A 57,671-nucleotide genomic window follows, 5' to 3' on the forward strand; every position below is an offset into this window, starting at 1 on the left:
CGGCCCGGCACCGTCGTCGTCTCCACCAACAACCGCTGGGCCGCCGTCGACACCCTGTACCGCTCCACCGACGGTGGCCGTACCTGGACGTCCCTCAAGGACTCCGCCGTTTTCGACGTATCCGAGACTCCTTATCTCAAGTGGGGTGCGGACAAGCCGAAGTTCGGCTGGTGGATCCAAGCCCTCGCCCTCGACCCCTACGACTCACGGCACATCGTCTACGGCACCGGCGCGACCCTCTACGGCACGCGGGACCTGACGAACTGGGCCCCGCAGATCCGCGGACTGGAGGAGACGTCCGTGCGCCAGCTGATCTCGCCTCCGGTCGGGGAGGCACACCTGATCAGCGGGAACGGGGACATCGGCGTGATGTACCACGAGTCGCTCACGGCATCGCCCTCGCGCGGCATGGCGTCGAATCCCATCTTCGGGTCGGCGACGGGGCTCGCCCAGGCCGCGGCCAAGCCGGCGTACGTCGTCCGCAGCGGCTGGGGCGACAACGGCAACGGCGCCCACTCGAACGACGGCGGGCAGACCTGGGCGCCCTTCAAGGCGCAACCCGCCATCGCCAAGGACGCGCCGGGGCCGATCGCCACCAACGCCGACGGCAGCGTGCTGCTGTGGTCCTTCGTGCACTGGGACGGCACCACGTACCCGGCCCACCGCTCGGTGGACAACGGCGCCACCTGGACCGAGGTCACCTCCTATCCGAAGGGCGCCGCCCCGGTCGCGGACCCGGTCGATCCGAAGCGCTTCTACGCCTTCGACACCGCCACCGGCACGCTCCACGCCAGCACCGACGGCGGCCTGACCTTCACCGCCCGGGCCACCGGCCTGAACTCGGGCGACACCGAGTTCCGGCTCGTCGCGGCCCCGGGCCGCTCCGGGGACCTGTGGCTGAGCCTGAAGTGGAACGGCCTGTACCGCTCCACCGACGGTGGCGCGACCTTCACGAAGGTCAGCAGCTGCTGGGCCTCGTACACCCTCGGCTTCGGCAAGGCCGCCGAGGGCGCTTCCTACCCGGCGATCTACATGGTCGGCTCGACCGAGAGCATCACCGCCGTGTACCGCTCCGACGACGAGGCGAAGACCTGGGTGCGGATCAACGACGACCAGCACCAGTGGGGCTGGATCGGCGCGGCCATCACCGGCGACCCGCGCGTCTACGGCCGGGTCTACATCGCCACCAACGGGCGTGGCGTCCAGTACGGGGAGCCCGCCTGATGCCCGACCTGCGTGACGCCACCCGTGGCCGCCTCCTCTTCGGGGGCGACTACAACCCGGAGCAGTGGCCGGAGGACACCTGGCACGAGGACGTCCGCCTGATGAAGGCGGCCGGCGTCAACTCCGTCACCCTCGGCGTCTTCTCCTGGGCGAAGCTCGAACCCCGCCCGGGGGAGCGGGACTTCGGCTGGCTGGACCGGCTGATGGACCTGATGCACGACAACGGGATCGGGGTCGTCCTCGCGACCCCCACCGCCTCGCCCCCGCCCTGGATGGGCCACCTGCACCGCGACACCCTGCCCGTCGACCAGGACGGCCGTACCGAGTGGTGGGGCGGACGTCAGCACTTCTCGCACTCCAGCGCCACCTACCGCCGGTACGCCGCCGCCATCACCGAGGACCTCGCCGCCCGCTACGGCGGCCACCCGGCCCTCACCCTGTGGCACATCAACAACGAGTACTGCACCTACGACTGGAGCGACGAGGCCGCAGCCCGCTTCCGCCGCTGGCTCCAGGACAAGTACGGCACGCTCGACGCCCTCAACACCGCCTGGGGCACCGCCTTCTGGAGCCAGGGCTACGGCGACTGGGCCGAGATCCACACGCCCCGCCACGCCCACTACCTGAAGAACCCCAGCCAGGTACTGGACTTCAAACGGTTCACGTCCGACATGCTCCTGGAGTGCTACGTCGCCGAGCGTGACATCGTCCGCCGAGCGACCCCGCACATCCCCGTCACCACCAACTTCATGCCGCTGTGGGCCGGCCAGGACGCGTGGCGCTGGGTCGAGGAGGAGGACGTCGTCTCGGTCGACCTCTACCCCGATCCGCGCGACCCTCTCGGCGCCCAGAACGGCGCCCTCGTCCAGGACATGACCCGCTCCCAGGCCCGCGGCCCCTGGATGCTGATGGAGCAGGCGGCCGGACCCGTCAACTGGCGGGGCGTCAACCACCCCAAGCCCCGGGGCCTCAACCGCCTCTGGTCCCTCCAGGCCGTGGCCCGGGGCGCCGACGCCGTCTGCTACTTCCAGTGGCGCCAGTCCCGGCAGGGCGCGGAGAAGTTCCACTCCGGGATGGTCAGTCACGCGGGGGAAGAGGGCCGTACGTACCAGGAGGTGAAGCGGCTCGGCGCCGAACTGGCGAGGATCAGCGGTGAAGTGGCGGGCAGTCACACAAACAACGACATCGCGATCCTGCACGACTGGCACGCCTGGTGGGCCGGCGCCCAGGACGGCCGCCTGTCCACGCACGTCGACCACGCCGACCTCCTCAGAGCCTGGCACCGCGCCCTGTGGGAGGCCCATCTCACCACCGGCTTCGCTCACCCCGAGCACGACCTGAGCGCGTACAAACTCGTCGTGGTCCCCCAGTTGTACGCGCTCACGGACGCGGCGATCGACAACCTGACCGCGTACGTGCAGGGCGGCGGCACCCTCGTCAGCGGATTCCTGACCGGCGTCGCCGACGAGGACGACCGGGTGCGACCCGGTGGCATGGACGCCCGGCTGCGCGAGCTGTTCGGCATCCGCACGCTGCACGAGTGGTGGCCGCTGGACGCGGGGGAGACCGTCGAGTGCGAGGGCTTCCGCGGCATCCTGTGGTCGGAGGAGATCGAGAAGACCGAGGACGCCGAGACGGAGGCCGCGTACAAGGGCGGCGAGCTGGACGGTCTGCCCGCGGTGCTGCGCAAGGGCCGCGCCCGCTACGTTTCGACGCTTCCCGAGCCGGAGACGCTGCGCGCCCTGCTCGCCGACGTTGCCGCCGAGGCCGGGGTCCGTCCCGTGCTGGACGCCGTTCCCGACGGGGTCGAGGTGGTTCGTCGCGGTGAGTTGCTGTTCGTCCTCAATCACGGGCGTGAGTCGGTGACCGTCGAGGTGCCGGGGGCCCATCACGACGTACTGACGGGGACGGACGTCGAGGGCGAGCTCACCCTCGGCCGCTACGGAGCGGCGGTGCTCAAGCCATGACCAGCCGTGCTCAAGCCGTGACGGGCCCTGTTCGAGCCCTGACCGAGGGCCCCGTCCACGACACGTGGGAGCCGGAGCCTGCCGCCCGCTGGGAGGACGCCTTCCTGAGCGGCAACGGCCATCACGGCGCCCTTGTGTTCGGTGATCCGAACGACGAACGCGTCATCGTCACCCACCACACCCTGGTCCGCCCGAACGGCGGGGAGCGCGCCCGGCCGCCCCGGCTGGCCGACGAACTCCCCGCGCTCCAGGACCGGTTGCTGGCCGGCGAGTCGACCGCCGCCGAGAGCTTCACCGACGGCCGTGATCTCCAGTGGGTGCAGCCCTTCCATCCGGCCTTCCAGATACGGCTGCGCGCGACCCGGCCCGCCGAACCGCGCCGGTACCGCCGCTCCGTCGACTTCGCCACGGGCGTGGCGACGGCGGAGTGCGAGGGCTTCGGCAGCCGGGTCTTCGTCTCCCGCGCCGATGACGTGATCGTCCACCACCTCTCGGCACCCGACCTGGACATCGCCCTCGACCACCGGCTCCCGGGCGCACCCCACGACCTCGCCGTCGGCCACGGAGCCGTCCTCACCCCCGAGGGCGCCCTGCTCACCCTGCGCGCCCGCTACCCCGGCAGCGACCGCGCGTACACCGGAGTGACGCTCGTCGTGGTCACCGGGGGGCGTACGGCGCTCACGCCTCCCGGCCTACGGGTCACCGGCGCGAAGTCCGTCCTGCTGCTCACCCGCGTCCTGCGCCACACGGGCGGGGCGGCCGTACGCCACCCGGACGGGCCGGCTGTACTCCGCCAGGACGGGCCGGCCGCCCACGAGCCGGACGCCCTCGCCCACGCCCGCGCCCTCGGCGACCTGCTCCCGGACGCCGAGGACCCGTACGCCGGCCTCCTGGCCCGCCACACCGCCCTGCACCGCACCGCCTACGAGCGCGTGACGCTCGACCTGGACGCGGACCCCGCCGAACGCGCCCTCCCCGGTTCGGAGCTGCTCGGCCGCCCCGACAGCCCCGCCCTCCTGGAACGCCTCTTCGCCGCCGGCCGCTACCACCTCCTGTCGGCCTCCGGAATGCTCCCGCCCCGCCTCGTCGGCCTGTGGACCGGCGACTGGAACACGGCCTGGGCGGGGGCCTTCACCAACGACGCCAACCTCAACCTCCAGACGGCCTCGGCAGCGGCCGCCGCCCTCCCCGAAGTCACCGAGGCTCACGCCTTGCTGGTTCAGCGCCAGCTGACCGACTGGAGCGAGAACGCCCGCGCGGTCTTCGGCGCCCGCGGCGTCGTCGCGCCCGCGCACACCGACGGTGAGTCCGGGCTGACGTACCACTTCAGTCGCGAATACCCGCTCCACCTGTGGACGGCCGGCGCCGACTGGCTCCTCAAGCCCCTCGTGGACCACGACGAGACCCGTGGCGAACGCGACCCGCGCACCGCCCACGCCCTCGCCCAAGTCGCCCTGTTCTACGAGGACTTCCTCACTCGCACCGACGAGGACGGCCACCTGGTGGTCGTCCCTTCCTACTCGCCCGAGAACCGCCCGGCGAACGCGAGCTGGGGCGCGATCAACGCGGCCATGGACCTCTCGGCCGCCCGGCACGCCCTGCTCACTGCCGCCGAGTACCACCCGGAACAGGCCGACCGCTGGCGCGCCCTCGCCGACCGGCTCCCGCCCCACCGGATCAACGCCGACGGCGCCCTCGCCGAATGGGCCTGGCCCGGCCTGGACGACACCTACGACCACCGCCACCTCAGCCACCTCTACGGTGTCTGGCCGCTCGACGAGATCACCCCGTACGACACCCCGGACCTCGCCGCGGCCGCCCACCGCGCCCTCGAACTCCGCGGCGCCGAGAACGACTCGGCCCACGGCCACCTCCACCACGCCCTCGTCGCCGCCCGGCTGCGCGACGGCCAACGGGTCGCGCACGCCCTCGGCCAAGTGCTCAAGGGGGACTTCTTCCACGCCTCCCTGATGAGCGCCCACTACCCGGACCGCGACGTCTACAACGCGGACGCCGCCCACACCCTGCCCGCCGTACTCGTCGAGATGCTCGTGCAGTCGACGCCGGACCGGCTGGTGCTGCTGCCCGCGCTTCCGGCGGCGTACCCGAAGGGCGAACTGCGCGGCATCCGCACCCGGTTCGGGGCCGAGATCGACCTGAACTGGGGCCCGCACGAAGCGACCGCGGTCGTACGCCCCACGCGCACCCACCGCATCGAACTCCGGACTTCCTCCGGCACCGAGCCGCTCGACCTCGTCGCCGGAGAAGAACGCGTCCTCGCCCTGGGGACGCGGTAACTCCCCCCGCAATTCCCCCCACCCATGGAAGGGACACCATGGCAACACGCACACTGAGCAGAATCGGCAAGGCTCTGCTGCCTCCGGCCCTCGCGCTCGGCGTCACCATCGGCCTGGCCTCCGCCCCCGCCTCCGCCGCGGTCTGGAACTCCTGCGACCAGTGGGGCAACACCAGCCTGAACGGCTACACGCTCTACAACAACATCTGGGGTTCCGGCGGCGGCAGCCAGTGCATCTGGGCCAACTCCGGCACCAACTGGGGTGTCTGGGCCAACCACCCCAACACCGGCGGCATCAAGTCCTACCCGAACGCCAAGAAGGTGATCAACAAGTCGATCACCTCGCTGGGTTCGCTCAACAGCAGCTACAACGTCACCGTTCCGTCCTCGGGCGCGTACAACACCTCGTACGACGTCTGGGACACGGACTACGACTACGAGATCATGCTCTGGGTCAACTACAACGGGGACGTCGGCGCGCTCGGCTCCTACCAGGGCAACGTGACGCTCGGCGGCCACAACTGGAACGTCTACAAGGGCCGGGTCACCCGGGAGGACGGCTCGTACTGGGACGTCTTCTCGTTCCTGCGCACCTCGGACTCCACCTCCGGCACGGTCCAGATCCTCCCGGTCCTGAAGTGGATCAAGGACACCAAGCGCTGGATGGGCAACGAGACCATCGGCGACGTCCAGTTCGGCTTCGAGATCACCTCGTCGTCCGGCGGACTCGACTTCCGGACCAACAGCATGTCGGTCACCAGCAGCTGACCGAACGCCCGAGCCGGCGCCTCGGCACCGGCTCGGGCCTCGTCCGCTACGCGCCCGAAGTGAGCCGGATCAGCAGGACGGCCGGTGTGCGCGGCAGCGACACCCGCAGTCCGTCCCCGTCCCGGACCGCCGAGCCGGCCGTCGCAGCGGACGGGTGCAGGATCTCCGCACGGACACCCTCGCCCAAGTGCTCCACCGGCACGTGGAGTTCGCTCTCCCCGCCGCGCCGCCACACCGAGAGGTACGACGGTCCGTCCGGCACCCTCATCCCCAGTGCCAGCCACTCGTCCGTCCACCCCGGCAGACCGAGCGGCCAGAACGGCACGGCCTTTCCGAGATCCCCGCGGATCGCCCTGTACGCGCCCACCGCGTCCCGTACCAGGCCGAGCTGGTGTTCCGACATCCGGTCCAGATGGCCGGACAGATGGATCCGCCCCAGCAGCGCACCACCCAGCGTGAAGGTGATCAGGTCGTCGTCGAAGGCGGGCTGCGGGTAGGCCCAGACGGCACCCTGTTCCGGCGGGACCGCCGTCGGCGCCGCCGCGGCGATCGCCGGGTAGCGCAGCGGATCCTGCTGGTCGCTGGTGGACTGGAGCTGGGCGACGGCGAGCGTGGCCCCGTCCATCCGCATGCCGCCCGAGGCGCAGTTCTCCACGACCAGCGCCGGGTGCCGGTCCAGCAGCTCGGACAGCCAGTCCAGGTACGCCTGGGCATGACCGAGCAGCCCGGCCCCCGGCGCGATGTCCCCGTCGGCGCGGGTGCCCGGATCGACCACGATGTTGTAGTCCAGCTTGAGGTAGCCCACGCCCCAGTCGCCGACGATCCGGTCCACCGTCTTGTCGAGGTGGGCGCGGGCGGCCGGGTGCCGCAGGTCGAGCTGGTGGCGGCCCTGTTCGGCGAGGCGCACGCCGTCGCGCCGGAAGAAGGCCTCCGGGGGGAGCGCGGACGCGATCGGGCTGCGTACGCCGACGACCTCGGGCTCCAGCCACAGCCCGGGCACCATGCCGCGCTCCCGGATCCGGTCCAGGACCGCCCGGATCCCGCCGCCCGGAAAGCGGCGCGGCGAGGGCAGCCACTCGCCGACGCTGTCCCACCAGCCCTCGGTGTCGTCGTCGTACCAGCCGGAGTCGATGCAGAAGTACTCCGCCCCGGCTTCGGCCGCCGCGTCGATGAGCGGCAGCAGCTTCCCGGTCGTCGGGTCGCCCATCAGCGTGTTCATGTAGTCGTTGAAGACGACGGGAAGCGCCGAGTGATCGGGGTGCGGGCGGCGTGCGGCACGGCGGTACGACGTCAGCGCGCCCATCGCCTCGTCGAACCCGGAGCCGAGGGCCACCACTCCCGGCACGGTGGTGAACTCCGCGCCCGGCGCGAGCCGGACCCGCCACTGGTGCTCCGCGTCCGTGGGACCGTTCAGTGCCAGATACGTGCCGTGCGCGCGTTCGCCCAGGTCCCAGCGCCAGCCGGCCGGTGACTCGATCTGCCACAGCCAGGTCCGGCCGCCGCCGCGTTCCGTGACCGCCCCCATGGCCAGATGGCCGTCGGTCGGCCAGCTGCCGCGCCCGGTGAGGACAAGGGCGGCCCGGCTGTCGTGCTGGTGGGCGCCGACATTGATGTCGGCGACCGTGTCGCGCAGCGGCTCGGCGTACCAACGGCACTCCGCGAGCCAGTCGTTGCGCGCCCGGTGCACGTCGAGGGCGTCGGGGGAGGGCAGGCCGCCGAGCAGCAGGCTGCTGACGGACTGGACGACCAGGGGCCGCGTGCCGTCGTTGCGGAGGCGGACGCGGGAGCGGAGCACGGGCAGGCCGGTGGGGGAGGTCAGCTCGACGAAGGCCGTCAACCCGGTCTCGGGGTCGTGGAGTTCGACGGTCAGCCACTCCCAGCCGGTGCGGCTGCCGCTGCGGTGGTCCCGGTATCTCAGTCGCGAACCGAAGGCCGTGCCCGTGAAACGCGGGCCGGACCATCCGCTGCCGTGACCGAGGGCGGTCAACTCGACCAGCGGAAGGGCGGATTCGGCATCGGCGGATTCCGGGTCTCCGGGACAGGCCAGCCGGACCAGTCGCAGGGTCCCGTCGGACGCGGTGGCGAACTCGGCCTCCAGCGCCGAGTGCCCCCAGCTCAGGCTCTCTCGCGGGGAGTCGGAGAGCCCCCTCCTTGCATCCGCCGTACCGGTCAAGGTGCTTCCCCCTCCCGACCCCGCCCGGCCCATACGCCGGGGGCGCCCGCGTGAATCCCTCGTTACGGTCTCTTGACGACCGCATTGTGACCGGTCACAATCCTGGCATGAATGTGACCGGTCACACAAGGCGCCCGGCGAGCATCAGGGATGTAGCGACCGCGGCCGGGGTCTCGTACCAGACCGTCTCCCGGGTGATCAACGGCCATCCCAGCGTCAAGCCGTCCACCCGGGAACGGGTGCTCGCGGCCATCGACGAGCTGGGCTTCCGCCGCAACGCCACCGCGCTCGCCCTGGCCAGCGGGCGCAGCAGGGCCGTGACCGTGCTCACCGCCAACACCACCCACTACGGCTACGCCTCCATCCTCCAGGGCATCGAGGAGGCAGCCCGCGCCGCGTCCTACGCGGTCGGGATCGGCGTCCTCGAATCGGCCGACGAGGCCGCCGTCGCCGCCGAGGTGCAGCGGGCCGCGGACGCGGGCGGCGGGCTGATCGTGATCGCCTACGATCCGGCCGGTGTCCGGGCCCTGGGCGCCGTCCCCGCCGAGCTGCCGGTCGTCGGCGTCGTCGAGACCCCCGCGAGCCCGCCCGACCCCGGCCGCCCCTGGGTGTGGACCGACGACCGCGAGGCCGCCTACGAGGCGACCCGCCATCTGCTCGCCCTCGGCCACGAGACCGTGCACTACGTCGCCATACCGTCCAGCACCCGCCGCACCAGCGCCCGCACCACCGGCTGGCGGCAGGCGCTCAAGGAGGCCGGAGCGCCGGAACCCCGTCCCGTGCAGGGCAGTTGGGGCCCGGCGGGCGGCCACGCGGCCGGCCTGAAGCTGGCGAAGGACCCGGCCGTCACCGCGATCCTGTGCGGCAACGACGACCTCGCGCTCGGGGTGCTGCGCGCCCTGCACGAGGCCGGCCGGTCCGTCCCCGGCGAGGTCAGCGTGGCCGGGTTCGACGACGCCCCGCACTCCGCCTATCTGACCCCGTCGCTGACGACCGTACGCCTGGACTTCACCGGCCTCGGGCGGGCGGCGTTCGCCCTGCTGCACGGGGTGCTGGAGGAGTCCGCGCAGATCGCCCCGCACCCCGTCTCCGTCCCGGAGCTGGTGGTGCGGGAGAGCTCGGGGCCGCCGTCCCTGGGGTGAGCGAACACGCGAGCGAACACCCCGCACGAGCACAGCCGTTCCGAGTCCTGCCCCTGAACCGCTCGTTCTTGAAAGGCACGTGATGAAGACAAGAGCTCTCCCCGCCCTGGCCCTGATATGCGCCCTGGGACTGGCCGCCACCGCGTGCAGCGATCCCACCGCCGGTGACTCCGGCGACTCGGGCACGGACGCGAAGCAGACGGCCGTCGACCCCACCGCCCGCCTGGACGGCGTGAAGCTGACCATGTGGACCGCGCAGAACACGGTCACCGCGCCCAAACAGGTCATCGACGCCTTCAAGAAGGCCACCGGCGCCACGGTCGAGACCCAGGCGATCCCGGACCTGTACGAGACGAACGTGCCGACCAAGCTCGCCTCCGGCGACCGCCCCGACCTGATGTTCTGGCAGCCGTCCATCTCCACGCTGCCGTTCATCCAGCCCCAGCAGAACCTCCTCACCCTCGACGGGGAGGAGTGGGTCTCCAAGCTCGGCGGCACCGAGCGCTCGCTCGGCGTCATCGACGGCAAGCGGTACGCGGCGATCGTCACCAGCCCCGCCATGCTCGGCGTCTACTACAACAAGGACGTCTTCAAGCAGGCCGGCATCACCGAGCAGGACTTCCCGAAGTCGTACGACGAGCTCCTCCAACTGGGCCAGACGGTCACGGACAAGACCGACGCGGCCGGCTTCTACGAGGCCGGCGGCGACAAGTGGCCCCTGCAGTGGCAGATGCAGGTCCAGCTCACCGACCTGGACAAGCAGTGGTGGGCCGACCTGAACGCCGGCAAGAAGAAGTGGACCGACCCGGTCGTCGTCGGCGCCATCAAGAAGTACAAGGAGAAGCTGCTCGACGCCGGCCTCGCCCAGAAGAACTACAAGACGGGCACCTTCACCGGGCAGGCCGACGCGCTGTGGAAGGGCGAGGCCGGCATGGTCCTCAACGTCACCTCCTTCCAGAGCCAGCTCCAGGCCAAGTACTCCACCGCCGAGATCGACAAGAAGATCGGCTGGTTCCCGGTCGCCAACTCCTCCGCCACCGGCCTGTACTCGCCCGACCAGACGAACGGCGTGGTCGCCTTCAAGACCGGCGACGAGAAGCGGCAGAACGCGGCCCGGCAGTTCCTCGCCTTCTGGCTCGGCCCCGACTACGCCGACTACATCAAGGCGATGAAGATCCCCTCCGTGCAGCCGTCCGTGCCCACCCCCGACGGGCTGCCGCAGACGTCCAAGGACCAGGTCGCGGCCCTGCCCAAGGCCATCGGGGTCTTCCAGGCCAAGGCGATCGTCGCCCCGGACACGCACCTCTACCTCGCCGACATGATCTTCGGCAAGAAGAGCCCGCAGCAGGTCGCCCAGGCGATCCAGGACCAGTTCGCGCAGGTGGCCAAGGCCCAGGGCGCGCCCGGTTTCTAGCACCTACGGCAGCGGGGACTTCCGATGGCGGACACGGCCATACGTACGCGTAAGCAGAAACCGGCAACCGGCGGGACGAGGACAGTGGGACGGGTCCCGCGCGCCGCCGTGCACCACCCCTGGTGGTTCGCGCTCCCCGCGATCGCCGTCTTCGCGGGCTTCTTCCTGGTGCCGAACCTGCTCAACTTCTACTACCCGTTCACCAACTGGTCCTCGTACCACGCGGACATCGCCTTCACCGGCCTCGACAACTTCAAGACGATCGCCGACGACGGCTCGCTGCTGCGCGCGATCCGCACGACCCTGCTGTACGCCCTGCTGGCGGCGCTGTTCCAGAACGGCTTCGGGCTCGTGCTCGCGCTGCTGCTGGAGGACGACACCCGCTTCAACCGCTTCTTCCGTGCCGTCTTCTTCCTGCCGGTGCTCATCTCGGCGCTCGCCACCGGGTACGTCTTCCAGGCCCTCCTCGACCAGGACGGCGCCGTCAACTCCGTCCTCGGCACGGACATTCCGTGGCTGGGCTCGACGACCTGGACGCTGGTCCTGGTCACCCTCATCCACGGCTGGAAGTGGATGGGCCTGGCGATGCTGATCTACCTGGCCGGGCTCAAGGGCATCCCCGGCGAGATGCTGGAGGCCGCCAAGTGCGACGGCGCGGGCCCCTGGCGGACCTTCTGGTCGGTGCGCTGGCCCATGCTCGCGCCGGCCGTCACCTTCAACGTCACCACCGCGCTGATCGGCTCGATGAACACCTTCGACATCGTGCAGGCCACCACGGGCGGCGGCCCCGCGGCCTCCACGGAGGTCTTCAACATCTACATGTTCCGGATCTTCGGCCAGGGCCTGTACGCCCAGGCCTCCGCCATGAGCCTCGTCCTGTTCCTGGTCGTGGTCGCCATCGCGATCCCGCTCGTCATCGGCCTGCGGCGAAGGGAGCAAATGCTGTGACCCAGGTATGGCGGTACGGCCGTCCGGCCCTCGTCCTGCTGATCGCGGGGCTCTCCGTCGGCGTGCCCCTGTGGCTCGTCGCCGTCACCTCCGCCAAACCGCAGGCGGAGGCCATCAAGCCGAACCTGGACCTGCCCAGGCACTGGCAGCCCGGCAGCAACTACCAGGACGCCGTCAGCGAGGGCGAGATGCTGCGCGGCTTCTTCAACTCGCTGTTCGTCGTGGTGCCTTCGGTGGCCCTCGTCCTGATCCTCGGCGCGGGCGCCGCCTGGGTCTTCGCCCGCCGCAAGTCCAAGCTGGTCTCGGCGGCGTACGCGCTGTGCGTCAGCGGACTGCTGCTGCCGCCCGCCGTCATCACCATCGTGATGGAGCTGCGGCAGCTGGGACTCGCGAACACCCGCCCCGGCATGATCGCCGTCTACACCGGCATGTATCTGTCGACGTCGATCTTCTTCATGACCGGCTTCATCCGCGCCATCCCCGTCGAGCTGGAGGAGGCGGCGCGCATCGACGGGGCGAAGCCGTCCCGGATCTTCCTGCGCATCGTCCTACCGCTGCTCAGGCCGGTGATCGCCACCGCGACGATCATGGTGATGCTCTACGCCTGGAGCGATGTCTTCTACGCGTTCTTCGTGCTCGGCGGCGGCGAGCGGGCCACCCTCCCGCTGAACCTCTACCAGGTCGCCAGCGCCCAGCTCTACCTCAACAACTGGCATCTCGTCTTCGCGTACGTCGTGGTGATGAGCCTGCCCATGGTCGCCGTGTTCCTCGTCGGCCAGCGAAAGATCGTGTCCGGAATCACCAGTGGAGCCGTCAAATGACCGGAGGTCCAGCAGAGTGATCACACCCACCCGCACGAGAGCCAGAACGGCTTTGCTCACAGCCGCACTCGGAGCAGCCCTCATGGCAGGCACCCTCCCCGCCACGGGTTCCGCGGCGGCCGCCGCGGACCCGCAGCGCCTCACCGTCGACCTCGCCGCCTCCGAGGGCCCGGTGATGCTCGGCGCCAACGGCGCGCTGTACGGGCTCAGCGACGACGGCGTGCCCAGCGACGCCGCGCTGGCACCCCTGAAGATCACCAGCATCTCGCAGAAGCCGGAGGGCGGCGCCCAGCACCCCAACGGCGACGCGCTCACCGTCTCCAAGTCGTTCTTCCGCAACGGCGGCGGCGAGATCAACGTGATGATGCAGGACATCTACGCCAAGTGGCCGTACGAGGACCTCGGCATCGACGACTACCTCCCCAAGGTCGACAAGATCACCAAGGAGGTGTCGGCGGACCCGAACAGCGACCGCTTCGTCTACATCCCGTTCAACGAGCCCGACCAGATCTGGTACAACCTCGGCACCTCGAACCAGGCGCAGTACGAGGCCAACCGCGACCGGTTCTTCAAGGACTGGAAGACGGTGTACCAGCGCATCCGCGCGATCGACCCCGATGCGAGGATCGCCGGCCCGAACGAAGCCGCGTACCACACGCGCCTGCTGAAGGACTTCCTCGCCTTCGCCAAGCGCGAGAACGTCATGCCCCAGATCATGACCTGGCACGAGCTGGGATCCGGCTCACTGCGGGACTTCCAGGGGCACTACGACAACTACCGTTCCATCGAGCGTGACCTGGGCATAGCGCCCCTGAAGGTCAACATCGACGAGTACGCCAACCGCCGCGACCTGTCCGTCCCCGGGCAACTCGTGCAGTGGGTCTCGATGTTCGAGCGGAACAAGGTGTACGCCAACCAGGCCTACTGGGACGCCGCCGGCAACATGGACGGCAATGTCGTCCGGTCCAACATCCCCAACGGCGGCTGGTGGTTCTTCCGCTGGTACGCGGGGCTGACCGGCAACACCGTCAAGGTGACCCCGCCGCAGGCCAACACCATCGACACCCTCCAGGGTCTCGCCTCCCTCGACACCTCACGCCGCCAGGCCCAGGTCCTGCTCGGCGGCTCGGCCGGCGACTCCGACGTGGTCGTTCAGAACGTCTCCCGGTCCGTCTTCGGCCGCACGGTCACCGCGACCGTCGCCGAGGCCGCCTGGTCCGGCTACGAGGGACAGCACGCCACACCGCGCGTCCTCGCGCGGACGAAGGTGAAGGTGGCGGCCGACGGCACGGTCACCGTCCCGCTGCGCGGCATGCACAAGATGGCGGCGTACCGCGTCGTCCTCACCCCCGGCGGCTCCGGCACCCCGGCGGCCGCCTCCGTCCCCTGGACCGCCTCCTACGAGGCCGAGGACGCCGCCATCACCGGCGGCAAGGTCTACACCCAGGGCACGGTCAGCAACGCCAACGGCTACGCCGCCTCCGGCACGAAGGACGTCGGCTCGCTCAACACCGACTCCAGCAAGGTCGACTTCACGGTGACGGTGCCCAAGGACGGGACGTACGACCTGGCGATCCTCTACGGCAACCAGTCCGGCACCCCCGCCACACAGAAGCTGTCGATCGACGGCGCCGACCCGGTCACGGTCACCTACCCCTCCACCGAGAACTGGACCTACCGCGCCAAGAAGGACGTCGGCGTGCGGCTGTCGGCCGGCACCCACAAGCTGACGCTGGCCAAGGGCGCCGCGGAGGTCACCCTCGACCGCATCGACCTCACCGCCCGCAGCGGCGCGCCGTCCGCCTCGTACGAGGCCACGCTGGCGGACATCGGCGGGAAGCCGTCGTACGACTACTCCTCCTCGGCCGGGGTGGGCACGGGCGCCCTCGTCCTGCGCTCCGGCGACAAGGCGGTCTTCGACGTCTACGCCCCGCGCGACGGCTACTACACGGTGGTGCCGCAGGCCTCGGCGGCGGTGAAGCTCGCCCTGCACGGGGAGACGGTGACGGCGGCGCCCGGCCGGCCCCTGCGGCTGTACCTCGTGGCGGGCAACAACCGCGTCGCCATGACCGCCCCGTACGCCTCCGTCCGCTCCCTCGACGTCTCCGGTGACGGCTCGACGAACGGCACGCTCTCCTACGAGGGCGCCGCGGCCACCCTCGCGGGCGGGGCCAAGCTCGTCGACTCCCCGTACGCCTCCGCCGGTTCGTACGTCGGCTGGCTCGGCAACAGCGCCTCCAGCACGGCCGAGTTCACGGTGGACGCGCCGAAGTCCGGCCGCTACGTGCTGGTCGTCCACTACGCGCACAACGACCGGCGCGACAACGGCCACGCCTACAACACGGACATCATGTCCCGTACGGCGGACGTCACGGTCGGGACCGGTGCGCCGCGGAAGGTCACCTTCAAGAACACCTGGAGCTGGGACGACTACTGGACGCTGGGCGTCCCGGTCGAGCTGAAGAAGGGCTCCAACAAGGTGACGTTCGGCAACGCGACCGCGTGGGCGCCGAACATCGACCGGATCGAACTGGGCCGCGTCGTCGGCTAGGTCCCAGGGCCTGGGAAACCCCATGGGCCGGCTCCGCGCTCCTGCGGGGCCGGCCCGTGCCGTCAGGCCCGGTCGACCTCGGCCCGCAGCGCGTTGTAGTCGGCGAAGGCGGAGTCGACGTCGGCGCGAGTGAGGCCGTAGCGGGAGAGGTCGTAGGTGTGGCGGCGGGTGCCCTTGGGGCGGGCGACGACCCCGGGGAGCCGGGCCGCGTCGGCGTCGGTCCAGCGGGCGCCGATGGCGTCGTAGAGCTTCGGGGCGCCCGTGGCCGGGTCGGAGCCGAGCCAGGAGTACGGGACGTCCACCAGCGACTCGCGGGGGATGGCGGCACGGGCAGCGAGGCCGCGCGCCATCGAGCGGCTCAGCAGGCCGAGCCAGGTGGCGCCGATGCCGTGCAGGTCGACGGGGCGCACGCTGACGGCCAGGCCGTGCTCGATCAGACTGCAGAACGACGCCACGACGGTGACCGGGTCGCGGTGGGTCCACACGAGCGTGGCGTCGGGGAACACGGTGAGCAGCGCGTCGAGGTTCTGCGTGTGCATGGGGGACTTCAGCACCCAGCGGCGGCGCGGACGGCCGTACTGGAGGACCTGGTAGACCTGCTTGAGGTGCCGGTAGTCGGGGACGAAGTCCCGCTGGTAGTACCAGTCCGGGTACTCGGGTATGCGCGCCTGGGACATCGGCATCTGGGAGTGCGGGAGGACGAAGGTGCACTCCTCGGCGCCCTCGGCGGCCATCGGGTGGATGTCGCGGAAGCGCGGGGCGAAGAGGTTCGTGCCCTGGACCATCCGGCGCCCGGCCGTGATCGCCTTCCGCCGCTGCCGGGGCGAGCCCGCCAGGTCGGGTGTGAGCAGTTCCCAGAGCAGGGGGCATCGGTGCTCGTCCGACAGGGACAGCACGCCGTGGGTGAGCGTGGTGGCGGTGCGCGGCAGCCCCACCACGAAGACCGGCTTCTCGATGGGCTCCCGCTCGATGGCGGGGTACTCGGCGATCAGCCGCCGGATCCGGGCCCGGTTGGCGAGATGTCTGCGGACATGGACCTGCGCGGCCGCCCAGCCGACGGGGGTGAGGTGCTCGGCCCCGGCCCACCACCGCAGCAGCAGGCGGAAGTCGTCGGCGAAGCGCTCGTCCCCCTTCGCCTGCCCGGCGTCGGCGAGGAGCCGGTCGAAGATCCGGTCGGGGGTACGACGGGAGCCGAACGTCGGCCGGAGCAGCAGGTTGGCCAGGGTGAGGGGGAGGGGGGTCGAGGACACGGAGGTCGGGTTCCTTTCGGTGGTGAGGGCGCGACTGGTCGAACACGCTTGCCATGCCGGGAGTTGACAACACTGCCCATTCCGCCGACCCGGCAACCTTCCCCCGCTCCGCGGCAACACCGGAACAAACCGTTCCCGACGGACGAGGCCCTGATGACCAGACCGAGCCGCACCCCCCACCGCCGCCTTCGGCACTCCGGCAAGCTCCTCGCCGGAACGCTCGCCGCGCTGCTCGTCGGCACCGGCGGCGTGCTGACGGTGCAACACACCGCGGGCGCCGCCGCACCCGAGGTCCCGGCACCGGCGAACAAGGCCACCACGGCGCTGGCCGCCGCCCGCGTCGCCGAGAAGCTGGACCGCGGCCTGGTCGCGGTTCCCGCCACCGGAGGCGTCCTCGTCACCTGGCGCATGCTCGGCGACGACCCGGAGGGCGTGACGTTCCGGCTCTACCGAGGCGGCACCCTCATCCAGGAGACCGCCAAGACCAACCACCTCGACACCGGCGGCGGTTCGAGCTCGACGTACGAGATCCGGGCCGTCGTGAACGGCACCGAGACCAAGGGCGGCACGGCATCCGTGTGGGCGAACGGGCGCCGGGACATCCCCCTCCAGAAGCCCCCGGGCGGCACCACCCGCGACGGCGTGGCCTACACCTACTCCGCCAACGACGCGAGCGTGGGCGACCTCGACGGCGACGGACAGTACGAGCTGGTCCTCAAATGGGTGCCCTCCAACGCCACCGACGTCGCCAACTCCGGCACCTGCACGGGCCCGACCGTCTTCGACGCCTACGAACTGAACGGCACCCGGCTGTGGCGGGTCAACCTCGGCACGAACGTGCGCAGCGGCTCGCACTACGACTCGTTCCAGGTCTACGACTACAACGGCGACGGCAAGGCGGAGATGGCCGTCCGCACCTCCGACGGCTCCCGGGACTCCGCGGGCACCGTCATCGGCAACGGGAGCGCCTCCCATCTCGCCGACAACTGCGCGGTGATCAGCGGCCCGGAGTACTTGTCGGTCTTCAACGGCCAGACCGGCCGAGTCATGGACTCCGTCCCCTTCGAGCCCGCCCGCGGCTCGGTCTCCGACTGGGGCGACACCTGGGGCAACCGCGAGGGACGGCTGCTGTCGGCCACCGCGTATCTCAACGGGTCCACACCCAGCATGATCTTCAGCAGAGGGATCTACGAGCGGACGGCGATCGCCGCCTACGACTGGAACGGCACCGACCTCGTCCGCCGCTGGAAGTTCGACACCAACTCCTCCACCAACGCCGGCAAGGGCTACAACCAGCAGGGCAACCACAACCTCGCGGTCGCCGACGTCGACGCGGACGGCAGGGACGAGATCCTCTACGGCGCCATGGCCGTCGACGACAACGGCAGCGGCCTGTGGACCACCAAGCTGGGCCACGGAGACGCCCTGCACGTCGGTGACCTCAACCCGGCCCGCCCGGGCCTCGAGTCGTTCAACGTCCACGAGAGCACGAGTTCCGCGTACGGCTACGAGATGCACGACGCCCGCACCGGACAGGTCCTCTGGGGACAGCGCACCGGCACGGACGTCGGCCGCGGCCTCTGCGCCGACCTCACCCGCGACCACGCCGGCGCCGAGTGCTGGTCCAGCGGGGGAGGGCTCTACGCCGCCAACGGCACGAAGATCAGCGACAGCGTGCCCACCTTCGGCGGCGGAGCCTCGTACAACTCGGCGATCTGGTGGGACGGCGACGCCCACCGGGAACTCCTCGACCACCGCTGGTCGGGCAGCGCCGGGGTCGGCTACGGCCAGATCCTGAAGTACAACGGCTCCACCGACCTCACTCGCATCTGGCTCGACCAGGACGCCAAGTCCAACAACTGGACCAAGGGCAACCCGGCGCTCTCCGCCGACCTGCTGGGCGACTGGCGCGAGGAGATGATCTGGCGCAACGCCGACTCCACCGCACTGCGCCTCTACACCACCCCGCACCCCACGGAGTTCCGGCTGCCGACCCTGATGCACGACCCGGTCTACCGGCTCGGCATCGCCTGGCAGAACGTCGGCTACAACCAGCCGCCGCAGGTCAGCTACTACCTCGGGACGAAATAGCAGGGACCGCTACGGACGGGGCGGCCGCCGTGCCCGCCCCGTCCCCGTACCGCGCCCGGAGCTCGGACAGCACGCCGAACGCCGCAGCGGTGAGCGGCACCGACAGCAGCATGCCGAGGATCCCGGCGATCGAGGCGCCCGCCGTGAGCGCCAGCAGGATCGCCGCCGGATGCATCTGCACCGTCCGGCTCTGGATCATCGGCTGGAGCACGTTCCCCTCGAGGACCTGCACCGCGAGGACCACGCCGAGCGCCCACAGCGCCGTCGCCAGGCCCCGGTCCGCGAACGCGACCAGGATCGCCACCGCGCCCGAGAGGAAGGCGCCCAGATACGGGATGTACGCGCCGACGAACACCAGCGCCCCGAGGCCCACGGCGCCCGGCACCTGGAGGATCAGCAGGCCGACGGCGATGCAGACGGCGTCGATGAAGGCGATGATCGTCGTCCCGCGCATGAAGCCCTCGATCGCCTGGAAGGCGCGCCGGGCCATCACTTCAAGGGGCTCCCCGGTGCCCCGCGGCGCGAGCGAGTGCAGCGAGGCGATCGCCCGGTCGCCGTCGCGCAGGAAGAAGAACATCAGCAGCATCGCCAGAATGGCCGTGGCGATGAACTCGGTGACGACGCCGACCCCGCTGAGCACCCCGGAGGCCGCGGTGCCGCCGAACTTGGACAGCAGTTCCTTCGCGTTCTTGGCGAGGTCGTCCAGGGAGGTCCCGGCCACGCCGAACTCGTCGCTGAGCGACTGCGCCGCGGCCCGCAGCGAGGAGATGATCTGGTCGCCGGTGTCGATCAGGGCGGTCGCCACGATGTACGCGGCGCCGCCCACGACCAGGATCACGGCGGCACAAGTCAGCCCGGCCGCAAGGGACTTGTTGAACTTCATCGCGACCAGCCGCCGGTAGAACGGGCCGAGCAGCGCGGTGCCGAGCAGCGCGAGCAGGACCGGTGTGACGGCGGTCTGGAAGGTGATGCACAGCCACACGCCCACCGAGACGACACCGGTGACGAGAAGCGTGAGCGCACTCCACACGGCGACATGCCGGGCGGGTTCGGGGAGGAAGCCGCGGGGGACGGCGGGTACCTCGGGCCGGGCCACGGGGGCGCCGACGGTGCGTATCGTCGTACGCGGCCTGTGTATCGGCCCGACCCGACGGCCCGGTTGTCTGTGGCGAGACCCTCTGCGCGGTTCTCCCGTACGGCTGTTCATGTTCTGTGCACTCCCGAAGATCACCCGGCGGCCGTGGGGCCACAGCGTAGACCTGGGGCACCGGGGGCCGTACGGCGCGGGTGCGGTCGGCCCATCCCTCGAAGGCCGACCGCACCCGGACCGTTCCCGGCCGCCGCCGCTACTCGGCGACCGGGAGGATCGGAAGGCTCGCCCCGTCCCGCAGGAACAGCGGGATGCGGTCCAGCGGGGCGTCGACCGTGACGGCCGCACCGCCCTCGTACGTCTCACCGGTCCACGCGTCCGTCCAGGTCGCGCCCGCCGGGAGGTACGTCGTGCGGGCCGTGGCGCCCGCCGTGAGAACCGGCGCGACGAGCAGGTCGCGGCCGAAGAGGTAGGCGTCGTCGACCGACCAGGTCGCCTGGTCCTCGGGGAACTCCAGGAACAGCGGGCGCATCACCGGCAGGCCCTCCTCGTGCGCCTCCCGCATCACCCGCAGTACATATGGCTTCAGGCGCTCGCGCAGGCGCAGGTACTGCTCCAGGATCGCCCCGGCCTCCTCGCCGTAGGACCACACCTCGTTCGGACCACCGGTCATCTCCGGGCCCAGCGGCATGCCCGGGTCGCGGAAGCCGTGCAGGCGCATCAGCGGGGACAGCGCGCCGAACTGGAACCAGCGGACCATGACCTCGCGGTAGGCCGGGTCGTCCGGGTCGCCGCCGTGGAAGCCGCCGATGTCCGTGTTCCACCACGGGATGCCGGACAGCGCGGTGTTGAGGCCGGCCGCGATCTGGCGGCGCAGGGTCGGGAAGTCGGTGCCGATGTCGCCGGACCACAGGGCGGCGCCGTAACGCTGACTGCCCGCCCACGCCGAGCGGTTGAGGGTGATGATCTCGTCCTCGCCGGACGCGCGCAGGCCCTCGTAGAAGGTGCGGGCGTTCTCGGCCGGGTAGAGGTTGCCGACCTCCAGGCCCGGGCCCGCCCAGTACCGCAGGTTCTCCGCGAAGCCCGGCTTCAGCTCCGGCTCGCAGGCGTCCAGCCAGAAGGCCGTGATGCCGTACGGGGTGAGGTAGTTGTCGCGGACGCGCGACCACACGAAGTCACGGGCCTCGGGGTTGGTGGCGTCGTAGAAGGCGACCTGGACGGTGGAGGCGACCTCCTTGTCCGGCCAGTCGGCGTGCGCCATCGGGCCGTACTGCGTGCCGATGAAGTAGCCGCGCTGCTCCATGACCGGGTGGTTCTCGCTGAGCGGGGACACCGACGGCCAGACGCTGACCACCAACTTGATGCCCAGCTCGTCCAGTTCGCGGACCAGCCCCGCCGGGTCGGGCCACTCCTTCGGGTCGAACTTCCACTCGCCCAGGTGCGTCCAGTGGAAGAAGTCGCAGACGATGACGTCGATGGGCAGACCGCGCCGCTTGTACTCCCGTGCCACGGCGAGGAGTTCGTCCTGCGTGCGGTAGCGCAGCTTGCACTGCCAGAAGCCCGCCGCCCACTGAGGCAGCATCGGGGTGCGGCCGGTCACCGCGCTGTAGTGGCGCTGCGCGTCGGCCGGGGCGCCCGCGGTGATCCAGTAGTCGATCTGCCGGGCCGAGTCCGCCACCCAGCGGGTGCCGTTGCCGGCCAGCTCCACGCGGCCGATCGCCGGATTGTTCCACAGCAGCGTGTAGCCGCGGCTGGAGGTGAGCACCGGGATGCCGACCTCGGCGTTGCGCTGGACCAGGTCCAGGACCAGGCCCTTCTGGTCGAGGCGCCCGTGCTGGTGCTGGCCGAGGCCGAACAGCCTCTCGTCGTCGTAGGCGGCGAAGCGCTGCTCCAGGCGGTGGTGGCCGTTGCCGACGGCGGTGTAGAGACGCGAGCCGGGCCACCAGAAGTGGGCGCGCTCCTCGGCCAGCAGTTCGGCGCAGTCGTCGGTCCGCAGGAAGCGGATCAGTCCCTCGGCGTCGACCTCGACGGTCAGCGCGCCGACGGTCAACGACCCCTGCCCGTCCTCGATCTTGACGGCGCTCTCGGTGGCGGGCGCCTCCTCCAGCAGCGCGCCCGGCAGCCCCTCGAGCACCGGACCGCCGAGCCGGGCCCGGACCCGGACCGCGTCGGGCCCCCACGGCTCGATGCGTACGGTCTCCTGGCGGCCGCTCCACTCCAGCGCACCGTCCCGCTCACGGAAGGTGCCGACGGTGGGTGACGACTGCGCGAGGCTGACCGCGCCGGTCGGGGTCTGGGTTTCGGCAGGCAGGTTCACGTGGGGTCTCCTTGGAGGAGGGCAGGCATGGCGGTGCCCCGGCGGGGCGCGGCGTGCAGCGAACGGCTGAGGTCAGGAGACGACGGACGGAGCCGGCCCCGTGCTCGCCCGTTCCGTCAACTCGGGTGCGATCAGCACGACTTCGTCGGTGCCCCGGCCGTCGAGCTTGGCGACCAGGCGCTCCACGGCGTGCCGGCCCATCTCCTGGGCGGGGATGGCGACGGACGTCAGCCGTACGGAGGCCTGGGTGGCGACCTGGTCGGGGCAGATCGCGACGACCGACACGTCCTCGGGGATGGCGCGGCCCTGCTGGCGCAGCAGGGCGAGCAGCGGTTCGACCGCCGACTCGTTCTGGACGACGAACCCGGTGGTGCCCGGGCGCTCGTCGAGGACGCGGGCGAGGGTCACGGCCATCGCGTCGTACCCGCCCTCGCACGGCCGGTGCAGCAGCCGTACGCCCAACTCCTGTGCGCGGGAGCGGAGTCCGTCGAGGGTGCGCTCGGCGAAGCCGGTGTGCCGTTCGTACACCGCGGGGGCCTCGCCGATGACAGCGATGTCACGGTGTCCGAGCATCGCCAGGTGCTCGACGCACAGCGCACCGGTCGCCTTGAAGTCGAGATCGACGCAGGTCAGACCGGTGGTGTCGGCGGGCAGCCCGATCAGCACGGAGGGCTGGTCGGTGCCGCGCAGCAGCGGCAGCCGCTCGTCGTCGAGTTCGACGTCCATCAGGATCATCGCGTCGGCGAGCCCGCTGCCGGTGACGCGGCGCACGGCGTCGGGACCCTCCTCGCCGGTGAGCAGCAGGACGTCGTAGCCGTGCGTGCGGGCCCGGGTGGCCACCGCGATGGCGATCTCCATCATCACCGGCACGTACATGTCGGTGCGCAGCGGAATCATCAGCGCGATGATGTTCGACTTGCTGCTGGCCAGGGCGCGTGCGCCCGCGTTCGGGTGGTAGCCGAGTTCGCGGATGCTCTGCTGGACCCGCTGCCGGGTGGTCGCGGAGATGGACCGCTTGCCGCTGAGGACATAGCTCACCGTGCTCGCCGAGACTCCGGCGTGCTGGGCGACCTCGGCGAGGGTGACCATCCAGCTCTCCAAGCTTTGTGAAGCGCTTCGACAGTGCGCGTTGCGAATAAGGGCGGGTGAGGGTGGTTCGACAGTAGCTCCACCGGGGGTGGGTGTCCATAGGTTGTCGAAGCGCTTCGACTGCAATTCTCCGGCGGAAGATCACGGAGGGATACGGCAACCTGTCCGCCCGTCGGCGGCCACTGGGAGGACGTAGACGAACCGTCCCCCCGGAAGGGCCCCCGATGCAACACCGCAGACCCCGTCTGTCCAAGAAGGCCAAGAGCCTCGCCGCCGCCACGGTCGCCCTCGCGGCAGCGGCCGGCGTCACCGTTGCCCAGGCGGACGAGTCGGACAAGAAGTGCGCGGCCTTCGACACGATCACGCTCGGCAAGTACTACGTCAACAACAACCTCTGGGGCCAGGACAAGGGCACCGGCACCCAGTGCGTCTGGGACAACGCCGGGTCCGGCTCCACCGTCTCCTGGGGTACGGACTACACCTGGGCCAACAACAGCAAGGGCACCGACGCGGACGTGAAGTCGTACGCGAGCACGGTGCTCGGCTGGCACTGGGGCTGGAAGGCAGACAAGGCGTCCACGGGACTACCGATCCGCGTCGGCGACCGCAAGCCGGTGAAGACCACCTGGGACTTCACGGTCAGCGCCGACCCCGGCGCCATGAACGTCGCCCACGACCTGTGGCTGCACACCAAGAACACCGCCGACTGGCAGGACCAGCCCACCGACGAGATCATGATCTGGCTCAACCGCCAGGGCGGCGCGGGCCCGCTGGGCACCAAGTACGGCAGCGTCAGCCTCGGCGGGGCGATGTGGGACCTCTACGAGGGCGACATCGGCTGGAAGGTGCACTCCTTCGTCCGCCGCACCAACACCACCAAGGCCTCGCTGAACCTCGACGACTTCACCCAGGCACTCGTCCGGCGCAAGCTGCTGAGCAACGACAAGTACGTCTCCGGCATCGAGTCCGGCACCGAGGTTTTCAAGGGCAAGGGCCGTCTGGACACCAAGTCGTACTCCGTCGACATCGGCTGAACGGCGGTCCTGGGGGTGGTGGGGTGGGTCCGAATCGGGTACATACGATCGAGTAGCACCCGTCGGTAGCCATAACGGACCCAAGATCCCGATTCGCGGCGAGGTGAGCCTCAATGTCCGCAGCACCCACCCAACCCACCGTCACCGAGCGTGAAGCGCGCCAGGTGGCGGAGGCCGCCCGGGAACAGGACTGGCGCAAGCCCAGCTTCGCCAAGGAACTGTTCCTGGGCCGCTTCCGGCTCGACCTCATCCACCCCCACCCGATGCCGCCCGACGAGGACGCCCAGCGCGGCGAGGAGTTCCTCGCCAAACTGCGCGACTTCTGCGAGACGAAGATCGACGGCGCGCGGATCGAGCGCGACGCCCAGATCCCCGACGACGTCATCAACGGGCTCAAGGAGCTCGGCGCCCTCGGCATGAAGATCGACACCAAGTACGGCGGGCTCGGCCTCACCCAGGTGTACTACAACAAGGCGCTGGCCCTGGCGGGCTCCGCCAGCCCCGCGGTCGGAGTGCTGCTGTCGGCACACCAGTCGATCGGCGTACCGCAGCCGCTGAAGCTGTTCGGCACGCCCGAGCAGAAGGAAAAGTTCCTGCCGCGGTGCGCCCGCACCGACATCAGCGCCTTCCTCCTCACCGAGCCGGACGTCGGCTCCGACCCGGCGCGGCTCGCGATGAGCGCGGTGCCCGACGGAGACGAGTACATCGTCGACGGAGTGAAGCTGTGGACCACCAACGGCGTGGTCGCCGACCTGCTCGTCGTGATGGCCCGGGTGCCGAAGAGCGAGGGCCACAAGGGCGGCATCACCGCCTTCGTCGTGGAGACCAACTCGCCCGGCATCACGGTCGAGAACCGCAACGCCTTCATGGGCCTGCGCGGCATCGAGAACGGCGTCACCCGCTTCCACCAGGTCCGGGTCCCCGCCGCCAACCGCATCGGCCCCGAGGGCGCGGGTCTGAAGATCGCCCTCACGACCCTCAACACCGGCCGGCTGTCGCTTCCGGCGTCCTGTGTGGCCGCCGGCAAGTGGTGCCTGAAGATCGCCCGCGAGTGGACGGCGGCCCGCGAGCAGTGGGGCAAGCCGATCGCCCACCACGAGGCGGTCGGCTCGAAGATCAGCTTCATCGCGGCGACGACCTTCGCCCTGGAGGCCGTACTGGACCTGTCGAGCCAGATGGCCGACGAGGACCGCAACGACATCCGCATCGAGGGCGCGCTGGCCAAGCTGTTCGCCTCCGAGATGGCCTGGCTGATGGCCGACGAACTGGTCCAGATCCGCGGCGGCCGGGGCTTCGAGACGGCCGCGTCCCTGGCCGACCGCGGCGAACGCGCGGTCCCCGCCGAACAGGTCCTGCGCGACCTGCGCATCAACCGCATCTTCGAGGGCTCGACGGAGATCATGCACCTCCTGATCGCCCGAGAGGCGGTCGATGCCCACCTGTCGGTCGCCGGTGACCTCATCGACCCCGACAAGTCCCTGTCGGACAAGGCGAAGGCGGGCGCGAACGCCGGCGTCTTCTACGCCAAGTGGCTGCCGAAGCTGGTCGCGGGCCCCGGCCAACTCCCCGGCTCCTACGGCGAGTTCAAGCGTGAGGTCGACCTCTCCCCGCACCTGCGCTACGTCGAACGCACCGCCCGCAAACTCGCCCGCTCCACCTTCTACGCCATGTCCCGCTGGCAGGGCCGGATGGAGACCAAGCAGGGCTTCCTGGGCAGGATCGTCGACATCGGCGCGGAGCTGTTCGCGATGAGCGCGACCTGCGTCCGCGCCGAACTCCTGCGCGGTCAGGGCGACCACGGCCGCGAGGCCTACCAGCTGGCCGACGTCTTCTGCCGCCAGTCCCGCATCCGCGTCGAGGAACTCTTCGGCCGCCTGTGGAACAACACCGACGACCTCGACCGCAAGGTCGTCAAGGGCGTCCTGTCCGGCACCTACGAGTGGCTGGAACGGGGCATCGTCGACCCGTCGGGCGAGGGCCCGTGGATCGCCGACGCCACCCCCGGACCGAGTGAACGGGAGAACGTCCACCGCCCGATCCGCTGATCGTCGGACATGGGCCGGCCGACGGGAGTGACGAACGTCTCCGCCGACCGGCCCATGCGCCTGTGAGCCCCCTGTGAAGGGGACGCCCTGTCCTCCCGCACAGCCATTGCGGCAACAATGGGGGAATGAGTGACAGTCCAGCCCCCCTCGCCGACCCCCACCTCGTCTACGACCCGGTGGCGGGCGACGGGCCGAAGGACGTGGTGATCCTCGGCTCCACCGGCTCGATCGGCACCCAGGCCATCGACCTCGTGCTGCGCAACCCCGACCGGTTCCGGGTCACCGGCCTGTCCGCCAACGGCGGCCGGGTCGCCCTCCTCGCCGAGCAGGCGCACCGGCTCCGGGTGCGGACCGTCGCGGTCGCCCGCGAGGACGTCGTACCGGCCCTGCGCGAGGCCCTGGGCGCCGAGTACGGGGCCGGGGAGCCGATCCCCGAGATCCTCGCCGGACCCGACGCGGCCACCCAGCTCGCCGCGTCCGACTGTCACACCGTCCTCAACGGCATCACCGGCTCCATCGGCCTGGCCCCGACCCTCGCCGCCCTGGAGGCGGGCCGCACCCTCGCGCTCGCCAACAAGGAGTCGCTCATCGTGGGCGGCCCGCTGGTCAAGGCCCTCGCCAAGCCCGGGCAGATCATCCCCGTCGACTCCGAACACGCGGCGCTGTTCCAGGCGCTGGCGTCCGGCACCAGAGCGGACGTACGCAAGCTCGTCGTCACCGCGTCCGGGGGCCCCTTCCGGGGCCGGACCAAGGCCGAGCTGGCCCGGGTGACGGTCGAGGACGCCCTCGCCCACCCCACCTGGGCCATGGGCCCGGTCATCACGATCAACTCCTCGACCCTGGTCAACAAGGGGCTGGAAGTCATCGAGGCACACCTCCTTTACGACATTCCCTTCGATCGGATTGAGGTGGTCGTGCACCCGCAGTCGTATGTCCACTCGATGGTTGAGTTCACAGACGGATCCACGATCGCCCAGGCGACGCCCCCCGACATGCGTGGGCCGATCGCCATCGGCCTCGGCTGGCCCGAACGCGTCCCCGACGCCGCACCCACCTTCGACTGGAGCAAGGCGTCGACGTGGGAGTTCTTCCCGCTCGACAACGACGCGTTCCCGTCGGTCGATCTGGCGCGCCGGGTGGGAGAGCTCGCGGGCACGGCCCCGGCGGTGTTCAATGCCGCCAACGAGGAGTGCGTGGAGGCCTTCCGGGCCGGCGCGCTGTCGTATCTCGGGATCGTGGAGACCGTGACCCGGGTGGTGGACGAGCACGGCGCCCCGCGCGCGGGAACCCCGCTCACCGTCGCGGACGTCCTCGAAGCGGAGACCTGGGCGCGGACCCAGGCCCGGCAACTGGCGGCACAGACGGCGGAGGCCCGTGCATGACGACCCTGATGTTCATCCTCGGCATAGTGGTCTTCGTGGTCGGACTGCTGGTGTCCATCGCGTGGCACGAGCTGGGGCACCTGTCCACCGCCAAGCTCTTCGGCATCCGCGTGCCGCAGTACATGGTCGGCTTCGGCCCGACGATCTGGTCGCGCAAGAAGGGCGAGACCGAGTACGGCATCAAGGCCATCCCGTTCGGCGGCTACATCCGCATGATCGGCATGTTCCCGCCCGGCCCCGACGGCAGGGTGGAGATGCGCTCCACCTCGCCCTGGCGCGGCATGATCGAGGACGCCCGCACGGCCGCGTTCGAGGAGCTCAGGCCCGGCGACGAGAAGCGCCTGTTCTACACCCGCAAGCCCTGGAAGCGGGTCATCGTGATGTTCGCGGGCCCGTTCATGAACCTGATCCTCGCGGTGGCGCTGTTCCTCACCGTGCTGATGGGTTTCGGCATCTCGCAGCAGACCACCGCGGTCAGCTCGGTCGCCAAGTGCGTCATCGCCCAGAGCGAGAACCGCGAGACCTGCAAGGCGTCCGACGCCCCGTCCCCGGCCGCCGCCGCGGGAATGAAGGCGGGCGACAAGATCGTCGCCTTCGACGGCGTACGCACGGACGACTGGAACCGGCTCTCCGACCTCATCCGCGCCAACCCCGGCAAGACCGTGCCGATCGTCGTCGACCGCAAGGGCGAGGAAGTCACCCTCCAGGCGAAGATCGCCACCAACCAGGTCGCGAAGAAGGACTCCAGCGGCCAGGTCGAGCCCGGCAAGTACGTCACTGCGGGCTTCCTCGGCTTCACGGCGGCCAGCGGCGTCGTCCGCCAGGACTTCGGCGAATCGGTGACCTGGATGGGCGACCGCATGGGCGACGCCGTCGACTCCCTCGCGGCACTGCCCAGCAAGATCCCCGCCCTGTGGGACTCGGCCTTCGACGGTGCCCCCCGTGAAGCGGACTCCCCGATGGGCGTCGTCGGCGCGGCCCGCGTCGGCGGCGAGATCTTCACCCTGGACATCCCGCCCACCCAGCAACTGGCCATGGCCCTGATGCTGGTCGCCGGCTTCAACCTCTCCCTGTTCCTGTTCAACATGCTGCCGCTGCTCCCGCTCGACGGCGGCCACATCGCGGGCGCCCTGTGGGAGTCGCTGCGCCGCAACGCGGCGAAGGTGCTGCGCCGCCCGGACCCGGGCCCGTTCGACGTGGCGAAGCTGATGCCGGTCGCGTACGTGGTGGCCGGGATCTTCATCTGCTTCACGATCCTGGTCCTGATCGCGGACGTCGTTAACCCGGTGCGCATCACCTAGCCATACGGCGTTTGTGGCGGCCCGGCATCCTTTGTGCCGGGCCGCCCTCCAACGGGTGGGTTTACGGGCGTGATGTGCCCGGGCCTTGGCATGTGCCGTAATCTCGAAGCCTGGAGCCCGCCGCTGACGGGACCTGGACCTTGATCCACGACTTGGGGTTGCACAGCAGATGACTGCGATTTCTCTCGGCATGCCGTCCGTTCCGACCAAGCTCGCCGAGCGCCGCAAGAGCCGGCAGATCCAGGTCGGGTCCGTGGCGGTCGGCGGAGACGCCCCGGTCTCCGTGCAGTCGATGACCACGACCCGTACGTCCGACATCGGCGCCACGCTCCAGCAGATCGCCGAGCTCACCGCCTCCGGCTGCCAGATCGTCCGGGTGGCCTGCCCCACGCAGGACGACGCGGACGCCCTCGCGACCATCGCCCGCAAGTCCCAGATCCCCGTCATCGCCGACATCCACTTCCAGCCCAAGTACGTCTTCGCGGCCATCGAGGCCGGCTGCGCCGCGGTCCGGGTGAACCCGGGCAACATCAAGCAGTTCGACGACAAGGTCAAGGAGATCGCCAAGGCGGCGAAGGACCACGGCACCCCGATCCGCATCGGCGTGAACGCGGGCTCCCTGGACAAGCGCCTGCTCCAGAAGTACGGCAAGGCGACCCCCGAGGCCCTCGTCGAGTCCGCCCTGTGGGAGGCGTCCCTCTTCGAGGAGCACGACTTCCGGGACATCAAGATCTCGGTGAAGCACAACGACCCGGTCGTGATGATCGAGGCCTACCGCCAGCTGGCCGCCGCCTGCGACTACCCGCTGCACCTCGGCGTGACGGAGGCGGGCCCGGCCTTCCAGGGCACCATCAAGTCGGCGGTCGCCTTCGGCGCCCTGCTCTCCGAGGGCATCGGCGACACGATCCGCGTCTCGCTGAGCGCACCCCCGGCCGAAGAAGTGAAGGTCGGCATCCAGATCCTGGAGTCGCTCAACCTCAAGGAGCGCGGCCTGGAGATCGTCTCCTGCCCGTCCTGCGGCCGCGCCCAGGTCGACGTCTACAAGCTGGCCGAGGAGGTCACCGCGGGCCTGACCGGCATGGAGGTCCCGCTCCGCGTGGCCGTCATGGGCTGCGTGGTGAACGGCCCCGGCGAGGCCCGCGAGGCCGACCTCGGTGTTGCCTCCGGCAACGGCAAGGGACAGATCTTCGTCAAGGGCGAGGTCATCAAGACCGTCCCCGAGTCGAAGATCGTGGAGACCCTCATCGAGGAGGCCATGAAGCTGGCCGAACAGATGGAGGCGAACGGCGTCACCTCCGGTGAGCCGTCGGTGTCGGTGGCGGGCTGACGGTTCCTATCGAGCACCGGTCAGCTGCGTTCAGCCCGTCCGGCGTTTGAGGACGAGGCCCGTTCAGGGCCGACAGCGGGGGTCTGGGGGCGGCAGCCCGGCCCCCAGGGACGGCACGGCAGCCGACGACCACCTACAAACGGGCGGTAACCCCCACAGGGCGGCGCTGCTCAGCTTCCGCAGGTACAGTGCGGAGATCAGCAGATCCCACTGTGAGGCCCCGCCCGTGTTGACCCAGACGACCTCCCGGGTCCTCGAACCGAGCGACCTGGACGCCGCGCTCGCCGTCCTCCACCGTGAGCCGGTCGCGAACGCCTTCGTGACGTCCCGGGTCCAGGTCGCCGGCCTCGACCCGTGGCGGCTCGGCGGCGAGATGTGGGGCTGGTACGAGGACGGCATGCTGACGTCCCTGTGCTACGCCGGCGCCAACCTGGTCCCGATCTGCGCCACCCCGCGCGCCGTCCGCGCCTTCGCCGACCGGGCACGAAGAGCGGGCCGGCGCTGCTCGTCCATCGTCGGTCCCGCCGAATCCACCGCCCAGCTCTGGCGGTTGCTGGAACCGAGCTGGGGCCCCGCGCGTGAGGTCCGCCCCCACCAGCCCCTGATGGTCACCGACCGCATGCCCACCGACATCGCCCCCGATCCCTACGTCCGCCGCATCCGCAAGGACGAGATGGACACGATCATGCCGGCGTGCGTGGCGATGTTCACCGAGGAGGTCGGCGTCTCGCCGATGGCCGGCGACGGCGGGCTCCTGTACCAGGCCAGGGTCGCCGAACTCGTCGGCTCCGGGCGCTCCTTCGCCCGCCTCGACACCGACGGCAGGGTCGTCTTCAAGGCCGAGATCGGCGCCGCGACCGACCGCGCCTGCCAGATCCAGGGCGTGTGGGTGGCCCCCGAGTACCGGGGGAGGGGCCTGGCGGCCCCGGGCATGGCCGCGGTCCTGCGCTACGCGCTGGCGGACGTGGCGCCGGTGGTGAGCCTGTACGTGAACGACTTCAATACGGCGGCGAGGCGCACGTATCGGAGGGTGGGCTTCCAAGAAGTGGGCGCTTTCATGAGCGTTCTCTTTTGAAGGGCGCCGGGGGGGACAGCGCACCCAGGGGCGCGGGGAACTGCGCGACCAGCCCCCGACAACCGGCACTCGGACGACAACCGAAACCCCCCTGTAAGCTCCCCGCATGGACCTCGCCATCGGCCCCTTGGACCTGTCAGCCCACGTCGATGAGGCCCTAGCCGTCCAAGCCGTCGCCTTCGGATTGGGTCCCGACGAGGTAGCGGTCCGCCGCCAGATCGTCCTCCGCCACATGACCTACCCGGGAGCAAGGGCCCTCGGCGCAACAGCCGGCGGCAACCTCGCAGGTTTCGTCTACGGCATGCCCAACGACCGCGCCCACTGGTGGTCGACAGTCGTGGAGCCGTACCTCCGAGCAAGGCACTGCGACGACTGGCTCGACGACTCCTTCGTGATCACCGAACTGCACGTCCACCCTCGTTACCAGAACCGCGGCATCGGCCGCGCCCTGATCACCACGATCACCGACAGCGCCGCCGAACCCCGCTCGATCCTCTCCGCGATCGACACCGACAGCCCGGCCCGCGGCCTCTACCACTCCCTCGGCTACCAGGACCTGGCCCGCCAGGTCCTCTTCCCCAGCGCCCCGAAGCCGTACGCCGTCATGGGCGCCCACTTGCCCCTGCGCCGTCGCTAACCGATTTCCACCGTCCCGCACGGCCCGGCTAACCTCCTGCCATCACCCTCCCCCAAAGGGGGAACCCCAGCAGCAGGAGTTCGAGAACCATGGCCAACGCACCGGTCCAGCGCATGTCCCAGTTGATGGCGAAGACGCTGCGCGACGACCCGGCGGACGCCGAGGTCCTCAGCCACAAGCTCCTCGTCCGCGCCGGTTACGTCCGCCGCACCGCGGCCGGTATCTGGAGCTGGCTGCCGCTCGGCAAGAAGGTCCTCGCCAACGTGGAACGGATCGTCCGCGAGGAGATGGACGCGATCGGCGCCCAGGAGGTACTGCTCCCCGCGCTGCTGCCGCGTGAGCCGTACGACGCGACCGGCCGCTGGGACGAGTACGGCCCGGAGCTGTTCCGCCTGCAGGACCGCAAGGGCGGCGACTACCTCCTGGGTCCCACCCACGAGGAGATCTTCACCCTGCTGGTGAAGGACCAGGCGTCCTCCTACAAGGACCTGCCGGTGATCCTCTACCAGATCCAGCACAAGTACCGTGACGAGGCCCGCCCCCGCGCCGGCATCCTGCGCGGCCGCGAGTTCCTGATGAAGGACTCGTACTCCTTCGACACGGAGGACGAGGGCCTCGCCCAGTCCTACGCCCTGCACCGCCAGGCCTACCAGAAGGTGTTCGAGCGCCTCGGCCTCGACTACCGCATCTGCGCCGCGACCGCGGGCGCGATGGGCGGCTCCAAGTCGGAGGAGTTCCTCGCCCCGGCCGGGGCCGGCGAGGACACCTTCGCGGACTGCCCGAACTGCGACTTCGCCGCCAACACCGAGGCGATCACGTACGAGCTGAAGGCGGTGGACGCCTCCGACGTCCCGGCCGCCGAGGAGATCCCGACCCCCGACACCCCGACCATCGAGACCCTGGCCGCCTCCCTCGGCGTCCCGGCCTCCGCCACGCTGAAGAACCTCCTCGTGAAGGTCGACGGCGAGATCGTCGCCGTCGGCGTGCCCGGTGACCGCGAGGTCGACATGGGCAAGGTCGAGGCGCACTTCGCCCCGGCGGTCGTCGAGATGGTCACCGAGGCGGACTTCGCGGGCCGCCCTGACCTGGTCCGCGGCTACGTCGGCCCGCAGGGCCTGGGGGAGAAGGTCAAGTACCTCGCCGACCCGCGCGTGGCCCCGGGCACCGCCTGGATCACGGGCGCCAACAAGGAGCACACGCACGCCAAGAACGTCGTCGCGGGCCGCGACTTCGAGGTCGACCAGTACGTCGACGTCGTGGTCGTCCAGGAGGGCGACCCCTGCCCGAACTGCGGCACCGGCCTCAAGCTCGACCGCGCCATCGAGATCGGCCACATCTTCCAGCTGGGCCGCAAGTACACCGACGCCCTCAAGCTCGACGTCCTCGGCCAGAACGGCAAGCCGGTCCGCGTGACCATGGGCTCCTACGGCATCGGCGTCTCTCGCGCGGTCGCCGCCCTCGCCGAGCAGAGCGCCGACGACAAGGGCCTGTGCTGGCCCAAGGAGGTCGCCCCGGCCGACGTCCATGTCGTCGCCGCGGGCAAGGCCCTGCAGACCGAGCTGGCGCTCGACGTCTCCGAGAAGCTGGCGGCGGCCGGTGTCCGCGTCCTCGTGGACGACCGGGCCGGTGTCTCCCCGGGCGTGAAGTTCACGGACTCGGAGCTGATCGGCGTACCGCGGATCCTGGTGGCCGGGCGGCGCTCGGCCGAGGGCGTGCTGGAGCTGAAGGACCGCAGGACCGGTGAGCGTGAGGAGCTGACGGTGGCGGAGGCGGTCGCGAGGCTGACGGCCTGAGGGCCGGAGCTCAAGTGCTGTTCTGTGACGGCATTTCACAGCGCCGGTCGGGCTGACCAACCCAGCCCGTCCGGCGATTGAGGACGAGGCCGTTCAGGCCGATGGGGGGGGCCGGGGGCGCAGCCCCGGAAGGCCGGCCGCAACGCCCTACAGCCAGCCGGCGAACTCCAGCAACAACTCCGAGTCGGCCCGGCGCCCGACCCTCCGCGCCCGCACGCCCGACTCCACGGCGCGGAACAGCGTCCAGCCGCGCAGCCGCTCCTGGTCCACGTCCAGCGACTCCGCGAGCCGCTTCACCCGCCGCCGGGTCGTCGCCGCCCCCGACGGCGAGGCGATGAGGTCCTCCACCCGGTCCCGAACGAGCCGCGCCAGGTCGAAGGCGCACTCGCCGACCACCGGATCGGGGCCCACGGCCAGCCACGGCATCCGCTCCCCGGCGAGCACCTTGCTCTGCCGGAAGGTGCCGTGCAGCAGCCGCTGCTCGGGCGGCGCGGCCAGCAGGTCCTCGCGCGCCGCGAGCGCCGCGTCCACCAGCGGCCGTACCTCCGCGTCGGCGGCGGCACTCGCCCGCATCGCCTCGGCCTGCCGCCCGGTCCGCTCGGCCACGGTCTCGAAGGGCTGCCCGGCCGGCGGCTCGACCCACAGCCGCCGCAGCGTCCCGGCCGCCTCCAGCAGCGCCTTCGCCTCCGGCAGCGACCGCACCGACACATCCGGGTGCAGCCGCTCGAGGAGCAGCACTCCTTCGGACATGAACGGTTCGAGCAGCTGTACGGCACCCAGGCCACCCCAGTGGGCCAGCGCGGCCCGCTCGCTCTCCGGGCGGGCCCGGGGCGGGGCCAGCTTGAGCACGGCGGGGGTGCCGTCCGGCCGCCGTACCAGCACGACCAGGCTGCTGCGCCCACCGGGCACCTGTACCCGCTCGACGGTCAACTCGCGCAGCGCGACGGCCTGCCCGGCCGCCTCGGGCAGCTTCTCCAACCAGTCGTCACCGTCCGGTGCCGTCTCACCGAGCGCCCTGACCAGACGCCGCGGCGGTTCGAAAGCCATGCGCGAGTCGTTCCCTTCCCGTACGTGTCGAGCGTACGTTCACACGGTGGGCGTCGGTGACGCCGAGGTGGTGGCCGCCCGCTCGGCGAGCCCAGGGAAGGCTACGCTCTCGCCCCGCCAGCGCACCGCCCGCACCGCCGCCTCCCGCAGCGACCCGGCCGCCGTACGCCGCCGCTCGCCCCCGGTCGCCCGGACCAGGTCGGAGTACACGCCGGCCACACGGTCCTCCAGCTCGGCGGCGAGCCGCACCGCCGCGGCCGAGTCCGGCACCGCGAAGGGCAGCGCGTACGCCGCCGCCGCGGCCACCGGCGCCCCGCCCAGGTCCCGCACCTCGCGCGCCAGGGCGTCCCGCCGGGCCCGGTGGGCGTCGTACGCCGCCTTCGCCTCCGTACGACGGTCCTCACGGATCCGGCCGCCGACGACCCCGTAGCCGTACACGGCCGCGTGCTCGGCGGCCAGCGCCGCCTGGAGGGCCTTCAGTTCCTGGTCCTTCACTTCGCCCCCTCCGTCAGCAGATACGCGTGCGCCGCCCCGGCCGCCGCCACCGAGGCCAGCAGCCGCGCCAGTTCGCCCGGCACGTCGAGCAGCGCCCGCGTGCGCCGGTCCGCGAGGGACCGCTCGGCGGCGGCGAGTTCGGCGAGCGCGTCCTTCTCGTTCCCCGGCACGGCGACCGGCGGGGAAACGGAGGGTGACGCCGACGGGGAGGTCTCCGTGGCCCGGGGAGACGCCTGCCGGGCCCCGCCGAACGCCTCCGCGTGCCGTACGACCTCCGCCCGCAGCGGCGCCAGCCGCTCCGCCAGCGCAGGATGCGCGGCGAGGACGGCGTCGTACCGCTCGACCAGCCCTCGGCTCTCGCGGGCCGCACGCGCGCGTGCCCGCTCGGCCGCCGACGGGCTGCGGCCGGTGGACTCGGAGTCCGACCCGTCGGAGCAGCCCGCCAGCAGGGCGGCGCCCGCGGCCGTGGCGAGCAGGCTTCTTCGGCGCGGTCCTGTCAGGGCGCGCGAGGGCGGGGTGAGGGGCACGGCAGACGTCCTCGGGGAACTCGTACGAAAGAAACACCAAGAGGGGCGGCACGCCCGTGATCACCGTACCCGCGCAGTCACCCCGCACCACTCAGCGGCACCGTTCGGGCCCCGGCCGGTGCCCGCCCGGCCGCCCGGCGGGCGTCCGACGGCCGCCCCGGTGGACGGCAACACCCCCCGGGACCGGATACCCTTTGACCAGACACGCGACCTTCCCACAACAGCACACGCGGCCGAGGAGTCACCCGGATGAGCACCACCCAGAGCGAGAGGCTGCGAGAGCTCCTGGAACCGCTCGTCAGCTCCCAGGGCCTGGATCTCGAAGAGATCGCCGTGGACTCCGTCGGACGCAAGCGTGTGCTGCGCGTCGTCGTCGACTCCGACACCGGTGCCGATCTGGACCGGATCGCCGATGTGAGCCGCGCGCTCTCGGCGAAGCTCGACGAGACGGACGCGATGGGCGAGGGCGAGTACACCCTCGAGGTCGGAACCCCGGGCGCGGAGCGCCTCCTCAAGGAGCACCGGCACTACACGCGAGCCGTCGGACGGCTGGTGAAGTTCCAACTGGCCGAGGGCGAGGAGCTGGTGGCCAGAATCCTCACGGTCGACGACGACGGACTCGACGTCGAGGTGCCCGGAGTCAAGGGACGCAAGCCCACCGCACGCAGACTCGCCTTCGGCGACATCGACAAGGCGCGCGTGCAGGTCGAGTTCAGCCGTAAGGACACGAAGGACATGAAGGAAGAGGAGGAGGCGTAGCCGTGGACATCGACATGAGTGCCCTGCGGGGCTTGGTACGGGAGAAGGAGATCTCCTTCGACCTGCTGGTCGAGGCGATCGAGGCGGCCCTCCTCATCGCCTACCACCGCACCGAGGGAAGCCGCCGCCACGCGCGCGTGGAGCTCAACCGGGAGACCGGTCATGTGACCGTGTGGGCGAAGGAGGATCCGGACGACCTCGAGGAGGGCCAGGAGCCCCGCGAGTTCGACGACACCCCGACCGGTTTCGGCCGGATCGCCGCCACCACCGCCAAGCAGGTCATCCTGCAGCGGCTGCGCGACGCCGAGGACGACGCGACGCTCGGCGAGTACGCCGGCCGCGAGGGCGACATCGTCACCGGTGTCGTCCAGCAGGGGCGCGACCCGAAGAACGTGCTCGTGGACATCGGCAAGCTGGAGGCCATCCTGCCGGTGCAGGAGCAGGTGCCGGGCGAGACGTACGCGCACGGCATGCGTCTGCGGTCGTACGTCGTCCGGGTCGCCAAGGGCGTCCGCGGCCCGTCCGTGACCCTGTCCCGTACGCACCCCAATCTGGTGAAGAAGCTCTTCGCCCTGGAGGTGCCGGAGATCGCCGACGGCTCCGTCGAGATCGCCGCCATCGCGCGTGAGGCCGGTCACCGTACGAAGATCGCCGTCCGCTCCACCCGCTCCGGTCTGAACGCCAAGGGCGCCTGCATCGGCCCCATGGGTGGCCGTGTGCGCAATGTCATGGGCGAGCTGAACGGTGAGAAGATCGACATCGTCGACTGGTCCGACGATCCGGCCGAGATGGTCGCGAATGCGCTGTCGCCGGCCCGGGTCTCCAAGGTCGAGGTCGTGGACATGGCCGCCCGCTCCGCGCGCGTGACGGTGCCCGACTACCAGCTGTCGCTGGCGATCGGCAAGGAAGGGCAGAATGCCCGGCTTGCGGCCCGGCTCACCGGCTGGCGGATCGACATCCGTCCGGACACCGAGCAGCCCGGGGAATAGATCCAGGCCGCAGGTCGCTTAGATCACGACAACAGCCGTTCGATTTTTGCCCCAAAGGGGTGAGGTCGGTACGGGGAGGTAGACTTAGCTGTGTCTGGCCGGACGCCCGCCCGAGCATGCCCTGAGCGCACCTGTGTGGGGTGCCGGGAGCGAGCGGCCAAGAAGGACTTGCTGCGTATCGTGGCGATCGAGGACGAATGCGTCCCCGATGATCGCGGTACGCTGCCCGGCCGGGGTGCGTATGTGCACCCCGCCCTGGTCTGTCTGGACCTGGCGGTACGCCGTCGGGCCTTCCCACGGGCGCTGCGCGCCCCGGGACCGCTCGACACAAAGGCGTTGCGCCTTTATGTCGAGCAGGCAACACCGTAAGACGCGTCGCACGGAACCCCGTGCGGCCCTGGTACCTCGCGAGTTGGAAGTAGGTCGAGATTGCGATGAGCACTCGATGAGTACGCGATGAGTACGCCCATGAAGTAGCGACGGTCCGGCCGCAACCCGGACCTAAAAGGAGCGAAGTGGCTAAGGTCCGGGTATACGAACTCGCCAAGGAGTTCGGGGTTGAGAGCAAGGTCGTCATGGCCAAGCTCCAAGAACTCGGTGAATTTGTCCGTTCGGCGTCCTCGACGATCGAGGCGCCCGTAGTCCGTAAGCTGACGGACGCCCTCCAGCAGGGCAACGGAGGCGGCAAGCCCGCCCCCCGCAAGGCTGCCCCGGCGAAGCCGGCAGCCCCCTCTCCCGCGCAGGCCGCCCGTCCGGCTGCCCCGCGCCCGCCGGCCCCCAAGCCGGCCGCCGCCGAGAAGCCCGCGGCTCCCGCCGCACCGGCTGCTCCCGGCCCCCGTCCCACTCCGGGCCCGAAGCCCGCGCCGCGGCCCGCCCCGGCGTCTCCGGCGCCCACCACGCCCGAGTTCACGGCACCTCCGTCGGCTCCCGCCGCACCGGCCGCCGGTTCCGGCTCCGGCTCTGGTTCCGGTTCCGGCTCCGGTGCCCGTCCGGGCGCTCCGCGTCCGGGTGCTCAGGCTCCGCGTCCGGGCGCCCGTCCGGGCGGTCCCGGAGAGCGCGGCCAGGGTCGTGGTGACCGTGGCGACCGTCCCGGCGGTTCGCGTCCGGGTGGTCAGGCTCCGCGTCCCGGTGCCCGTCCGGCCGGTCCCCGTCCGGGCAACAACCCCTTCACCTCTGGTGGCTCCACCGGCATGGCGCGCCCGCAGGCGCCCCGTCCGGGCGGTGCACCCCGACCGGGAGGGGGCCCCGGTGGCGCCGGCGCGCCCGGCGGCGCTCCGCGTCCGCAGGGCCAGGGCGGTCCCCGTCCCCAGGGCGCCTCGGGCGGTCCCCGTCCGCAGGCTCCGGGCGGCTCGCGTCCCACCCCGGGCGGCATGCCCCGCCCGCAGGGCGGCGGTCCGCGTCCCGGCGGCGGCCCCGGCGGCCCTCGTCCGAACCCCGGCATGATGCCGCAGCGTCCCGCTGCCGGCCCGCGCCCCGGTGGCGGCGGTCCCGGCGGTCGCGGTCCCGGCGGCGGCGGTCGTCCGGGCGGTGGCGGCGGCGGTCGTCCGGGTGGCGGCGGCTTCGCCGGTCGTCCGGGTGGCGGCGGCGGTGGCGGTTTCGCCGGCCGTCCCGGTGGTCCCGGTGGCGGTGGCGGCGGTTTCGCCGGTCGTCCGGGTGGTCCCGGCGGTGGCGGCGGTGGCCGTCCCGGCTTCGGCGGTCGTCCCGGTGGTCCGGGTGGCCGTGGTGGCACGCAGGGCGCCTTCGGTCGTCCTGGTGGTCCCGCGCGTCGTGGTCGCAAGTCGAAGCGGCAGAGGCGCCAGGAGTACGAGGCCATGCAGGCCCCGTCGGTCGGCGGCGTGATGCTGCCTCGCGGCAACGGCGAGTCCATTCGCCTGTCGCGCGGTGCCTCCCTCACCGACTTCGCGGAGAAGATCAACGCCAACCCGGCGTCCCTCGTCGCGGTCATGATGAACCTCGGCGAGATGGTCACGGCCACGCAGTCCGTCTCCGACGAGACGCTGCAGCTCCTTGCCGACGAGATGAACTACACGGTTCAGATCGTCAGCCCCGAGGAGGAGGACCGCGAGCTGCTCGAGTCCTTCGACCTGGAGTTCGGCGAGGACGAGGGCGACGAGGAGGACCTGGTGGTCCGCCCGCCGGTCGTCACCGTCATGGGTCACGTCGACCACGGAAAGACCCGACTGCTCGACGCCATCCGCAAGACGAACGTCATCGCGGGCGAGGCCGGCGGCATCACCCAGCACATCGGTGCCTACCAGGTCACGACCGAGGTCAACGAAGAGGATCGCAAGATCACCTTCATCGACACCCCGGGTCACGAGGCGTTCACCGCCATGCGTGCCCGTGGTGCGAAGTCGACCGACATCGCGATCCTGGTCGTCGCGGCCAACGACGGCGTCATGCCGCAGACGGTCGAGGCGCTCAACCACGCCAAGGCGGCCGACGTCCCGATCGTCGTCGCGGTCAACAAGATCGACGTCGAGGGTGCGGACCCGACCAAGGTGCGCGGTCAGCTGACCGAGTACGGCCTGGTGGCCGAGGAGTACGGCGGCGAGACCATGTTCGTCGACATCTCCGCCAAGCAGGGTCTGAACATCGACTCGCTGCTCGAAGCGGTCATCCTGACCGCCGACGCCTCGCTCGACCTGCGGGCCAACCCGAAGCAGGACGCGCAGGGCATCTCGATCGAGTCCCGTCTCGACCGCGGCCGCGGTGCCGTGGCGACGGTCCTCGTCCAGCGAGGCACCCTGCGGGTCGGCGACACGATGGTGGTGGGCGACGCCTACGGCCGCGTGCGTGCCATGCACGACGACAACGGCAACAACGTGCAGGAGGCCGGTCCGGCGACGCCGGTCCAGGTCTTGGGCCTGACCAACGTCCCGGGTGCGGGCGACAACTTCATCGTGGTGGACGAGGACCGTACGGCCCGTCAGATCGCGGAGAAGCGTGCCGCCCGTGAGCGCAACGCGGCCTTCGCCAAGCGCACGCGTCGCGTCTCCCTCGAGGACCTGGACAAGGTGCTCAAGGCCGGCGAGGTCCAGCAGCTCAACCTCATCATCAAGGGTGACGCTTCTGGTTCCGTCGAGGCCCTCGAGTCCTCCCTGCTCCAGCTGGACGTCGGCGAAGAGGTCGACATCCGCGTCCTGCACCGCGGCGTCGGTGCGGTCACGGAGTCGGACATCGACCTGGCGATGGGCTCGGACGCCATCGTGATCGGCTTCAACGTGCGCGCCGCCGGGCGGGCACAGCAGATGGCCGAGCGCGAGGGCGTGGACGTCCGCTACTACTCGGTCATCTACCAGGCGATCGAGGAGATCGAGGCGGCCCTCAAGGGCATGCTCAAGCCGGAGTTCGAGGAGGTCGAGCTCGGTACGGCGGAGATCCGCGAGGTCTTCAAGTCGTCCAAGCTGGGCAACATCGCGGGTGTCATCATCCGTTCCGGCGAGGTCAAGCGGAACACCAAGGCCCGCCTGGTCCGCGACGGCAAGGTCGTCGCGGAGAACCTCAACATCGAGGGTCTGCGTCGCTTCAAGGACGACGTCACCGAGATCCGCGAAGGCTTCGAGGGCGGTATCAACCTCGGAAACTTCAACGACATCAAGGTCGACGACGTCATCGCGACGTACGAGATGCGGGAGAAGCCGCGGGCGTAACGCCGACGGTTCGCGTTGGCCGACGGGACTTCGGTTCCGTCGGCCAACGCGCCGTTCCAGGGGGCAGCGCCCCCGGCGGGGGCGAAAGAATCCCGTCGAGCCACCCGCCCGTTCGTTGTACGGTTCTTGATGTCCCCGCCCACTGAATGGCGGGGCCATCGATCCCGTACCGGCGGGTGAACCGGTTACACACATGTATGTGGGGACGCTGTCCTTCGACCTGCTCCTCGGCGACGTACGGTCGCTGAAGGAGAAGCGGTCCGTCGTCCGCCCGATCGTGGCCGAGCTCCAGCGGAAGTACGCGGTGAGCGCGGCCGAGGTGGACCACATGGACCTCCATCGCAGGGCCGTCATCGGCCTGGCGATGGTCTCCGGCGACGCGGGGCATCTCACCGACGTACTGGACCGGTGCGAGCGGCTGGTCGCCGGCCGCCCCGAGGTGGAGCTGCTGTCCGTCAGGCGGCGCTTCCACGGCGAAGACGACTGACGGCCGAAGACGCAACTGACGCACCTGAGAACGCAGACAGGAAAGAACGGGAGACGGACCAGTGGCCGACAACGCGCGGGCGAAAAGGCTGGCGGACCTCATCCGAGAGGTGGTGGCCGAGAAGCTGCAGCGCGGGATCAAGGACCCGCGGCTCGGCTCGCACGTCACCATCACGGACACCCGGGTCACGGGTGACCTGCGGGAGGCGACCGTCTTCTACACGGTGTACGGGGACGACGAGGAGCGGGCGGCCGCGGCCGCCGGTCTGGAGAGCGCCAAGGGCGTGCTCCGCTCCGCGGTCGGCGCGGCGGCGGGCGTGAAGTTCACGCCGACGCTGACCTTCGTGGCCGACGCGCTGCCCGACACCGCCAAGACCATCGAGGACCTCCTGGACAAGGCGCGCCAGTCCGACGAGAAGGTGCGCGAGGTCTCGGCCGGTGCCAAGTACGCCGGCGACGCCGACCCGTACCGGAAGCCGGGCGAGGACGAGGGCGACGCCGCCGAATGACCCAGAAGACCCCCACGCCCGACGGCCTTGTCATCGTCGACAAGCCGTCGGGCTTCACTTCGCACGACGTCGTCGCCAAGATGCGCGGCATCGCAAGGACACGGCGCGTCGGGCACGCCGGCACCCTCGACCCGATGGCGACGGGTGTCCTCGTCCTCGGCGTCGAGAAGGCGACCAAGCTCCTCGGGCACCTCGCGCTGACCGAGAAGGAGTACCTGGGCACGATCCGCCTCGGCCAGACCACCGTCACGGACGACGCCGAGGGCGAGATCACGGAGTCGGTGGACGCCTCCAAGGTCACCCGCGAGGCCGTCGACGCCGGCGTCGCCAAGCTGACCGGCGCCATCATGCAGGTGCCGTCCAAGGTCAGCGCCATCAAGATCGACGGCGTGCGGTCCTACAAGCGGGCGCGCGAGGGCGAGGACTTCGACATCCCCGCCCGGCCGGTCACCGTCTCGTCCTTCGCGGTGTACGACGTCCGGGAGGCCGTCGCCGAGAACGGCACCCCGGTGCTCGACCTGGTCGTGTCGGTGGTCTGCTCGTCCGGCACGTACATCCGGGCCCTGGCCCGCGATCTGGGCGCCGACCTGGGCGTCGGCGGTCACCTCACGGCTCTGCGCCGGACGCGCGTCGGGCCGTACAAGCTGGACGCGGCGAAGACGCTGGACCAGCTCCAGCAGGAGCTGACCGTGATGCCGATCGCCGAGGCCGCCGCGGCCGCGTTCCCGCGCTGGGACGTGGATGCCAGGCGGGCCCGGCTGCTCACGAACGGCGTACGGCTGGAGATGCCCGACGTGTACACGGGCACCGGTGCCGTGGCCGTCTTCGACCCCGAGGGCCGCTTCCTCGCGCTCGTCGAGGAGCACAAGGGCAAGGCGAAGAGCCTGGCTGTCTTCGGCTGACGTCCTGGTCGCCCTCGGCTGATCCACGGGACCGCGGGGCATCCGCCCGTGGAGCGGCGATCACGGGGTACTCCACTGTCGCCGCTCCACGGTCCCCCTCGGTTCCCCCACCCCTAGGGTGTATCCACCCGCCCCCGTCCATTCACCCGTCCGGGCAGGCGCTCGGAGTGAACCGGGGGAGTGGAAAGGGGCGCTTTCGCCGCGTGATCTGTCCCGCTGATCACCTCGCGCCTACCTTCGAGGCCAGGCACGTGTGTACGGCGGGGAGGATCGACCATGGCGGGACGGGGCCCCCGGACCGGGAACGCGAGCGGCACCGCACGGCCGGACCACTCCCGGAACGCGCGCGGCCGACAGAGGCCTGACGAAGCACCGGGGCAGAACCCGGGGCGGGACGTGGGGCCGGGGCCGGGGCAGGTACAGGGGCCGGGGCGCGACGAGGCCTTGGTCCGCATCCACGACCCGGCCGGCCGGCCCCGCGGCACCGGCTTCGTGGCCGACCACCTCGGCACGGTCGTCACCAGCCACGAGACCGTCGACGGTCTGCCCCGGCTCGTGCTCCACGCCGCCGGCGACCGCAGCTGCGTCGTGACCGCCGACGCGGTGACCCCGTTGCCCGAACTGGACCTGGCCCTCATCCACACCGAAGGCCTCGACGTGGACCCGCTCCCCATCACGGTGCGGGACCGGATCGAGGTCGGCACCTATGTGCGCGTCCCCGCCGGCTGCTGGCGCGAGGCCCGTGTACTGGGCGCGACCGGCGTGACGTACACGGCCAAGGACCGCTTCCATCACCTCGACGACGCCCTTGAGTTGGCGATCGGCACGGCCGGACGGGACGCGCTGCGACAGGGCGGCGGGGCCGCGGGAGGCCCGGTGCTCGACGCCGCGTCCGGCGCCGTGGTCGCAGTCCTGGGCACCGCGCTGCGGAACGACCACGGTGACGCCGCATTCGCGGCACCCCTCCGCCCACCGCCGAACGGCCCCTTGTCCGACCTGCTCGCCCGCAACGCGACGACCGTCCCCGCGTATGGCGCGGACCTCAACTTGGCCGGCGTGCTGGAACTGACGGCTGCCTCGGTGGGGCGGGATGGTCCGGCCGGGGTGGTGGCGGGGTTCGTGGGTTGGGGGTCTGGGTGGGGGGATGGGGGAGGGGCGGGGCCGAAGGACGCTGGGGGGCTGGGGTCGTCGGGTGCCTGGGGATCAGGATCGTCGGATGTCCGGCGAGCGAGGTCGGCGGATGCCGGGGGAGTCGGGTCGAAGGACGCTGGGGGGCTGGGGTCGTCGGGTGATTGGGGATCGGGGTCGTTGGATGTCCGGCGGCCGGGGTTGTCGGGTGCTGGAGAGCCGGGGCGGTCGGATGTCGGGGGGCTGGGGTCGTCGGGTGCCTGGGGATCAGGATCGTCGGATGTCCGGCGAGCGAGGTCGGCGGATGCCGGGGGAGTCGGGTCGAAGGACGCTGGAGGGCTGGGGCCTTCGGGTGCCTGGGGACCGGGGCCGACGCACGCCCGGCGAACAGGGCCGTCGGATGCCGGGAGAGTCGAGCCGAAGGACGCCGGGGGACTGGGATCGACGGACCCCCGGAGCAGCGGGCCGGCGGACGCCTGGGGCCCGTGGGCGGTGGAGCCGGTCGAACGGGCGGGGACGGTGGCGGAGTTCGCCGCGTTCAGTGACGGCCCGGCCGCCGTCCTCGGCCTCGTCGGGGATCCCGGCAGCGGTCGTACGACGGAACTCGCGGCCCTCGCCGCCCGGCGCGCCCGGAGCGCGGAACCGGCCCCCACGCTGTGGCTGCGCGGCGCCGACCTCAAGGGCGGCGACACCTCGGTGGCGGACGCTGCGGGCAGGGCGCTGACCCGGGCGGCGAGGATCGTGGCCGCTTCCCGTCCTGTCGAAGCCGCCGCCTGTCCCGCCGACCTGGGCGACGCCACCCCCGAGCGCCTGGCCCGCCTGGCCCGAGCCGCCGGTCGGCCCCTCCTGCTCCTCCTCGACGGTCCCGAGGAGATGCCACCTGTCCTGGCCCACCGCCTCGCGGAGTGGACCGACGGGACGGCGAGGTGGCTGCGGGAGACGGGGGCAAAGCTGGTGGTGGCGTGCCGGGGGGAGTACTGGGAGGTGGCGGGGGCGGGGTTTCCGGAGGAGATGCTGCATGGAGGGGCTTCGCCTTCCCACGCCGGTCCGCATCCGTCAGCCCGTCCGGCGTTTGAGGACAAGGCCGTTCAGGCCGACAGCGGGGGTGCGGGGGCGGCAGCCCTCAGGAGTGGGACGCAGACTTCCCGGCCGTTCCCACCCTGCGTGCACCTCGGCGACCTGCACGACGACGAGTCCCGCGAGGCCCGCACCCGCTACCGCATCCCCGAAGGCACCCTGACCGGCCCCGACGCCCGCCACCCCCTCACCCTCCGCCTCCTCGCAGAGGTCCACGCCGCTCTCCCCGAACCCCCGCACGCCCCCATCGACCGCGAGGACGTCTTCTCCGCCTACCTCGACCTGATGTGCCTGCGCATCGCGGTACGGCTGGCCGAACAGAACGGCCCGCACGGCACCCCCGTACGCCGCCTCGCCGCCAAGGTCTCCGGCCAGGTCCACGAGGCCGCCCGCCGCAGCCTGGGCCCCGGCCAGGGCGAACTGGACCGGACGTCGTTCGAAGCGGTGTTCCCCTGGGGTACCGCCCCCGCGAGGCTCGGCGGCGGCACCGGCTGGGCGTCCGCCGTGCTCACCGAGGGCCTCCTCGTCCCCGTCGGCACCGGCTACCGCTTCGCCCACGAAGAGCTCGCCGACTGGATCCAGGGCATGCACCTCGACCTGGACGAGGCCCTGCGCGCCCTGGTCCACAGCCACCGCACCCGCCCGCCCGGCACCTCCGGCACGCACCCCCTCCCCGTCCCGCACCACCGCATCGGCCCCGTCATCGAGGCCCTGCTGTACCTCGCCCGCCGGCACGGAACACCCCGACTCGCCCACCGCCTGGAGGAGTTGACCCACGCGCTCGACGCCGACCCGCACTCCTGGTGGGCCGCCCGCCTCCTCGCCGAAACCCTGCTGCGCGTCCCGGACGCGACGCCGTACACAGCCGTCCTGATCCTGCTCACCGACCGGATCGTGACCTGGCGCCGCCGGGAACGGCCCGTACCCGCCGAGTTCGGGCCGGACTTCTGGACCGCCCTGCCGCTCCCGCAGGACACCCGCGTCGACCTGCTCCGCCGTCTCGTCCTCGCCGACGGCCCCCGGCGGGACACCGGCCCCCGCTACCTCGACGCGGCCGCCCGTCTCCTCGCCGCCGACCCCACCGCCGTACAACCGCACCTCATCCGCTGGTTCGACGACGAGCGACCGCTGCCCGCGACCCCGCACGCGACCGTGGCGAAGGCCGCGCAGGCGCTGCTGCACACCCATCGCCACCCGGCCCTGGACGACCTCACCGAAGTCCTCGTCGACAGCGCGCACCACCGCGCCGACGAGCTGCTCGCCGTACTCGCCGAGGACGAGCCGTCGGCCGTCTGCCGGGCCGTCGACCGGTGGGCGCACGACGAACGGCCCGCGCGGCGGGCCGCCGCCGTGGCGTCCGGGCTGCGCACCGCCCCGCACGTCCGCACCGAGGCCGACCGCGAACTGCTGCGCCATGCCGCCCTCGCCCTGCTCGCCCGCCCCGCCGACCGCACCCTGCACGGCGGCGCGCTCGCCCTGCTGATCCGCGATCCGCACACCCGCGCCCGCCATCTCCCGCAGGCGCTCGGGCACTTCGTGGCCGGCGACCCGCAGTTCCCGCCGAGCGCGCTGGTCCCGGCCCTGGCGACCGACCCGGACCAGGTCCTCGACGCCTTCCGGGACCGGCTGCGCCGCCCCGACGCCGGGGAGGCGCTGCGCACGCTCGCCGACGTCACCACGCCCGCGCTGGCCCGCCGGGTCGCCACCCTGGTGCGGGAGGCCGTGGAGCAACGGCCGGAGACCGCCGCCCACGTGGCCGCGTACGTCGACCGGCGCCTCGAGCACGGCCCCGCCGCCCGGGCCGTACTCCTGCCGTTGGTCACCGGCCTGCTGGACGGCGGCCCGGAGCGGGCGCGGGCGGCCCTCGCGGCCGTCCTCGCCGCCCCGGGCACCCCCGCTTCCCGCCCTCTGCGCCAGGAACTCCTCGAGTTCCTCCTGACCCACGAACACGAACCGTCCGTCCTGATCGCGGTCCTGCACACGGCGGCCGCACACAGCGAGGCATGGGCGACAGGCGCCCGCGACCTGGTCCACCGCGCCGGCCTCCTCCTCGTGCGCACCCCTCAGGGCGCGGCTCGCTTCGACCGCGGCCTTGTCGACCTCTGCCGGCGCGTGCCCGGCTTCGCCGCGCTGGTGGCCGGCTGGCTGACCGAGACCCCGGACGACTGGGCGGCGGTGGTGGGCCCCAGCGCCCGCCGGATGATCGAGAGCCTGGCCGGCGTACGAGTCCCCGCGTGAGCAGGCGACATCCACGTGCGTCCCGTCACAGCCCCATGCCGATGCGGGCCGCGGGCGCGCGGCATGGCACCCTTAGACCTGCGCATGAGGACCTGCGCAAAAGGCAGAGAGACGGACACGGGTTCGACAAGGAGCGGTCACAGTGCAGCGCTGGCGTGGCTTGGAGGACATCCCCCAGGACTGGGGGCGCAGCGTCGTCACCATCGGCTCCTACGACGGAGTCCACCGCGGACACCAGCTGATCATCCGGCATGCCGTGGAACGCGCCCGTGAACTGGGCGTTCCCGCCGTCGTCGTCACCTTCGACCCGCATCCCAGCGAGGTCGTCCGCCCCGGCAGCCACCCGCCGTTGCTCGCCCCGCACCACCGCCGTGCCGAACTGATGGCGGACCTGGGCGTGGACGCGGTCCTGATCCTCCCGTTCACGACGGAGTTCTCGAAGCTCTCGCCGGCCGACTTCGTCGTCAAGGTCCTGGTCGACAAGCTGCACGCCAAGGCGGTCGTCGAGGGCCCCAACTTCCGCTTCGGCCACAGGGCCGCCGGGAACGTGGAGTTCCTGACCGAGCAGGGCAAGATCTACGACTTCGAGGTCGAGGTCGTCGACCTGTACGTGTCCGGTGACGCGGGCGGCGGCGAGCCCTTCTCCTCGACCCTGACCCGGCGCCTGGTCGCCGAGGGCGACGTCGAGGGTGCCGCCGAGATCCTCGGCCGCCCGCACCGGGTGGAGGGCGTGGTCGTCCGCGGCGCCCAGCGCGGTCGCGAGCTCGGCTTCCCCACGGCGAACGTCGAGACGCTCCCGCACACCGCCATCCCCGCCGACGGTGTCTACGCGGGCTGGCTCCATGTGGACGGCGAGGCGATGCCGGCCGCGATCTCCGTCGGCACGAACCCGCAGTTCGACGGCACCGAGCGCACGGTGGAGGCGTACGCCATCGACCGCGTGGGCCTGGACCTGTACGGGCTGCATGTCGCCGTCGACTTCCTGGCCTTCGTCCGCGGGCAGGCGAAGTTCGACACGCTGGACGCGTTGTTGGAGCAGATGGGCGAGGACGTGAAGCGGTGCCGGGAGCTGGTGGCGGCGGCTGACGCCGAGTAGTCGTAGTCGTCCGTAGGACGCCGAAGGGCGGCCGGTGCCTCAGGGGCACCGGCCGCCCTTCGTTCGTTCGCGTGCGGCTACTGCTGCGGGGGAGGGGGCGGGGGCGGGGTCTGCCCGTCCTGCGGGGGATAGCCGGGGTGGGCCTGTCCTGGCTGCTGTCCCGGCTGCGGGGGGTAGGGCTGGGGCTGGCCGCCGGACTGGGGGTACGGCTGTCCCGGCTGGGCGGGCGGCTGGCCCGGCTGGCCGTAGGGCTGGCCCGGGGGGTACGGCTGCTGTCCCGGCTGACCGGGGTGCGGCTGCTGTCCCGGGTGGGGCTGCTGCGGGTACGGGCCGGGCTGGCCGGGTGCCTGCTGGCCGGGGGCGTACGGCTGACCCTGCTGGCCCGGCATCGGAGGTGCGGCGACCGGCGGCGGGTTGCCGTCGCTCGTCCACAGGCCGTGCTTCTGCTGGTGCCGTACGAAGTCCTCGGCGACCATCGCCGCGAGGTTGAAGTACGCCTCCCGCACCTTCGGCCGCATCATGTCGAGGTCGACCTCGGCACCGGCGGCGAGATGCTCGTCGAAGGGGACGACGATCACACCCCGGCACCGGGTCTCGAAGTGCGCCACGATGTCCTCGACCTTGATCATCTTGCCGGTCTCGCGGACACCCGAGATGACGGTGATGGACCGTGAGACGAGGTCGGCGTACCCGTGCGCGGACAGCCAGTCCAGCGTCGTACTGGCGCTGCTCGCACCGTCCACGGACGGCGTCGAGATGATGATGAGCTGGTCGGCGAGGTCGAGCACACCGCGCATGGCGCTGTACAGCAGACCGGTACCGGAGTCGGTGAGGATGACCGGGTACTGGTTGCCGAGCACGTCGATGGCGCGCCGGTAGTCCTCGTCGTTGAAGGTCGTGGACACGGCCGGGTCGACGTCGTTGGCGATGATCTCCAGACCGGAGGGGGCCTGGGAGGTGAACCGCCGGATGTCCATGTACGAGTTGAGGTACGGGATCGCCTGGACGAGGTCACGGATGGTGGCCCCGGTCTCGCGCCGCACGCGGCGGCCGAGCGTACCGGCGTCCGGGTTGGCGTCGATGGCGAGGATCTTGTCCTGCCGCTCGGTGGCGAGTGTGGAGCCGAGGGCCGTGGTCGTGGTCGTCTTGCCGACGCCGCCCTTGAGGCTGATGACGGCGATGCGGTAGCAGGACAGCACCGGGGTGCGGATGAGCTCCAACTTCCGCTGCCGCTCGGCTTCTTCCTTCTTCCCACCCAGCTTGAACCGGCCCCCGCCGGGCCCCGGGCGGCTGCTCTTCGCCTTCTGCTTCTTGTTGTTGAGCAGTCGGTCGGAGGACAGCTCGACGGCCGCGGTGTAACCGAGGGGCGCCGCACCCGGGTTGCTCGGCTGCCGCTGGTCGTGCTGCATGGCCTGGGGCCAGGCGCCACCGGTGCGGGGGTCCACCGGCGGCTGGCCGTGCGGGGGCTGGCCGTGCGGCGGCTGCTGGGCGTTGGGCTGCTGCGGAACGCCGGGGTGCGGCTGCGCCGGGTTGGCCGGTTGGCCGTGCTGCGCGGGCGGCTGGGGGAAGCCGTATCCACCGGGCTGGGCCGGGGGGTTGGCGTTCGGGTTGGGGGCGGGCTGGGCGTTCGGTGCCTGGGGGCCGGGGGCGCCGGGTGCGCCCGGGTGCGGGAAGCCGTAACCGCCCTGCGCGTTGGGGGCAGGGGGCTGCGGGAAGCCGTATCCGCCCTGGGCGTTGGGCGGCGGAGGCTGGGGGAAGCCGTATCCGCCCTGCGCGTTGGGGGCAGGCGGCTGCTGTGCCGGAGTGCCGGGGTGCGGGAAGCCGTAGCCGGGCTGCGGAGGGGCCTGAGGGGCCGGAGGGGTCTCCGGGCTCGGCGGCGCAGGCGCGGCGGGCTGGTTCCAGGCGTTCGGCGCGGGCTGCGGCGCCTGGGGCTGGAAGGGCGGCTGCGGCGCCGACGCGGGCGGCTGGTCCGGCGCGGGCGCGGCGGATTCCGGCTGTGGCTGCGGCTGTGCGGGCCACTGGGCCGCCGGGGCCGGGGCGGCCGGCTGGTACGACGGCGGCAGCGGAGGAACCTCGCCCTCCGCCGCCGGAGGGGGAGTCCAGGAGGGGAAGCCGGACTGGGGGGCGGCCCCCGCGTCCGACGACTCGTCCGCGGTGCCGCCTGCCTCCTGTGCGGGGGTCTCCTCGGCCTCGCCGTCCGCCGGAGCCGCCTGCGCGTCCTCGGCCGCAGGAGCCTCCGCGTCCTCGTCCGCGTGGTCGGCCGTCGGGGAGGGAGTGTCGGCGTCGCCCTCCGCCGAGGAGGAGTCGTCGGCAGCGTCGGCGGAGGCGTCCGCGTCGTCATCCGTACGACCACGGGCACCAGTACCGGCATCTGCACCGGCCGAGTCCGCGGCCGTACCGTCGGCAGCGCTGTCGCCGTCGCCGGGCTGAGCCGAAGTCTTCTCGGCGGAACCGGCGACTGCGCTCTCGTCGGCAGAGTTCTGCCCGGCCCCACCAGTCCCGGCCGCGGCGGCGAGCTCCGCGATCTCCCGCTTCAGGGAGGCAGCGGAGAACCGCATGGTGTCGCCGCTCTCCAGATCGCCGTTTCCGGACTCGCCCTCGCCGGAAGCCGGGTAGGAGGGTGCGGCGGGAGGGGCAGGCGGCGCAACGGGGGTCTCAGGAGCCGCCGGAGGGGCAGCCGGAGCCCACTGACCCTGCGGCTGAGCCGGCGGCTGCGGCTGAGCGGGTGCCTGGGGCGGGGCGGGTGCCTGCGGCTGCTGCAACTCGAAGCCGTTCCCGGCAGGTGGCCTGGGCACGCCCGTCGGCTCCCCCATCGGCGGCGTGGCGGGAGCCGGAGCCGGGGCCGGGGCCGGGGCCGGAGTGGGAGCCGCTGCCGGAAAACCGGAGTCCGGCGAAGACGGAGCAGCGGCAGGCGCACCTGAGGCACCGGCCGCACCGGGTTCCTGACCGGAATGCCCGGACTGCCCCGACCCCCCACCACCCGCGTTCTGCGTGTACCAGGCAGGCGGCGCGTAGTCGATGGTGAACTCGCCCGTCATCTCGATGGCGGACTCCGCGTCGGGCTGGTCATCGTCGGGTGTGGCCCAGCCCCCGCGGATCCCGTCCCGATCGCTGCTCACAATTCCTCCTGGTGTGGTCGAGCACCCTCATGCCGTGCCGGGGCGACCATTACTTGTCGGCCTTGGTCGTTCGAGGTCGTCCGGTCCACCGGCTCCCCCTGGGGCGCCGACGTCCGGTCCACGGGTTCTGACATCGCGCCCTGTCCCAGCCTAATCACCACGTGCCCCACCCTGGCAGGCCCATCCACCCCATCACGACCCGCGCACTGCTTCACACCGGGCCCGCAGGTGTCGTACACGTCACCACTCCCGATGAACAAACCGCCCGATAGCGGGTATGAAGCCGCAAGACAAAGCGGAAGAAACGCCCCCGAATGCTCAATTCACGTCGGGCGACGGTCGATTCAGTCCATCCTGCGCGGCGTACCCAACAATCCGATCTCGGCGTCGGTCGGTTGTGTGAGCACGTACTGCCGGTCGCGATCGCTACACCAGAGGGTGAGGCCGTCGGAGAGGCCGGGCAGGGCCTCCACCTCGGCCCGGGGCAGCGCCATCGTGCGGCCCAGCTCCGTCGCCTCGTCCGGCGAGATTCTCTGCACCCCGACGAGCCGCGCCTGCCGCACGAGCCGCGGAGCCACCGGACTGAGGTACGGCAGCAGGGTCAGCACCGACTGCCAGGGCCCGGAGACGACCCGACCGCGCGGCGGCCGCATACCGCAGTCCCGCACGACCAAGACGGGCGTACCGGCCGAGGTGCCCTGCGGGGGCACCCGTCCGACGTCATACACGGCCAGCCCGTTCTGCCCGCCCCCCATGGCGTGCACCATCTGCATCCAGGCCTGTGGCCGCCCCGTCTCCACGGCCACCCGCGCTCCCGTCGCCGCCGCCCTGAGCGCGATGACCTGCACGGTCCACAGCCCACCGATGAGCACGACGTCGTACGCGGTCGGCCGATTGAGCCCCAACACCGCGGGCCGCCCCTCCGCGTCCACTCCGATGACGACGCCGTCGTCGCCGATGGGGAGGGTGAGGGCGTCCAACTGATCGACGGACACGGAGTGCCGAGCGTGCCGCGGGCCGATCAACCCGAGGCCGCTGCACAGCAGTTCGCGTGCCCGCTCGGGGACAGAGGGCTGTGGCTCGCCGCGACCGGTGGCCGCCTGCCCCACGCGCGTGGTCATCGACGTCATCGGGCGCCTCCGAGGGGCAGAGTGGCGAGCATGCCGGGTACTTGTTCCCGGTCGAGGCGGGCGAGCCCCGTGCCCGTGTGCCGGGCCGCGCCCTGCAACGCGCGCCGGGCGGCGACGAGTTCGTCGTCGCTGCGCCCGGTCACCCGCAGGTGCCCGCACACGGAGACCTCCTGCCGCTCCCCGCGCGTGAGCGTGAGGCTGAAAGTGGTGGCGAGCGCGGGGACGGCTGTGACCAGGGCGAGGAGCTGCGGCAGCGACGGCGCCCGCTCGCCCCCCAGTGCGGGCCACCGGCGGATCCAGTACGTGGTGTGTCTGCGGTTGTCGCAGCGCCAGCTCCGGCCCGACTCCTCGGTCCGCCGCTCGCGCGTCTCCGTACGCCCGGCCTCCGCCGTCACCAGCGGGTTGGCGCAGGCCGAGGTGGCGATGGCGGAGGTCAGCTCGTCCTCGTCGAGCAGGTGCGCACGGAACCCGGCCCCGGTCAGCCGGCTCGCGAGGTGATCGGCGGCACGCACGACACACTTCTGCGCTCCGACGAGACCGCCACCGCGCGCGGCCACGGCCTCCGGGCACAACTCCGGGTCGAGCTTCAACGCGATCCACGTGATCCGCACGGCCGGCGCACCCGTCTGCTCCTGCAGGGGCGCGTAGTTGGCGACGGCCACGGACTGCTGGGGCAGATGAATGGCGGGCGCGGGCTGGGTGTGCAGCACGACCTGCGCCGACTCCAGCCGGATCCCGTCCACCTCCAGGGCGCCGTGCACCAGGGAGATCGGCAGCGGCTGGCGGTTCCGCTCGGCCCGCAGCGCGGTGGCGTCGGCCTCCACCTGCAGGACCGCGGTGACGAACGTGCCGTCCCCGATGATCCCGACGGGGCGGCGGTCACGGCCGGCGTACGTGTACGTCCGCAGACTCGGGTCGCACTCCACGGCCGGCGCGAGCCCCGGCTCCGTGCCCTCCGGTATCGGCGTACTCGCGGCCCGGCGCTGCCGCGCTTTCAACGCCCTTGCCGTGGCCAGCCATTCGGGCAGGGAGCGGCCGCGACGACGGAAGAAGGAGAGCAGCACCAGGCAGACGGCGACGACGGCCGCAGGCACCAGGGCCACGGGATCGATCACCCATCCGACGAGCAGAATGGCGGCCGCGATCTCGAACAGGACGAAGCGTTGCAACCGGAATGCCCCGACCTGACCCGAACGCACCCTGAGGTGGAGTGCGTTCGGCGAGGCCGGCCGCTGCGCCGGTGTCTGCCGGGGCGCCGAGGAGCCCCGTGTCCGCGATCGGTCACGGGACCGGGCGCGCGTTCCGGAAGCCATCACTCCATCCCCCCGTTTTGCTCACAACTCGCTGGTATTTCAGCACCGCACAAGGCCTTTGAAGGCCCGGGTACCCTACCCGCTCCACAAGTCCCCGTGGATACCAGGCATAGTAGGGGGCCGCTCTGACATCGGAGGCGGGGGACCAGGTCACCCCGGCGAGCGCGGCCCATGTGAACACGGGGAGAGACAGGCACAGATGGCATCTCGGCGCGATCAGCTCAATGCCTACACCTTCGCGAAGCGCCGCATGCTCGCGGCCTTCCTGCAGTCCTCGCCCGACGGCTCGGAGGAGGGGGCGCCCCGTCCGCTGCGTTCGGTGCTGCCCGGCATCATCGTGGGCGTGATCGTCATCGCCGTCTTCGGGGCGTGGGGCATGTTCAAGCCCACCGCACCCAAAGGCTGGAACGCCCCCAACGCCAAGGTGATCGTCGCCAGCGACTCGACCACGCGCTACGTCGTCCTGAAGACCGGCAAGCAGGTCCAGCTGCACCCGGTCCTCAACATGGCGTCCGCCAAGCTGCTCCTCAACGAGGGTGAGGGCGAGGTGGTGACCGTCGCCGAGTCCGTCCTCGACAACGGCAAGATCCCGCACGGCGTCACCATCGGCATCCCGTACGCGCCCGACCGCCTTCCCTCGGCGTCCGAGGCGGGCAGCGAGAAGCGCTGGGCGGTCTGCGAACGCCCCAGCGCGGGCGGCGAGTCCATCCAGAAGGCGGCCCTGGTCCTCGCCTCCCGCGACATGAAGGCGACCGAGGGCAAGGGAGAGAAGCTGACGGGCGGTCAACTCCTCTACGTCGCGGACCCCGGCGGGAACCACTACGTGGTGGACGCGAGCGGACGGTCGTACCCCATCGACAAGAGCGACGAACTGCTGCTGCGCGCCGTCGTCGGCTCCGGCCGGAAGCCGCAGAAGGTGTCCAAGGAGTGGCTGGAGACCCTGCACCGTGGCGACCCGATCTCTTTCCCGGAGATCACCGACCAGGTGGGCACTGCGGCCGACGCTCCCGGTCAGCTGGACGAGACGACCAACAGGGTCGGCATGGTACTCAAGGCGCCCGACAACAACACGGAGCAGTCCTACGTGGTGCTGCCCGGCCGGGTCGCCCCCATCTCGGCCTTCGTCGCCCAGCTCCTGCTGTTCAGCAAGGACCTGGCCTCCCTCGGACAAGCCGGTCAGGCCAAGGAGATGGGCCCGGGCGCGATCGTCCCGGGCAAGCCGTTCGGCACGGAGCACCGCTGGCCGACCGAGGACCCCCAGCCCGTCAACGAGGCCTCCGGAGCGGCCGGCAGCCGCAGCACCGTCTGCAACGTCCTGCGCGGCGTGAACGCCAACTCGGGCGCCACGACTCTGAGCACCTGGGCGGGCACGGACTTCCCGGCCAAGCTCCCCACCGGCTCCTCCAGCGCGTACGTCACGCCCGGTTCCGGCCAGCTCTACCGCCAGTTCCAGGGCGAGGAGACCAAGGCCGGCCCCGTCTTCCTCGTCACCGACACGGGCCTGCGCTACGTCCTGCAGTCCAACGCCGACAGCGGCACGGACGACGCCGGCATCGGTACCACGGCCAAGGACCGCGAGCAGGCCCAGCAGGAGGCCGAACAGGCCCAGACCCGGCTGGGCTACAAGGACGTGGACCCCACGCCCATCCCCGCCGCCTGGTCGGAGTTCCTGCCCACGGGCCCACGCCTGTCGACGACGGCGGCACGCCAGCCGCAGGGTTCGTGAGGGGCGCGGAGATGCGACACGTGCCTTCCTTCCTCCGTCTCCTCCGTATGACGACCGCGGTGGCGGCGACCCTGCTCACGACGGCCCCGGTCGTCTTCGCGCCCCCCGCGGCGGCGGCCGACCTCCCGTACTCGGACCAGTGCGCGTTCCCCAACGGCAAGTACCCGGGCCGTCCCTGGTCCCTGCAGCGCGTCCTCCTGGACGAGCTGTGGAGCCAGTCCAGGGGCAAGGGCGTACGGGTGGCGGTGATCGACACCGGCGTGGACGTGACGAATCCGCAGCTGCGCGACGCGGTCGACGCGAAGAGCGGCCGTAACTTCCTGGACAAGAACCTCAAGGACGAGAACGGCGACCCGATCGAGCGGGGCAAGGAGAACGGCACCACGGACACGGTCGGCCACGGCACCAAGGTCGCCGGCATCATCGCGGCCCGCCCCGCCGAGGGCACCGGCTTCGTGGGCCTGGCCCCCGAGGCGACGATCATCCCGATCCAGCAGAACGACGCGGAGGGCCACGGCACCGCCGACAGCCTGGCCCGGGCGATTCGCTACGCCATCCAGGCCGGGGCCGGCGTCATCAACATCTCCCAGGACACGTCGAACGCGGTGAAGCCGACGTCCGACCTGGAGCTGGCGATCAACGAGGCCCTGGCCCAGAAGATCGTCGTCGTGGCCTCGGCGGGCAACGACGGCCTGGGCGGCAACGTCAAGGAGACGTACCCCGCGTCCTACAAGGGCGTCCTCGCGGTCGCGGCCTCGGACCGCAACAACGAGCGCGCATCCTTCTCCCAGTCCGGCGAGTTCGTCGGCGTGGCGGCCCCCGGCGTCGACATGATCTCCACGGTCCCCAAGGGCGGCCACTGCTCGGACAACGGCACGAGCTTCTCGGCGCCGTACGTCGCCGGCGTCGCGGCCCTGATCAAGGCGAAGCACCCCGACTGGACCGCCCGCGAGATCGTCGCCCAGATCGAACAGACGGCTGAGCGCACGATCGCGGGCCACGACCGCTTGGTCGGCTGGGGAGTGGTGGACCCGGTCCGAGCCCTGACGGAGGACGAACAGCCCATAGAGTCCCCCAACCCCCAGCAAGGCCTGGGCAAGCAGGAAGCCCCCACCCCGGCCAAGTTCCAGATCGGCGAAACCCCCGAGGAACGCAACGCTCGCCTCGCCACGTACGTGGCCGTGGGCGCGGTGGTCCTTGTCGCGGGGCTGGGCGGCACGGCGGTGGCGATCCGGGATGCGCGGCGGAGGCAGGGGCGGCGAGTTGAGGGCGGGTCGTGGACGCGCTGACGAAACTGAATGTGCTGGGCTGGCCCTCGCCGGCCGCGCTCTCGTGCTGCTCGCGGCGCCTGTCATGCCAGCGTTGGCAGCTTGGTGCACGGGGTGGTGCGTGGCCATGCTCACAGTTCGGGAATATCCCAGCGAGGTGGACGCCCGGCGGGCACTGAGGACCGACGTGTAGTGGCCCCGCGCCATGGGACTCGCCTTGTCCTCAGACGGCAGGCACGTTTTTGCATCGCAAAGTTTGAGCCACGCCCGGCGTCTGACCGATCGGGGCAGTTCTTGGTAGAGGGCGAGTGTGGCGGGACGCGAGTGGCTTGCCCAAGTTTCAAAGCCTTCGAGGGGGTTCGGAGTGGGCCTCCTGACGGTGTCTCGACAACTTCGTAACTCACCTAACACAAAGTTCAGTTGGCCGCGATTTACACAATGACTACAGTGGTCATCGAGTGTGTTGATCAGGCC

Annotated in this window: 40 protein-coding genes (1 of these 40 cut by a window edge); 29 read left to right on the plus strand and 11 right to left on the minus strand. The window is 71.4% G+C overall.

All coding sequences use genetic code 11. The annotated features are described in order from the left end of the window. The 4 genes in view from ABT063_RS09640 to ABT063_RS09655 are tightly spaced (at most 38 nt apart) and all read left to right on the plus strand, a layout consistent with a single transcriptional unit that may run on beyond the window. Positions 1 to 1,224, plus strand: partial view of a 1,4-beta-glucanase gene (locus tag ABT063_RS09640; RefSeq protein WP_351056644.1) — the 3' portion only. The gene continues 993 nt to the left of window position 1, outside the view; only the last 1,224 of its 2,217 coding nucleotides appear in the window; its start codon lies beyond the left edge, outside the window; the stop codon is at positions 1,222 to 1,224. Beyond that, a complete protein-coding gene (locus ABT063_RS09645) occupies positions 1,224 to 3,191 on the plus strand; it encodes a beta-galactosidase (RefSeq protein ID WP_351056645.1) in 1,968 nt (655 codons plus the stop codon). Before ABT063_RS09640 ends, ABT063_RS09645 begins: the two co-directional genes overlap by 1 nt. Further along, entirely contained in the window at positions 3,188 to 5,488 is a 2,301-nt protein-coding gene (locus ABT063_RS09650; protein ID WP_351056646.1) for a glycosyl hydrolase family 95 catalytic domain-containing protein, read from the plus strand. Before ABT063_RS09645 ends, ABT063_RS09650 begins: the two co-directional genes overlap by 4 nt. A gap of 38 nt (positions 5,489 to 5,526) precedes the next feature. Beyond that, positions 5,527 to 6,255 (plus strand): glycoside hydrolase family 12 protein, encoded by a 729-nt coding sequence (locus tag ABT063_RS09655; protein WP_351056647.1) that lies wholly within the window; start codon positions 5,527 to 5,529, stop codon positions 6,253 to 6,255. A 46-nt stretch (positions 6,256 to 6,301) separates the two neighbouring features. Here ABT063_RS09655 and ABT063_RS09660 read toward each other — a convergent pair whose 3' ends face one another. Next, positions 6,302 to 8,428, minus strand: a complete 2,127-nt coding sequence (locus tag ABT063_RS09660; protein ID WP_351056648.1) for an alpha-galactosidase — start codon at positions 8,426 to 8,428, stop codon at positions 6,302 to 6,304. A gap of 107 nt (positions 8,429 to 8,535) precedes the next feature. Between ABT063_RS09660 and ABT063_RS09665 the strand changes: the two genes are divergently transcribed. From ABT063_RS09665 to ABT063_RS09685, 5 genes are all read left to right on the plus strand, one after another. Further along, positions 8,536 to 9,570 (plus strand): LacI family DNA-binding transcriptional regulator, encoded by a 1,035-nt coding sequence (locus ABT063_RS09665; RefSeq protein WP_351056649.1) that lies wholly within the window; start codon positions 8,536 to 8,538, stop codon positions 9,568 to 9,570. Positions 9,571 to 9,652: 82 nt separating this feature from the next. Next, positions 9,653 to 10,984 carry an ABC transporter substrate-binding protein gene (locus tag ABT063_RS09670; protein WP_351056650.1) on the plus strand — a complete coding sequence of 444 codons (1,332 nt, stop codon included), beginning with the start codon at positions 9,653 to 9,655 and terminating at the stop codon, positions 10,982 to 10,984. A gap of 24 nt (positions 10,985 to 11,008) precedes the next feature. Further along, positions 11,009 to 11,932, plus strand: a complete 924-nt coding sequence (locus tag ABT063_RS09675; protein ID WP_351056651.1) for a carbohydrate ABC transporter permease — start codon at positions 11,009 to 11,011, stop codon at positions 11,930 to 11,932. Further along, positions 11,929 to 12,753, plus strand: coding sequence for a carbohydrate ABC transporter permease (locus ABT063_RS09680; RefSeq protein ID WP_351056652.1), 825 nt, complete (start codon positions 11,929 to 11,931; stop codon positions 12,751 to 12,753). Before ABT063_RS09675 ends, ABT063_RS09680 begins: the two co-directional genes overlap by 4 nt. A gap of 82 nt (positions 12,754 to 12,835) precedes the next feature. Further along, positions 12,836 to 15,304 carry a CBM35 domain-containing protein gene (locus tag ABT063_RS09685; protein ID WP_351056653.1) on the plus strand — a complete coding sequence of 823 codons (2,469 nt, stop codon included), beginning with the start codon at positions 12,836 to 12,838 and terminating at the stop codon, positions 15,302 to 15,304. A gap of 62 nt (positions 15,305 to 15,366) precedes the next feature. Here ABT063_RS09685 and ABT063_RS09690 read toward each other — a convergent pair whose 3' ends face one another. Further along, entirely contained in the window at positions 15,367 to 16,554 is a 1,188-nt protein-coding gene (locus ABT063_RS09690; protein WP_351056654.1) for a sulfotransferase family protein, read from the minus strand. A gap of 153 nt (positions 16,555 to 16,707) precedes the next feature. On the opposite strand from ABT063_RS09690, the gene ABT063_RS09695 reads away from it, so the two are divergent. Further along, positions 16,708 to 18,645 (plus strand): rhamnogalacturonan lyase, encoded by a 1,938-nt coding sequence (locus ABT063_RS09695; RefSeq protein WP_351056655.1) that lies wholly within the window; start codon positions 16,708 to 16,710, stop codon positions 18,643 to 18,645. Here ABT063_RS09695 and ABT063_RS09700 read toward each other — a convergent pair. From ABT063_RS09700 to ABT063_RS09710, 3 genes are all read right to left on the minus strand, one after another. Continuing rightward, positions 18,620 to 19,675 carry an AI-2E family transporter gene (locus tag ABT063_RS09700; RefSeq protein WP_351056715.1) on the minus strand — a complete coding sequence of 352 codons (1,056 nt, stop codon included), beginning with the start codon at positions 19,673 to 19,675 and terminating at the stop codon, positions 18,620 to 18,622. The two genes, ABT063_RS09695 and ABT063_RS09700, sit on opposite strands and share 26 nt — an antisense overlap. A gap of 316 nt (positions 19,676 to 19,991) precedes the next feature. Next, on the minus strand, positions 19,992 to 22,052 hold the full coding sequence (locus ABT063_RS09705) for a glycoside hydrolase family 31 protein (protein ID WP_351056656.1): 2,061 nt from the start codon (positions 22,050 to 22,052) through the stop codon (positions 19,992 to 19,994). A gap of 72 nt (positions 22,053 to 22,124) precedes the next feature. Further along, complete coding sequence (locus ABT063_RS09710) at positions 22,125 to 23,141, minus strand: LacI family DNA-binding transcriptional regulator (RefSeq protein ID WP_351056657.1); 1,017 nt, start codon at positions 23,139 to 23,141, stop codon at positions 22,125 to 22,127. A gap of 224 nt (positions 23,142 to 23,365) precedes the next feature. Here ABT063_RS09710 and ABT063_RS09715 point away from each other — a divergent pair, with 224 nt between their 5' ends. The 8 genes from ABT063_RS09715 to ABT063_RS09750 all read left to right on the plus strand — a co-directional run bounded on the left by ABT063_RS09715 (position 23,366) and on the right by ABT063_RS09750 (position 33,735). Beyond that, positions 23,366 to 24,175 (plus strand): GH12 family glycosyl hydrolase domain-containing protein, encoded by an 810-nt coding sequence (locus tag ABT063_RS09715; RefSeq protein WP_351056658.1) that lies wholly within the window; start codon positions 23,366 to 23,368, stop codon positions 24,173 to 24,175. Positions 24,176 to 24,288: 113 nt separating this feature from the next. Then, complete coding sequence (locus ABT063_RS09720; RefSeq protein ID WP_351056659.1) at positions 24,289 to 26,220, plus strand: acyl-CoA dehydrogenase family protein; 1,932 nt, start codon at positions 24,289 to 24,291, stop codon at positions 26,218 to 26,220. 125 nt (positions 26,221 to 26,345) lie between these two features. Further along, positions 26,346 to 27,602: a 1-deoxy-D-xylulose-5-phosphate reductoisomerase gene (dxr, locus tag ABT063_RS09725; RefSeq protein ID WP_351056660.1), complete on the plus strand. Its 1,257-nt coding sequence runs from the start codon at positions 26,346 to 26,348 to the stop codon at positions 27,600 to 27,602. Further along, positions 27,599 to 28,903, plus strand: coding sequence for a M50 family metallopeptidase (locus ABT063_RS09730; RefSeq protein ID WP_502990789.1), 1,305 nt, complete (start codon positions 27,599 to 27,601; stop codon positions 28,901 to 28,903). The genes dxr and ABT063_RS09730 overlap by 4 nt, the downstream gene beginning before the upstream one ends. Positions 28,904 to 29,072: 169 nt before the next feature. Beyond that, the gene (ispG, locus tag ABT063_RS09735) at positions 29,073 to 30,230 is read left to right on the plus strand and encodes a flavodoxin-dependent (E)-4-hydroxy-3-methylbut-2-enyl-diphosphate synthase (protein WP_351056661.1); all 1,158 of its coding nucleotides are present in this window, start codon (positions 29,073 to 29,075) and stop codon (positions 30,228 to 30,230) included. Between the two features lie 226 nt (positions 30,231 to 30,456). Further along, positions 30,457 to 31,305 (plus strand): GNAT family N-acetyltransferase, encoded by an 849-nt coding sequence (locus ABT063_RS09740; protein WP_351056662.1) that lies wholly within the window; start codon positions 30,457 to 30,459, stop codon positions 31,303 to 31,305. A 106-nt stretch (positions 31,306 to 31,411) separates the two neighbouring features. Beyond that, positions 31,412 to 31,942 (plus strand): GNAT family N-acetyltransferase, encoded by a 531-nt coding sequence (locus tag ABT063_RS09745; protein WP_351056663.1) that lies wholly within the window; start codon positions 31,412 to 31,414, stop codon positions 31,940 to 31,942. Positions 31,943 to 32,031: 89 nt separating this feature from the next. After that, on the plus strand, positions 32,032 to 33,735 hold the full coding sequence (locus ABT063_RS09750) for a proline--tRNA ligase (RefSeq protein WP_351056664.1): 1,704 nt from the start codon (positions 32,032 to 32,034) through the stop codon (positions 33,733 to 33,735). Between the two features lie 147 nt (positions 33,736 to 33,882). On the opposite strand, the gene ABT063_RS09755 is transcribed toward ABT063_RS09750, so the two are convergent. From ABT063_RS09755 to ABT063_RS09765, 3 genes are read right to left on the minus strand one after another with little or no spacing between them, the layout of a single operon-like run. Beyond that, positions 33,883 to 34,782, minus strand: a complete 900-nt coding sequence (locus tag ABT063_RS09755) for an aminoglycoside phosphotransferase family protein (protein WP_351056665.1) — start codon at positions 34,780 to 34,782, stop codon at positions 33,883 to 33,885. A 39-nt stretch (positions 34,783 to 34,821) separates the two neighbouring features. Further along, positions 34,822 to 35,277 carry a ferritin-like domain-containing protein gene (locus tag ABT063_RS09760; protein ID WP_351056666.1) on the minus strand — a complete coding sequence of 152 codons (456 nt, stop codon included), beginning with the start codon at positions 35,275 to 35,277 and terminating at the stop codon, positions 34,822 to 34,824. Continuing rightward, positions 35,274 to 35,804, minus strand: coding sequence for a hypothetical protein (locus ABT063_RS09765; RefSeq protein ID WP_351056667.1), 531 nt, complete (start codon positions 35,802 to 35,804; stop codon positions 35,274 to 35,276). Before ABT063_RS09765 ends, ABT063_RS09760 begins: the two co-directional genes overlap by 4 nt. Before the next feature lie 249 nt (positions 35,805 to 36,053). On the opposite strand from ABT063_RS09765, the gene rimP reads away from it, so the two are divergent. From rimP to ABT063_RS09810, 9 genes are all read left to right on the plus strand, one after another. Then, on the plus strand, positions 36,054 to 36,563 hold the full coding sequence (rimP, locus tag ABT063_RS09770) for a ribosome maturation factor RimP (protein ID WP_351056668.1): 510 nt from the start codon (positions 36,054 to 36,056) through the stop codon (positions 36,561 to 36,563). A 2-nt stretch (positions 36,564 to 36,565) separates the two neighbouring features. After that, complete coding sequence (nusA, locus tag ABT063_RS09775) at positions 36,566 to 37,552, plus strand: transcription termination factor NusA (RefSeq protein ID WP_351056669.1); 987 nt, start codon at positions 36,566 to 36,568, stop codon at positions 37,550 to 37,552. Positions 37,553 to 37,642: 90 nt separating this feature from the next. Next, the gene (locus ABT063_RS09780; RefSeq protein ID WP_351056670.1) at positions 37,643 to 37,921 is read left to right on the plus strand and encodes a YlxR family protein; all 279 of its coding nucleotides are present in this window, start codon (positions 37,643 to 37,645) and stop codon (positions 37,919 to 37,921) included. A gap of 146 nt (positions 37,922 to 38,067) precedes the next feature. Beyond that, positions 38,068 to 41,205 (plus strand): translation initiation factor IF-2, encoded by a 3,138-nt coding sequence (gene infB / locus ABT063_RS09785; RefSeq protein WP_351056671.1) that lies wholly within the window; start codon positions 38,068 to 38,070, stop codon positions 41,203 to 41,205. 193 nt (positions 41,206 to 41,398) lie between these two features. Continuing rightward, positions 41,399 to 41,692 (plus strand): DUF503 domain-containing protein, encoded by a 294-nt coding sequence (locus ABT063_RS09790; RefSeq protein WP_073941243.1) that lies wholly within the window; start codon positions 41,399 to 41,401, stop codon positions 41,690 to 41,692. Between the two features lie 61 nt (positions 41,693 to 41,753). Beyond that, positions 41,754 to 42,200, plus strand: coding sequence for a 30S ribosome-binding factor RbfA (gene rbfA, locus ABT063_RS09795; RefSeq protein ID WP_351056672.1), 447 nt, complete (start codon positions 41,754 to 41,756; stop codon positions 42,198 to 42,200). After that, positions 42,197 to 43,102: a tRNA pseudouridine(55) synthase TruB gene (truB, locus tag ABT063_RS09800; protein WP_351056673.1), complete on the plus strand. Its 906-nt coding sequence runs from the start codon at positions 42,197 to 42,199 to the stop codon at positions 43,100 to 43,102. The genes rbfA and truB overlap by 4 nt, the downstream gene beginning before the upstream one ends. A 276-nt stretch (positions 43,103 to 43,378) precedes the next feature. Then, the gene (locus tag ABT063_RS09805) at positions 43,379 to 47,545 is read left to right on the plus strand and encodes a serine protease (RefSeq protein ID WP_351056674.1); all 4,167 of its coding nucleotides are present in this window, start codon (positions 43,379 to 43,381) and stop codon (positions 47,543 to 47,545) included. A gap of 142 nt (positions 47,546 to 47,687) precedes the next feature. Then, positions 47,688 to 48,641, plus strand: coding sequence for a bifunctional riboflavin kinase/FAD synthetase (locus tag ABT063_RS09810; RefSeq protein ID WP_351056675.1), 954 nt, complete (start codon positions 47,688 to 47,690; stop codon positions 48,639 to 48,641). 77 nt (positions 48,642 to 48,718) lie between these two features. On the opposite strand, the gene ABT063_RS09815 is transcribed toward ABT063_RS09810, so the two are convergent. From ABT063_RS09815 to eccE, 3 genes are all read right to left on the minus strand, one after another. Beyond that, on the minus strand, positions 48,719 to 51,760 hold the full coding sequence (locus ABT063_RS09815) for an SCO5717 family growth-regulating ATPase (protein WP_351056676.1): 3,042 nt from the start codon (positions 51,758 to 51,760) through the stop codon (positions 48,719 to 48,721). Positions 51,761 to 52,104: 344 nt separating this feature from the next. Continuing rightward, the gene (locus tag ABT063_RS09820) at positions 52,105 to 52,890 is read right to left on the minus strand and encodes a hypothetical protein (protein ID WP_351056677.1); all 786 of its coding nucleotides are present in this window, start codon (positions 52,888 to 52,890) and stop codon (positions 52,105 to 52,107) included. Then, the gene (eccE, locus tag ABT063_RS09825) at positions 52,887 to 54,203 is read right to left on the minus strand and encodes a type VII secretion protein EccE (RefSeq protein ID WP_351056678.1); all 1,317 of its coding nucleotides are present in this window, start codon (positions 54,201 to 54,203) and stop codon (positions 52,887 to 52,889) included. The genes ABT063_RS09820 and eccE overlap by 4 nt, the downstream gene beginning before the upstream one ends. A gap of 199 nt (positions 54,204 to 54,402) precedes the next feature. On the opposite strand from eccE, the gene eccB reads away from it, so the two are divergent. Together eccB and mycP are read left to right on the plus strand one after the other, a co-directional pair. Further along, complete coding sequence (gene eccB / locus ABT063_RS09830) at positions 54,403 to 55,929, plus strand: type VII secretion protein EccB (RefSeq protein WP_351056679.1); 1,527 nt, start codon at positions 54,403 to 54,405, stop codon at positions 55,927 to 55,929. Between the two features lie 11 nt (positions 55,930 to 55,940). Further along, positions 55,941 to 57,218 (plus strand): type VII secretion-associated serine protease mycosin, encoded by a 1,278-nt coding sequence (gene mycP / locus ABT063_RS09835; protein ID WP_351056680.1) that lies wholly within the window; start codon positions 55,941 to 55,943, stop codon positions 57,216 to 57,218. Positions 57,219 to 57,671: the final 453 nt, after the last annotated feature.

The sequence above is a fragment of the Streptomyces sp. NPDC002838 genome (genome assembly GCF_040295365.1).
GTDB lineage: Bacteria > Actinomycetota > Actinomycetes > Streptomycetales > Streptomycetaceae > Streptomyces.

Bases quoted from the DNA above. Each gene is read 5' to 3' on its own strand.
- rimP (WP_351056668.1), top strand. From the start codon at position 36,054: ATGAGCACCACCCAGAGCGAGAGGCTGCGAGAGCTCCTGGAACCGCTC.
- ABT063_RS09805 (WP_351056674.1), top strand. From the start codon at position 43,379: ATGGCGGGACGGGGCCCCCGGACCGGGAACGCGAGCGGCACCGCACGG.
- ABT063_RS09650 (WP_351056646.1), top strand. From the start codon at position 3,188: ATGACCAGCCGTGCTCAAGCCGTGACGGGCCCTGTTCGAGCCCTGACC.
- ABT063_RS09720 (WP_351056659.1), top strand. From the start codon at position 24,289: ATGTCCGCAGCACCCACCCAACCCACCGTCACCGAGCGTGAAGCGCGC.
- ABT063_RS09755 (WP_351056665.1), bottom strand. From the start codon at position 34,782: ATGGCTTTCGAACCGCCGCGGCGTCTGGTCAGGGCGCTCGGTGAGACG.
- ABT063_RS09710 (WP_351056657.1), bottom strand. From the start codon at position 23,141: ATGGTCACCCTCGCCGAGGTCGCCCAGCACGCCGGAGTCTCGGCGAGC.
- ABT063_RS09820 (WP_351056677.1), bottom strand. From the start codon at position 52,890: ATGACGTCGATGACCACGCGCGTGGGGCAGGCGGCCACCGGTCGCGGC.
- ABT063_RS09730 (WP_502990789.1), top strand. From the start codon at position 27,599: ATGACGACCCTGATGTTCATCCTCGGCATAGTGGTCTTCGTGGTCGGA.
- ABT063_RS09745 (WP_351056663.1), top strand. From the start codon at position 31,412: ATGGACCTCGCCATCGGCCCCTTGGACCTGTCAGCCCACGTCGATGAG.
- mycP (WP_351056680.1), top strand. From the start codon at position 55,941: ATGCGACACGTGCCTTCCTTCCTCCGTCTCCTCCGTATGACGACCGCG.
- ABT063_RS09665 (WP_351056649.1), top strand. From the start codon at position 8,536: ATGAATGTGACCGGTCACACAAGGCGCCCGGCGAGCATCAGGGATGTA.
- eccB (WP_351056679.1), top strand. From the start codon at position 54,403: ATGGCATCTCGGCGCGATCAGCTCAATGCCTACACCTTCGCGAAGCGC.
- truB (WP_351056673.1), top strand. From the start codon at position 42,197: ATGACCCAGAAGACCCCCACGCCCGACGGCCTTGTCATCGTCGACAAG.
- ABT063_RS09645 (WP_351056645.1), top strand. From the start codon at position 1,224: ATGCCCGACCTGCGTGACGCCACCCGTGGCCGCCTCCTCTTCGGGGGC.
- ABT063_RS09675 (WP_351056651.1), top strand. From the start codon at position 11,009: ATGGCGGACACGGCCATACGTACGCGTAAGCAGAAACCGGCAACCGGC.
- ABT063_RS09685 (WP_351056653.1), top strand. From the start codon at position 12,836: ATGGCAGGCACCCTCCCCGCCACGGGTTCCGCGGCGGCCGCCGCGGAC.
- ABT063_RS09655 (WP_351056647.1), top strand. From the start codon at position 5,527: ATGGCAACACGCACACTGAGCAGAATCGGCAAGGCTCTGCTGCCTCCG.
- ABT063_RS09715 (WP_351056658.1), top strand. From the start codon at position 23,366: ATGCAACACCGCAGACCCCGTCTGTCCAAGAAGGCCAAGAGCCTCGCC.
- ABT063_RS09695 (WP_351056655.1), top strand. From the start codon at position 16,708: ATGACCAGACCGAGCCGCACCCCCCACCGCCGCCTTCGGCACTCCGGC.
- ABT063_RS09670 (WP_351056650.1), top strand. From the start codon at position 9,653: ATGAAGACAAGAGCTCTCCCCGCCCTGGCCCTGATATGCGCCCTGGGA.
- ABT063_RS09790 (WP_073941243.1), top strand. From the start codon at position 41,399: ATGTATGTGGGGACGCTGTCCTTCGACCTGCTCCTCGGCGACGTACGG.
- eccE (WP_351056678.1), bottom strand. From the start codon at position 54,203: ATGGCTTCCGGAACGCGCGCCCGGTCCCGTGACCGATCGCGGACACGG.
- ispG (WP_351056661.1), top strand. From the start codon at position 29,073: ATGACTGCGATTTCTCTCGGCATGCCGTCCGTTCCGACCAAGCTCGCC.
- dxr (WP_351056660.1), top strand. From the start codon at position 26,346: ATGAGTGACAGTCCAGCCCCCCTCGCCGACCCCCACCTCGTCTACGAC.
- ABT063_RS09750 (WP_351056664.1), top strand. From the start codon at position 32,032: ATGGCCAACGCACCGGTCCAGCGCATGTCCCAGTTGATGGCGAAGACG.